The 53589-nt window shown below is 67.6% G+C and carries 58 protein-coding genes, 1 tRNA gene and 1 other RNA gene; 23 read left to right on the forward strand and 37 right to left on the reverse strand.

Annotated elements, in window-relative coordinates; genetic code table 11:
* From ACIPRI_RS25870 to flgB, 10 genes are all read right to left on the reverse strand, one after another.
* Nucleotides 1–949, reverse strand: a 949-nt coding sequence (locus ACIPRI_RS25870; RefSeq protein WP_446624377.1) for an MCP four helix bundle domain-containing protein, incomplete at its 3' end; no start/stop codon positions are given.
* A gap of 42 nt (nucleotides 950–991) precedes the next feature.
* A complete protein-coding gene (gene flgJ, locus ACIPRI_RS25875; protein WP_446624378.1) occupies nucleotides 992–1957 on the reverse strand; it encodes a flagellar assembly peptidoglycan hydrolase FlgJ in 966 nt (321 codons plus the stop codon).
* 14 nt (nucleotides 1958–1971) lie between these two features.
* Nucleotides 1972–3099, reverse strand: coding sequence for a flagellar basal body P-ring protein FlgI (locus ACIPRI_RS25880; protein ID WP_446624379.1), 1128 nt, complete (start codon nucleotides 3097–3099; stop codon nucleotides 1972–1974).
* Nucleotides 3100–3113: 14 nt separating this feature from the next.
* Nucleotides 3114–3812, reverse strand: a complete 699-nt coding sequence (locus ACIPRI_RS25885) for a flagellar basal body L-ring protein FlgH (RefSeq protein ID WP_446624380.1) — start codon at nucleotides 3810–3812, stop codon at nucleotides 3114–3116.
* Nucleotides 3809–4591, reverse strand: coding sequence for a flagellar basal-body rod protein FlgG (flgG, locus tag ACIPRI_RS25890; RefSeq protein WP_446624381.1), 783 nt, complete (start codon nucleotides 4589–4591; stop codon nucleotides 3809–3811). The genes ACIPRI_RS25885 and flgG overlap by 4 nt, the downstream gene beginning before the upstream one ends.
* 35 nt (nucleotides 4592–4626) lie before the next feature.
* Nucleotides 4627–5370, reverse strand: coding sequence for a flagellar basal body rod protein FlgF (locus ACIPRI_RS25895; RefSeq protein WP_446624382.1), 744 nt, complete (start codon nucleotides 5368–5370; stop codon nucleotides 4627–4629).
* A 10-nt stretch (nucleotides 5371–5380) separates the two neighbouring features.
* On the reverse strand, nucleotides 5381–6595 hold the full coding sequence (flgE, locus tag ACIPRI_RS25900) for a flagellar hook protein FlgE (protein WP_446624383.1): 1215 nt from the start codon (nucleotides 6593–6595) through the stop codon (nucleotides 5381–5383).
* A 50-nt stretch (nucleotides 6596–6645) separates the two neighbouring features.
* Complete coding sequence (locus ACIPRI_RS25905; RefSeq protein ID WP_446624384.1) at nucleotides 6646–7314, reverse strand: flagellar hook assembly protein FlgD; 669 nt, start codon at nucleotides 7312–7314, stop codon at nucleotides 6646–6648.
* A 33-nt stretch (nucleotides 7315–7347) separates the two neighbouring features.
* Nucleotides 7348–7749, reverse strand: a complete 402-nt coding sequence (flgC, locus tag ACIPRI_RS25910) for a flagellar basal body rod protein FlgC (protein WP_446624385.1) — start codon at nucleotides 7747–7749, stop codon at nucleotides 7348–7350.
* Between the two features lie 22 nt (nucleotides 7750–7771).
* Nucleotides 7772–8179 carry a flagellar basal body rod protein FlgB gene (flgB, locus tag ACIPRI_RS25915; protein WP_446624386.1) on the reverse strand — a complete coding sequence of 136 codons (408 nt, stop codon included), beginning with the start codon at nucleotides 8177–8179 and terminating at the stop codon, nucleotides 7772–7774.
* Between the two features lie 192 nt (nucleotides 8180–8371).
* Between flgB and flgA the strand changes: the two genes are divergently transcribed.
* The 4 genes from flgA to ACIPRI_RS25935 all read left to right on the forward strand — a co-directional run bounded on the left by flgA (nucleotide 8372) and on the right by ACIPRI_RS25935 (nucleotide 10422).
* Nucleotides 8372–9088: a flagellar basal body P-ring formation chaperone FlgA gene (flgA, locus tag ACIPRI_RS25920; protein WP_446624387.1), complete on the forward strand. Its 717-nt coding sequence runs from the start codon at nucleotides 8372–8374 to the stop codon at nucleotides 9086–9088.
* A 69-nt stretch (nucleotides 9089–9157) separates the two neighbouring features.
* Complete coding sequence (gene flgM / locus ACIPRI_RS25925; RefSeq protein WP_446624388.1) at nucleotides 9158–9463, forward strand: flagellar biosynthesis anti-sigma factor FlgM; 306 nt, start codon at nucleotides 9158–9160, stop codon at nucleotides 9461–9463.
* Nucleotides 9460–9915, forward strand: coding sequence for a flagellar export chaperone FlgN (flgN, locus tag ACIPRI_RS25930; protein WP_446624389.1), 456 nt, complete (start codon nucleotides 9460–9462; stop codon nucleotides 9913–9915). The genes flgM and flgN overlap by 4 nt, the downstream gene beginning before the upstream one ends.
* Nucleotides 9916–10017: 102 nt before the next feature.
* A complete protein-coding gene (locus ACIPRI_RS25935) occupies nucleotides 10018–10422 on the forward strand; it encodes a GFA family protein (RefSeq protein ID WP_446624390.1) in 405 nt (134 codons plus the stop codon).
* 98 nt (nucleotides 10423–10520) lie between these two features.
* On the opposite strand, the gene ACIPRI_RS25940 is transcribed toward ACIPRI_RS25935, so the two are convergent.
* Both ACIPRI_RS25940 and ACIPRI_RS25945 read right to left on the reverse strand, forming a co-directional pair.
* Nucleotides 10521–10718, reverse strand: coding sequence for a type II toxin-antitoxin system VapB family antitoxin (locus ACIPRI_RS25940; protein ID WP_446624391.1), 198 nt, complete (start codon nucleotides 10716–10718; stop codon nucleotides 10521–10523).
* A 27-nt stretch (nucleotides 10719–10745) separates the two neighbouring features.
* The gene (locus ACIPRI_RS25945) at nucleotides 10746–11264 is read right to left on the reverse strand and encodes an N-acetyltransferase family protein (RefSeq protein WP_446624392.1); all 519 of its coding nucleotides are present in this window, start codon (nucleotides 11262–11264) and stop codon (nucleotides 10746–10748) included.
* 57 nt (nucleotides 11265–11321) lie between these two features.
* Here ACIPRI_RS25945 and ACIPRI_RS25950 point away from each other — a divergent pair, with 57 nt between their 5' ends.
* From ACIPRI_RS25950 to ACIPRI_RS25980, 7 genes are all read left to right on the forward strand, one after another.
* Nucleotides 11322–12755: an aldehyde dehydrogenase family protein gene (locus tag ACIPRI_RS25950; protein ID WP_446624393.1), complete on the forward strand. Its 1434-nt coding sequence runs from the start codon at nucleotides 11322–11324 to the stop codon at nucleotides 12753–12755.
* Nucleotides 12756–12781: 26 nt separating this feature from the next.
* On the forward strand, nucleotides 12782–13543 hold the full coding sequence (locus ACIPRI_RS25955) for an SDR family oxidoreductase (RefSeq protein WP_446624394.1): 762 nt from the start codon (nucleotides 12782–12784) through the stop codon (nucleotides 13541–13543).
* Nucleotides 13544–13615: 72 nt separating this feature from the next.
* Nucleotides 13616–14758 (forward strand): GTP 3',8-cyclase MoaA, encoded by a 1143-nt coding sequence (moaA, locus tag ACIPRI_RS25960; protein ID WP_446624395.1) that lies wholly within the window; start codon nucleotides 13616–13618, stop codon nucleotides 14756–14758.
* A 41-nt stretch (nucleotides 14759–14799) separates the two neighbouring features.
* The gene (gene mobA, locus ACIPRI_RS25965) at nucleotides 14800–15432 is read left to right on the forward strand and encodes a molybdenum cofactor guanylyltransferase MobA (protein ID WP_446624396.1); all 633 of its coding nucleotides are present in this window, start codon (nucleotides 14800–14802) and stop codon (nucleotides 15430–15432) included.
* 14 nt (nucleotides 15433–15446) lie between these two features.
* Nucleotides 15447–16763: a molybdopterin molybdotransferase MoeA gene (moeA, locus tag ACIPRI_RS25970; RefSeq protein ID WP_446624397.1), complete on the forward strand. Its 1317-nt coding sequence runs from the start codon at nucleotides 15447–15449 to the stop codon at nucleotides 16761–16763.
* Nucleotides 16764–16834: 71 nt separating this feature from the next.
* Nucleotides 16835–17128, forward strand: a complete 294-nt coding sequence (locus ACIPRI_RS25975) for a type II toxin-antitoxin system Phd/YefM family antitoxin (RefSeq protein WP_446624398.1) — start codon at nucleotides 16835–16837, stop codon at nucleotides 17126–17128.
* Nucleotides 17129–17199: 71 nt separating this feature from the next.
* Entirely contained in the window at nucleotides 17200–17517 is a 318-nt protein-coding gene (locus ACIPRI_RS25980) for a hypothetical protein (RefSeq protein WP_446624399.1), read from the forward strand.
* A 30-nt stretch (nucleotides 17518–17547) separates the two neighbouring features.
* Here ACIPRI_RS25980 and rnhA read toward each other — a convergent pair whose 3' ends face one another.
* Together rnhA and ACIPRI_RS25990 are read right to left on the reverse strand one after the other, a co-directional pair.
* Nucleotides 17548–17997, reverse strand: coding sequence for a ribonuclease HI (gene rnhA, locus ACIPRI_RS25985; protein ID WP_446624400.1), 450 nt, complete (start codon nucleotides 17995–17997; stop codon nucleotides 17548–17550).
* Nucleotides 17994–18779 (reverse strand): class I SAM-dependent methyltransferase, encoded by a 786-nt coding sequence (locus ACIPRI_RS25990; RefSeq protein ID WP_446624401.1) that lies wholly within the window; start codon nucleotides 18777–18779, stop codon nucleotides 17994–17996. The genes rnhA and ACIPRI_RS25990 overlap by 4 nt, the downstream gene beginning before the upstream one ends.
* A gap of 19 nt (nucleotides 18780–18798) precedes the next feature.
* On the opposite strand from ACIPRI_RS25990, the gene gloB reads away from it, so the two are divergent.
* Together gloB and ACIPRI_RS26000 are read left to right on the forward strand one after the other, a co-directional pair.
* A complete protein-coding gene (gene gloB, locus ACIPRI_RS25995) occupies nucleotides 18799–19584 on the forward strand; it encodes a hydroxyacylglutathione hydrolase (RefSeq protein ID WP_446624402.1) in 786 nt (261 codons plus the stop codon).
* The gene (locus ACIPRI_RS26000) at nucleotides 19581–21095 is read left to right on the forward strand and encodes a transglycosylase SLT domain-containing protein (RefSeq protein WP_446624403.1); all 1515 of its coding nucleotides are present in this window, start codon (nucleotides 19581–19583) and stop codon (nucleotides 21093–21095) included. Before gloB ends, ACIPRI_RS26000 begins: the two co-directional genes overlap by 4 nt.
* On the opposite strand, the gene ACIPRI_RS26005 is transcribed toward ACIPRI_RS26000, so the two are convergent.
* The 8 genes from ACIPRI_RS26005 to dnaX all read right to left on the reverse strand — a co-directional run bounded on the left by ACIPRI_RS26005 (nucleotide 21049) and on the right by dnaX (nucleotide 28456).
* On the reverse strand, nucleotides 21049–22308 hold the full coding sequence (locus tag ACIPRI_RS26005; RefSeq protein ID WP_446624404.1) for a low temperature requirement protein A: 1260 nt from the start codon (nucleotides 22306–22308) through the stop codon (nucleotides 21049–21051). The genes ACIPRI_RS26000 and ACIPRI_RS26005 overlap by 47 nt on opposite strands.
* Before the next feature lie 14 nt (nucleotides 22309–22322).
* Nucleotides 22323–23156, reverse strand: coding sequence for an ABC transporter permease (locus ACIPRI_RS26010; protein ID WP_446624405.1), 834 nt, complete (start codon nucleotides 23154–23156; stop codon nucleotides 22323–22325).
* Nucleotide 23157: 1 nt separating this feature from the next.
* Nucleotides 23158–23973 carry an ABC transporter ATP-binding protein gene (locus tag ACIPRI_RS26015; RefSeq protein ID WP_446624406.1) on the reverse strand — a complete coding sequence of 272 codons (816 nt, stop codon included), beginning with the start codon at nucleotides 23971–23973 and terminating at the stop codon, nucleotides 23158–23160.
* A 65-nt stretch (nucleotides 23974–24038) separates the two neighbouring features.
* A complete protein-coding gene (locus tag ACIPRI_RS26020; protein ID WP_446624407.1) occupies nucleotides 24039–25073 on the reverse strand; it encodes an ABC transporter substrate-binding protein in 1035 nt (344 codons plus the stop codon).
* Between the two features lie 131 nt (nucleotides 25074–25204).
* A complete protein-coding gene (locus ACIPRI_RS26025; protein WP_446624408.1) occupies nucleotides 25205–25600 on the reverse strand; it encodes an MAPEG family protein in 396 nt (131 codons plus the stop codon).
* An 18-nt stretch (nucleotides 25601–25618) separates the two neighbouring features.
* The gene (recR, locus tag ACIPRI_RS26030; protein WP_446624409.1) at nucleotides 25619–26209 is read right to left on the reverse strand and encodes a recombination mediator RecR; all 591 of its coding nucleotides are present in this window, start codon (nucleotides 26207–26209) and stop codon (nucleotides 25619–25621) included.
* 23 nt (nucleotides 26210–26232) lie between these two features.
* A complete protein-coding gene (locus tag ACIPRI_RS26035; RefSeq protein ID WP_446624410.1) occupies nucleotides 26233–26556 on the reverse strand; it encodes a YbaB/EbfC family nucleoid-associated protein in 324 nt (107 codons plus the stop codon).
* 49 nt (nucleotides 26557–26605) lie between these two features.
* On the reverse strand, nucleotides 26606–28456 hold the full coding sequence (dnaX, locus tag ACIPRI_RS26040; protein WP_446624411.1) for a DNA polymerase III subunit gamma/tau: 1851 nt from the start codon (nucleotides 28454–28456) through the stop codon (nucleotides 26606–26608).
* A gap of 116 nt (nucleotides 28457–28572) precedes the next feature.
* On the opposite strand from dnaX, the gene ffs reads away from it, so the two are divergent.
* An RNA gene (gene ffs, locus ACIPRI_RS26045) (signal recognition particle sRNA small type) lies at nucleotides 28573–28669 on the forward strand.
* 66 nt (nucleotides 28670–28735) lie between these two features.
* On the opposite strand, the gene ACIPRI_RS26050 is transcribed toward ffs, so the two are convergent.
* A complete protein-coding gene (locus ACIPRI_RS26050) occupies nucleotides 28736–29029 on the reverse strand; it encodes a GYD domain-containing protein (protein ID WP_446624412.1) in 294 nt (97 codons plus the stop codon).
* 84 nt (nucleotides 29030–29113) lie between these two features.
* Complete coding sequence (locus tag ACIPRI_RS26055) at nucleotides 29114–30385, reverse strand: TIGR03862 family flavoprotein (RefSeq protein WP_446624413.1); 1272 nt, start codon at nucleotides 30383–30385, stop codon at nucleotides 29114–29116.
* A gap of 164 nt (nucleotides 30386–30549) precedes the next feature.
* Here ACIPRI_RS26055 and trxA point away from each other — a divergent pair, with 164 nt between their 5' ends.
* Together trxA and rho are read left to right on the forward strand one after the other, a co-directional pair.
* Nucleotides 30550–30882, forward strand: a complete 333-nt coding sequence (trxA, locus tag ACIPRI_RS26060; protein ID WP_446624414.1) for a thioredoxin TrxA — start codon at nucleotides 30550–30552, stop codon at nucleotides 30880–30882.
* A 197-nt stretch (nucleotides 30883–31079) separates the two neighbouring features.
* Nucleotides 31080–32345 carry a transcription termination factor Rho gene (gene rho / locus ACIPRI_RS26065; protein ID WP_446624415.1) on the forward strand — a complete coding sequence of 422 codons (1266 nt, stop codon included), beginning with the start codon at nucleotides 31080–31082 and terminating at the stop codon, nucleotides 32343–32345.
* Between the two features lie 137 nt (nucleotides 32346–32482).
* On the opposite strand, the gene ACIPRI_RS26070 is transcribed toward rho, so the two are convergent.
* The gene (locus tag ACIPRI_RS26070; RefSeq protein WP_446624416.1) at nucleotides 32483–33544 is read right to left on the reverse strand and encodes an oxidoreductase; all 1062 of its coding nucleotides are present in this window, start codon (nucleotides 33542–33544) and stop codon (nucleotides 32483–32485) included.
* 160 nt (nucleotides 33545–33704) lie between these two features.
* On the opposite strand from ACIPRI_RS26070, the gene ACIPRI_RS26075 reads away from it, so the two are divergent.
* The 3 genes from ACIPRI_RS26075 to ACIPRI_RS26085 all read left to right on the forward strand — a co-directional run bounded on the left by ACIPRI_RS26075 (nucleotide 33705) and on the right by ACIPRI_RS26085 (nucleotide 37168).
* The gene (locus tag ACIPRI_RS26075; RefSeq protein WP_446624417.1) at nucleotides 33705–33962 is read left to right on the forward strand and encodes a type B 50S ribosomal protein L31; all 258 of its coding nucleotides are present in this window, start codon (nucleotides 33705–33707) and stop codon (nucleotides 33960–33962) included.
* Between the two features lie 111 nt (nucleotides 33963–34073).
* A complete protein-coding gene (locus ACIPRI_RS26080) occupies nucleotides 34074–35828 on the forward strand; it encodes a hypothetical protein (protein WP_446624418.1) in 1755 nt (584 codons plus the stop codon).
* On the forward strand, nucleotides 35825–37168 hold the full coding sequence (locus ACIPRI_RS26085; RefSeq protein ID WP_446624419.1) for an MATE family efflux transporter: 1344 nt from the start codon (nucleotides 35825–35827) through the stop codon (nucleotides 37166–37168). The genes ACIPRI_RS26080 and ACIPRI_RS26085 overlap by 4 nt, the downstream gene beginning before the upstream one ends.
* On the opposite strand, the gene phoR is transcribed toward ACIPRI_RS26085, so the two are convergent.
* The 7 genes from phoR to pstS form a co-directional block, all read right to left on the reverse strand.
* On the reverse strand, nucleotides 37152–38492 hold the full coding sequence (phoR, locus tag ACIPRI_RS26090) for a phosphate regulon sensor histidine kinase PhoR (protein WP_446624420.1): 1341 nt from the start codon (nucleotides 38490–38492) through the stop codon (nucleotides 37152–37154). The two genes, ACIPRI_RS26085 and phoR, sit on opposite strands and share 17 nt — an antisense overlap.
* Before the next feature lie 65 nt (nucleotides 38493–38557).
* On the reverse strand, nucleotides 38558–39250 hold the full coding sequence (gene phoB / locus ACIPRI_RS26095) for a phosphate regulon transcriptional regulator PhoB (protein WP_446624421.1): 693 nt from the start codon (nucleotides 39248–39250) through the stop codon (nucleotides 38558–38560).
* Between the two features lie 16 nt (nucleotides 39251–39266).
* Complete coding sequence (gene phoU / locus ACIPRI_RS26100; RefSeq protein WP_446624422.1) at nucleotides 39267–39968, reverse strand: phosphate signaling complex protein PhoU; 702 nt, start codon at nucleotides 39966–39968, stop codon at nucleotides 39267–39269.
* A 29-nt stretch (nucleotides 39969–39997) separates the two neighbouring features.
* Complete coding sequence (gene pstB, locus ACIPRI_RS26105; protein ID WP_446624423.1) at nucleotides 39998–40780, reverse strand: phosphate ABC transporter ATP-binding protein PstB; 783 nt, start codon at nucleotides 40778–40780, stop codon at nucleotides 39998–40000.
* 13 nt (nucleotides 40781–40793) lie between these two features.
* Nucleotides 40794–41678 (reverse strand): phosphate ABC transporter permease PstA, encoded by an 885-nt coding sequence (pstA, locus tag ACIPRI_RS26110; RefSeq protein ID WP_446624424.1) that lies wholly within the window; start codon nucleotides 41676–41678, stop codon nucleotides 40794–40796.
* Nucleotides 41675–42748 (reverse strand): phosphate ABC transporter permease subunit PstC, encoded by a 1074-nt coding sequence (pstC, locus tag ACIPRI_RS26115; RefSeq protein WP_446624425.1) that lies wholly within the window; start codon nucleotides 42746–42748, stop codon nucleotides 41675–41677. The genes pstA and pstC overlap by 4 nt, the downstream gene beginning before the upstream one ends.
* Nucleotides 42749–42766: 18 nt before the next feature.
* The gene (pstS, locus tag ACIPRI_RS26120) at nucleotides 42767–43804 is read right to left on the reverse strand and encodes a phosphate ABC transporter substrate-binding protein PstS (RefSeq protein WP_446624426.1); all 1038 of its coding nucleotides are present in this window, start codon (nucleotides 43802–43804) and stop codon (nucleotides 42767–42769) included.
* A gap of 207 nt (nucleotides 43805–44011) precedes the next feature.
* On the opposite strand from pstS, the gene ACIPRI_RS26125 reads away from it, so the two are divergent.
* Entirely contained in the window at nucleotides 44012–45616 is a 1605-nt protein-coding gene (locus ACIPRI_RS26125; protein WP_446624427.1) for a Ppx/GppA phosphatase family protein, read from the forward strand.
* Nucleotides 45617–45881: 265 nt separating this feature from the next.
* Here the strand turns inward: ACIPRI_RS26125 and ACIPRI_RS26130 are convergent, their stop codons facing one another.
* From ACIPRI_RS26130 to ACIPRI_RS26140, 3 genes are all read right to left on the reverse strand, one after another.
* Complete coding sequence (locus ACIPRI_RS26130; RefSeq protein ID WP_446624428.1) at nucleotides 45882–46343, reverse strand: SixA phosphatase family protein; 462 nt, start codon at nucleotides 46341–46343, stop codon at nucleotides 45882–45884.
* A gap of 10 nt (nucleotides 46344–46353) precedes the next feature.
* Entirely contained in the window at nucleotides 46354–48492 is a 2139-nt protein-coding gene (ppk1, locus tag ACIPRI_RS26135) for a polyphosphate kinase 1 (protein ID WP_446624429.1), read from the reverse strand.
* Nucleotides 48493–48594: 102 nt separating this feature from the next.
* Nucleotides 48595–49464 (reverse strand): GNAT family N-acetyltransferase, encoded by an 870-nt coding sequence (locus ACIPRI_RS26140; protein WP_446624430.1) that lies wholly within the window; start codon nucleotides 49462–49464, stop codon nucleotides 48595–48597.
* A 171-nt stretch (nucleotides 49465–49635) separates the two neighbouring features.
* On the opposite strand from ACIPRI_RS26140, the gene ACIPRI_RS26145 reads away from it, so the two are divergent.
* The 3 genes from ACIPRI_RS26145 (at nucleotide 49636) to ACIPRI_RS26155 (ending at nucleotide 52217) form a co-directional block, all read left to right on the forward strand.
* Nucleotides 49636–51309 carry an FAD-dependent oxidoreductase gene (locus ACIPRI_RS26145; RefSeq protein WP_446624431.1) on the forward strand — a complete coding sequence of 558 codons (1674 nt, stop codon included), beginning with the start codon at nucleotides 49636–49638 and terminating at the stop codon, nucleotides 51307–51309.
* An 85-nt stretch (nucleotides 51310–51394) separates the two neighbouring features.
* Complete coding sequence (locus tag ACIPRI_RS26150) at nucleotides 51395–52099, forward strand: glutathione binding-like protein (protein ID WP_446624432.1); 705 nt, start codon at nucleotides 51395–51397, stop codon at nucleotides 52097–52099.
* A 41-nt stretch (nucleotides 52100–52140) separates the two neighbouring features.
* A tRNA-Pro gene (locus ACIPRI_RS26155) sits at nucleotides 52141–52217 on the forward strand.
* Between the two features lie 111 nt (nucleotides 52218–52328).
* Here ACIPRI_RS26155 and ACIPRI_RS26160 read toward each other — a convergent pair.
* Both ACIPRI_RS26160 and ACIPRI_RS26165 read right to left on the reverse strand, forming a co-directional pair.
* On the reverse strand, nucleotides 52329–53369 hold the full coding sequence (locus ACIPRI_RS26160; protein ID WP_446624433.1) for an NAD(P)H-dependent flavin oxidoreductase: 1041 nt from the start codon (nucleotides 53367–53369) through the stop codon (nucleotides 52329–52331).
* A gap of 4 nt (nucleotides 53370–53373) precedes the next feature.
* Nucleotides 53374–53589: acyl-CoA dehydrogenase C-terminal domain-containing protein (locus tag ACIPRI_RS26165; protein ID WP_446624434.1), on the reverse strand; the 216-nt coding region annotated here is incomplete at its 5' end.

The following is a 53589-nucleotide window of genomic DNA, read 5'->3' on the forward strand; positions in this document are numbered from 1 at the left end:
CGTTGTCGGCGTTTTGCTTGACGGTGCTGGTGAGCTCTTCCATCGAAGCGGCGGTCTGCTCCAGGGAGCTCGCCTGCTCTTCCGTGCGGGATGACAGATCCTGGTTGCCGCTGGCAATCTGGCCCGAGGCGACCAGGATCGAATCGGTCGTGGTCTTGATGCGGCCCACCACGTCGGTGAGCGTGTCTTCCATCTCGCCCATGCCGCGCAGCAGGCGGCCGAAGTCGCCGCCGCGATCGGTCTCGAAGTCCTGGCTCAGGTCGCCGGCGGCCACCGTGTCGGCGATCAGCAGCGCCTCGTTGATCGGCTCGACCACGCTGCGCGTCAGCATCCACGCCAGCGCGGCACCCAGCGCAACGGCCAGCGCCGCCAGCACCATCACCACGGTGCGGCCCGAGCGGTAGATCTCGTCGATGGACACGGCGCTCTTGTCGATCTGCGCCTGCTGGTGATCCAGCATGGCGCGGATGCTGCCGTCGTAGCCCTCGATGGCGGACAGGAGCTTGGCATTGATGAGCTCGTTCGCCTCGTCCTTCCTGCCGTCGGCCTTGAGCTTGACGAGCGTGTTGCGCAGCGCCACGTAGTCGCCGCGCTTCTTCTTGACGTCTTCGGCCAGGGCCAGCTCTTGCGGCGAGCTGAGCATGGCTTCGATCGTCTTCTGCGCTTCAGAGATCTCCGCGCTGGTCTTGCTGATGCGCTTCTGGAAGAACTCCTGCAGCGCCGCGTCGTCGGTCTTGAGCATCGCGAAGGTGCGCACGCTGTTGACGTTGGTGGCCTGCAGCCAGGTCGCGGCCAGCCGCTCCTTGGCCAGCGCGCGCTGCACCATCTCGTGGGTGGCGTCGCCCACGTCCTGCAGGCGAAGCACGCCGATGCAGGCGACGGCAACCACCAGGGCCAGCATCAGCGCAAATCCGGCGCCCAGCCGGGTTCCGATCTTCCAATCCTTCATCGTCTTCTCCTCGTAGTTATGGTGTTGCCTGGCGCAGCGTCGTCAGCCGAACTTCTGCATGATGCGAACGAGCTTTTGCCCGTACTGCGGATCGGTGGCGTAGCCGGCGCGCTGCAGGCCGTGCGCGGCCTGCGCCGGGTCGTCGGTGGCCAGCACATTGGCGTAGCGCGGGTTGCGGGTGATGAACTTCGCGTAGTCGGCAAAAGCCTCGTCGTAGGAGGCATAGGCGCGGAACTTCGCGCGCACCTTCTGCGGCTCGCCGTCCACGTATTCGGTGGTCGTGATCTCGACCGCCGGGCCCTTCCAGCTTCGATCGGCCTTGATGCCGAACAGGTTGAAGCTCTGCGTGCCGTCCTCGGCGCGGATCTCGCGCTTTCCCCAGCCCGACTCGAGCGCTGCCTGCGCCAGGATCAAGGGCGCAGGCACGCCGCTGGCGGCGCTCGCGGCCTGCGCCGAAGGCCCCATGCGGGCCACGAAGCTGTCGACATGGCCCTGCAGCGAGGCCAGCGCTGCAGGTGACGGGCGCGCCTCGGCCGACTGGTAGATGCTGAGGTCCACGGGCGCCGAACGCGCGGGCGCCGCGTCAGGCGCTGGCGTCGCCGCTGCAGCGCTGCGCCTGGCGATCGGCTGCGGCAACGGCATGGCTGCCACCTCGTCCTGTGCACCGTTGGCTACCCCTGGCCCGGCCGCCATGGTGTGGCGCAACTGCGCCAGCATCGCCTCGGCCAGGCCCAGGCCGCGCCCCGAAAGGCTTTGCGACAGCTGCTGGTCCAGCATCGAGAGGTAGACCTTCTCGCTCTGGCTGTCCAGCAGGCCGCTTTCGGGCGTGGCCTCGCGCATGCTCTTAAGCACCATGTTCATGAACAGCGCCTCGAATTGCCGCGAGACCTGCTTCAGGCCTTCGTCGGGCGCGCTGCGCACGGTGCGCCGCAGCGCATCCACGCCCTGCACATCCAGGGCGAAGCGCTGGTCGAGCGCGCCGCTGCGGTCTGCTGCTGAAATCGCCATGCCGTCCCCTGCCTTCAGATGATTTCGAGCTCGGCGCGCAAGGCCCCGGCCGTCTTCATCGCCTGCAGGATGGACACCAGGTCCTGCGGGTTGGCACCCAGGCTGTTCAGGCCCTTGACCACGTCGGCCAGGGAGGCGCCGCCGCGCACCACCTGCAGCGCGCCGCCCGCCTGATTGACCGAGATCTCCGAGGTCGGCGCCACCACCGTCCGGCCTTCGGAGAAGGGCGCGGGCTGGCTGATCACCGGGGCGGTGTTGATCACCACCGACAGGCTGCCATGCGCCACCGCGCAGTCGCTCACGCGCACCGCCTGGTTCATCACCACCGAGCCGGTGCGCGCATTGATCACCACGCGCGCCGGCGCCTGGGTGGGCGTCACCTCGATGCTCTCCAGGCGGGCCAGGAAGGCGACGCGCTCGGCCGCCGCATCCGGAGCGCGCACGCGCACCACCCGCGCGTCCATCGCATCGGCAATGCCGGCGCCGAACTGGCGGTTGATGGCCTCGGCCGCGCGCTGCGCGGTGCCGAAGTCGGAACGGTTGAGCTCCAGCGTGAAGGCGCCCTCGCCGCCCACCGGCGCTTCCAGCGCGCGCTCGACCAGCGCGCCGTTCGGAATGCGCCCCGAGCTGAGCTGGTTGATCTGCACCTTGCTGCCGTTGGCCGACGCGCCGGCGCCGCCCACCACCATGTTGCCCTGCGCGATGGCGTAGACCTGGCCGTCGGCGCCCTTGAGCGGCGTCATCAGCAAGGTGCCGCCGCGCAGGCTCTTGGCATTGCCCATGGAGGACACGGTGACGTCGATGCTCTGGCCCGGCCGCACGAAGGGCGGCAAGGTGGCGGTGACCATCACCGCCGCCACGTTCTTGAGCTGCATGTTGACCCCGGCCGGGATGGTCACGCCCAGCTGCGCCAGCATGTTGGTCAGGCTCTGCGTCGTGAAGGGCGTCTGCATGGTCTGGTCGCCGGTGCCATCCAGGCCGACCATCAGGCCGTAGCCGATGACCGGGTTGTCGCGCACGCCCTGGACGCTGGCCAGCTCGCGAAGCCGCTCGGCGCGCGCCGGTGTCAGCAGGGCAAGAACGGTCAGGGCGAGCAGCGCCAGCGCCAGAGTTCGGCTGATGGCGCGAAGCATGGAAATCATGGGGTTGGGCCTGCCTAGAACGGCATCACGTTGAGAAAGATTCGCTGCATCCAGCCCATGGTCTGGGCCTCGTCGATGTAGCCCTTGGCGCTGTACTCGATGCGGGCATCGGCCACCTGGGTGGACTGCACCGAGTTGTTGCCGGTCACGGTGCGCGGGTTCACCACGCCGGAGAAGCGGATGAACTCGGTGCCCTGGTTGATCAGCATCTGCTTCTCGCCCGACACCAGCAGGTTGCCGTTGGGCAGCACGTCCACCACCGTGACGGTGATGAGGCCGGTGAAGGTGTTGCCGGCGCTGGCGCCGCCCTTGGCCGCGAGGGCGTTGGTGGCCTTCAGATCGGCGCTCTGGTCGTCGAGCAGGCCGCCCAGCACCTTGGGGATCACGCTGAATTGCGCGTCCGTGCTGCCGTTGCGGCTGGCGTTGGCGCCCGAGCTCTTGCTGGCGTTCATGCGCTCGCTGATGACGATGGTCAGGACGTCGCCGACGTTGCGCGGGCGGCTGTCCTCGAACAGCGCATTGCTGCGCCCGCCGTCCTGGAAGATCGCCCCGTTGCGCGGCTTGCTGCGCGCGGCCTGCTGGGCGTCGGCGCGCGCCGTCATCGGCTGGTGCACCAGTGGCTCGCGCGGGAACTGCGCGCAGCCGGTGGCGAGCAGCGCGACCGCCAGCAGCGCCGCGGCGAAGCCAATGCGCGATGACGGTGCGTGTGTCACAGCTGGGCCAGGCGCTGCAGCATCTGGTCGGAGGTCTGCACGGCCTTGCTGTTGATTTCGTAGGAACGCTGGGTGGCGATCATGTTCACCAGCTCTTCCACCACGTTCACGTTGGAAGCTTCGACATAGCCCTGGTTCAGGATGCCGGCGCCGTCGATGCCCGGGTTCATCTGGTTGGCCGCGCCGGACGCGTCGGTTTCGGCGTACAGGTTCTCGCCCAGGCTCTGCAGACCGGTCGGGTTCAGGAACGTGGCCAGCTGCAGCTGGCCCACCTGCACCGTGTTGCTGCTGCCCGCCTGCGTGACCGACACCATGCCGTCGCGGCCGATGGTCAGGCTGGTGGCGTTCTGCGGCAGCGTGATGGCCGGCTGGATCTGGAAGCCGCTGGCCGTGACCAGCTGGCCATCGGCATCGGTCTGGAAGGAGCCGTCGCGGGTGTAGGCGGTGGTGCCATCCGGCATCAGCACCTGGAAGAAGCCCTGGCCGTTGATGGCCACGTCCTTCGGGTTCTCGGTCTTGGTCATGTTGCCCTGCGCATGGATGCGCTCGGTGGCCACCACGTGCACGCCGGTACCCACCTGCAGGCCCGAGGGCAGGCGCGTCTGGTCGGAGGTCTGGCCGCCGACCTGCCGCAGGTTCTGGTACATGAGGTCTTCGAACACGGCGCGGCTGCGCTTGAAACCGGTGGTGCCGACGTTGGCCAGGTTGTTGGACACCACGTCCAGCTGGGTCTGCTGGGCATCGAGGCCGGTCTTGGCGATGTGAAGGGAACGGATCATGGAAGGGGATTTCTCTAGTGGAAGAAGGGACCGCTTCAGCCGTAGGCCAGCAAGCGGTTGGCCGACTGCGCGCCCTCGTCGGCGGACTTGATCGACCGCATCTGCATCTCGAAGCGGCGGGCGTTGGCGATCATGTCGACCATGGCCTCGACCGGATTGACGTTGCTGCCCTCGATCACGCCGCTGACGAGGCGCACCGCAGGGTCGGCATCGGCCGCAGGCAGCCCGTCGCGCATGCGAAAGAGGCCGTCGTCGCCACGCACCAGGTCGGCCGTGGGCGGGTTCACCAGCTTGAGCCGGCCTACATCGCCCACGCCGGTCGGCGGATCGCCGGCGCCGCGCGCCGCGATCAGTCCGTCTGCCGCCACGGACGCCTGCGCCCCGGGCGGGATGGTCAGCGGGCCGGCATCGCCCAGCACGGGGCGTGCGCCCATGGTCAGCAGTTGCCCGTCGGCGCCGATCTGCAGGTTGCCGACACGCGTGTAGGCCTCGCTGCCATCGGCCGCCTGCACCACCAGCCAGCCCTCGCCCTGCACCGCCACGTCCAGCGCACGGCCGGTCTCGGTGAGCGGGCCGCGGCTGAAATCGGCGCCCGGCGTGGTGGCCGCCACGAAGGCGCGGGTGCGCGCCTCCTCGCCCACCACCGGCACCGCGCGAAAGGCGTTGATCTGCGCCCGAAAGCCCGGCGTCGAGACGTTGGCCATGTTGTTCGCCACCGAAGCCTGCTGCTCCATGGCCTGCTTGGCGCCGCTCATGGCGACATACAGCATGCGGTCCATGACGCGGCGCTCAGCGGATGTTCATCAGGGTCTGCATGACCTGGTCCTGCGTCTTCACGGTCTGCGCATTGGCCTGGTAGCTGCGCTGCGCGACGATCAGGTTGACCAGCTCGGAGGTCAGGTCGACGTTGGAAGACTCCAGCGCGCCCGAGGCGAGCGAGCCCTGCTTGGTGCCGGCGCCCGGCCGGCCGGTGAGCGGCTGGCCCGAGGCCAGCGTCTCGGCCCAGACGTTCTCGCCCTTGGGTTCCAGGCCGTTCACGTTGGCGAACGAAGACAGCACCACCTGGCCCAGGAGCTTGGACTGTTCGTTGGAGTACTTGCCGGTGATGGTGCCGTCCTCGTTGATCGAGAACGAGGTCAGGGTGCCGGAGGTGAAGCCGTCCTGCGTCAGCCGGTTCACCTCGTTGACGTTGCCGAACTGCGTGGTGCCGGAGAGGTTCACCGCCATGTTGAGCGGTGCCGAGCCGTTGGTGAAGTTCAGGCCCGCGATGTTCAGCGTGCCGCCGGCCGGCGCGGTCATGTTGCCGTTGTTGTCGAAGGTCAGGCTGGTCAGCGCGGCGCCGCCGTTGAGCGCCGCGCCGTCGGCCGTGCCGTACACGTCCCAGGTGTTGGCGCCGGTCTTGACGAAGAAGGCGCCCAGTTCGTGCGGGTTGCCCAGCGAGTCGTAAATCGGGCCGAGCGCGTTGGAATAGTTGTAGGTGGCCGAGTCGTTGGCGCTGAAGGGCGTCGCGGTGGGCACGGTGCTGCGCGAGTCAAGGTTGAACTCGGCCTCGATGCGGGTGGTGGCGTTCGGGTTCATCGAACTGGTCTGCACCTGCAGCGCCGTCGGCGTGCCGCCGTTGATGGTGCCGTTGGCCGACACGCCGAAGCCCGTCAGGCGCAGGCCGCTGGCATTGACGATGTAGCCGTCCTTGTCGCGCGTGAACTGGCCGTTGCGCGAGTACATGACTTCGCCGCTGGCGCTGGCCAGGCGAAAGAAGCCGTCGCCGTTGAGGATGGCCACGTCCAGCGGTCGGGTGCTGGTCTGCACCGAGCCCTGGGTGAAGTTCTGCACCACGCCAGAGACGGCGGCGCCCAGGCCGATGCGCGAGCCCGCATACACGTCCTGGAAGGTGGCGGCCGCCGACTTGAAGCCGATGGTGCCCGAGTTGGCAATGTTGTTGCCGATGACGTCGAGGTTCGCGGCGGCCACGTTCAGGCCGCTGATGCCCTGGGAAAAACTCATGATGAATCCTTGTTGCTGTGCAGTGGATGAATGGCGGGCGGATGGCGCCCTTACAGGAACATGCGCACGTCCGCGAGGCCGATGCTTCGGCCGGCCGCCAGCTCCAGCGAGACGCCGCCGCCGACCTGCTTGACGGCCGCCACCTGCGAGAAGGACAGCGCCGTGGCGTTCACCGCCGCGCCGCCGTTGCTGGCCACCACCGAATAGCGGTAGTTGCCCGCCTCGACCGCATCGCCGGCGTCGTTCTTGCCGTCCCAGCTGAGGCCGTTGACGCCCTGCGGCATCGCGCCTGCTTCGATGGTCCGGACCGTCTTGCCGGCGGCGTCGGTGATCACCACGCTGACGGCGCCGGCGGAGGCCGGCAGCTCCACGGCGAAGGGCACCGGGTCCTTGCCACTCGCCACCAGCTCGTTGCCCGGCGACAGCACCGAATAGCCGATCAGCGAGGCCGCCTGCAGCACCTGGCTGGCGCCGCTCTGGCTCACCAGGCCGGACAGCGCGGTGTTGAGCTTCTCGATGCCGCTCACGGTGCTCATCTGCGCCAGCTGCGAGGTGAGCTCGGCGTTCTGCATCGGGTTGAGCGGGTCCTGGTTGTTGAGCTGGGTCACCAGCAGCTTGAGAAAGCGCTGCTCGATGTCGGCGCTCGAACTGGCGCCGCTGGCGGCCGCGGCGGCGTTGGCGGATGCGGAATTGACGGCACTGGTGTCGGTCACGGCCATGGGATTTCTTCTTTGGAGGTAGGGGGCCTGGCGTTATTGGCCGACGCTGAGCGTCTTGACCATCAGCGTCTTGGCGGTGTTGAGCACCTCGACGTTGGCCTGGTAGCTGCGCGAGGCGGAGATCATGTTGGTCATCTCCTCCACCACGTTGACGTTGGGCATGCTCACGTAGCCGTTGGCATCGGCATGCGGATTCTTCGGGTCGTAGACGGTGCGCAAGGGCGAGTTGTCCTCGACCACCGAGGCCACGCGCACGCCGCCGATCTCCTGCCCGCCTGCGGCATCGACCTGAAACACCACCTGCTTGGCGCGGTAGGCCTGGCCGTCCGGCCCGGCCACGCTGTCGGCGTTGGCCATGTTGCTGGCACTGACGTTCATGCGCTGCGACTGCGCGCTCATGGCGGAGCCCGCCACGTGAAAGATGTTCATGGGCATGGGTAGCGCCTTCTTGTTGCGGCTACTGCTGCACCGCGGCCAGCAGCGTCTTGATCTTGGAACCCAGCACCGTGAGGTTGGATTCGTAACGCATCGCGTTGTCGGCGAAGTTGACGCGCTCGGCATCCATCTCCACCGTGTTGCCGTCGATGCTCGACTGGGCCGGCACGCGGTAGAGCAGGTCGTGGTCGGGCACCGCGCCGGCCTGCGCCTGCAGATGCCGTGCCGAGGTGGTGGAAAGCGACACCGACTGCGCCGCGCGGCCCTGCGCCACCGCCTGCGTCAGCCGGCTCGCGAAATCGAAGTCGCGCGCCTTGTAGTTGGGCGTGTCGGCGTGGGCGATGTTGGCCGCCAGGACCTCCTGGCGCTGCACCCGCAGATTGAGCGCTTCGCGTTGAAAGCTGAGCGCGACATCGAGCTTGTCGATCATGAAATTTCCATCGGTTGGCTACACGCCTGCCCCAGGAGGGCGCGGCGACAGATGGAAAGCGAGTCTATGCACGCATCGCGCTGGCAATGGGCCGAACAGCGGGGGCTTTGGCCTGCACTTCGGCTCTTCCGGCGCGTGGCCGCGTTCCTAGAATGACCCGGCCCCGGCTCGCGCCACCCTCACTCCATATCCATGCAGCAGACACCACGATCGCGCATTCGCCCCCTGGCCCTTGCCGCGCTGGCATGGCTGCCGCTGCCCGGGTCGGCTGGAACGCCGGCTCGGCAGCCGCTTCCCGATGCGGCGCGCATCGCCATCGAGCAGTTGGTGCAAGCCCAGGCAGCCGGCCTGCCACGCCGCATTGGCGTTCGCCTGCAGGGGCCCGGTGGCGGCACCCTGCCCCCTTGCGAAGCGCCCGAAGCCTTTCTTGCGCCCGGCACCGCGCTGCGCGGCCGGGTCTCGATCGGGCTGCGCTGCCCGGCCGCAGACGCGCCCTGGACGCGCTACGTGCAGGCCTATGTCGAGGTGCAGGGCCGCTACTTCGTCGCCGCCCGCGCCATCGAGGCCGGCCAGGCATTGGGCGCGGCCGACCTGGCCGAGCGCAGCGGCGACCTGGCGGCCTTGCCGCGCTCGGTCGTCACTGACGCGGCGCCGCTGCGCGGCGTCATTGCCGCCAACCGCATCTCGGCCGGGGCGCCGCTGCGCAAGGAACTGCTGCGCGGCCAGGTCGTGATCCAGCAGGGCCAATGGGTGCAGGTGGTGGCGCAGGGGGCAGGCTTTTCGGTCAGCACCGAGGCCAAGGCCATGACGCGTGCCGAGGTCGGCGCCCTGGTGCAGGCCAAGACGCGCGACGGCCGGCTGGTGAGCGGCGTCGCGGACGAAGAGGGGCAGATCCGGTTGGCCCAATAGCTTCCCGAATCGCCTAAAGTTTCGACCGGACCTGCCGATATAAGGCTCAGCCCTTTCTAGGAAAGCATCTTGAAAATCGATCCACCCGCCCCGCCGGCCCTTGGCCCGACCCGCCTGCAGTCCAAGGCGGGAACCCCCGTCTTGCCCGGGACGGGCGAGGCCGGCGCGGCCCAGCCACCCAAGGAGTCCGCCCCCATGTCCGGCCAGGTTCGTTCGCTGCCGAGCGCCCCGGGCGGGAGCGACTTCGACGCGGCGCGCGTCGCCGCGATCCGGGAGGACATCCGCGCCGGGCGCTACCAGGTTCACCCCGAGCGCATCGCCGACGGCCTCTTGAACAGCGTGCGCGACCTGCTGGAGGCGAAGAAGAAGCCATGAGCACCTTGCTGCCGCATCTGCTGGCCGAAAGTGCCGGCATCGAAGCCTTCCTCGCGCTGCTGGACCAGGAAGAACAGGCCATGGCGGACGGCCGCTTCAAGGAGCTCCCCGCCCTCACCGCCCGCAAGGCACGGCTGCAGGAGCGCATGGCCGAGCTCGACCGGCAACGTGAAGCGGCGCAGTTGACGTTGGGCTTCGCGGCCGGACGCGCCGGCGCGGACGCAGCGGCAGGGGCCGGTGGCGAAGCCGTGTGCGCAGCCTGGGCGACGCTGCTGGGCCTTGCCGAGCGAGCCAAGGCAGCCAATCGGCGCAACGCCGCGATGGTGTTCGGCCATCTGGACTTCACGCAGAACGCCCTGCGCTTCCTGCGCGACAGCGGCCAGATGTTCTACGGCCCGGACGGCGCGCGCAAAGCGGCGGGCGGCGCCGGAACCCGCCTGGCGCTGGGCTGAGCGCCTCGCCCCTGAAACCTCCTGACACCGCGCTGTCAGGAGCAGGTCTGCATCATGCGGGATTGTTCATTGAGACACCGTCTGTCTGTCAGGAGCACCCCCATGAAGAAGACCTATACCGGCAGCTGCCATTGCGGCGCCGTCCGTTACGAAGCCGACATCGACCTGGCCGCGGGCACCGGCCGGTGCAACTGCAGCATCTGCACCAAGACGCGCAACTGGGGCGCCATCGTGAAGCCGGCGGACTTCCGCCTGCTGGCCGGCGAGGAGGCATTGAGCGACTACCAGTTCGGCACCCAAAGCGCGCATCACCTCTTTTGCAAGCACTGCGGCGTGCGGCCCTTCGGGCGCGGCTACATCGAGCAGATCGGCGGCGACTACGTGTCGGTGCGGCTGGCAACGCTGGACGACGTGCAGGCCGAAGAACTGATCAGCGCGCCCATCCACTATTCGGACGGGCGCAACAACGCCTGGTGGAACAGCCCGGCCGAGACGCGTCACCTGTAGTCGACATCAAGCGTCCAGGCAGCGCAATCCGAGGTGCTGGGCAAACAGCAGCAGGGCGCGTCGTCACGTCCCGGCGACTCTGAAATAGTCGACGAGGATCACTTGCCGTCGACCCGCATGGCGTTCAGATCGCCCTGCCAGTCCAGCTTGCCGCGCAACTGGTGCAACTGCTCCTGTTGATGCAGGCGCAGCACGGTACGCAGACCGAACTCGACCACCTCGCGCTTGGTCTTCAGGCCCGTCACGCGCAGGGCTTCCCTCATCAGCTTGGCGTCGATTTCGATGTTGGTCCGCACGATGTGCACCCTCTTTAGACGCATACGCTATCCCAACTCCCGCCACATGTGCACCTTCGCGTGGAAGCGCCCGTCGACGCACACCGCCATCGGTTCCACGCCGAAGGTCTTGAAGCCGCAGCGCTCGTACAGGGCCTGGGCGCTGTCGTTGCCCTGGGTCACGGTGAGCTGCACCAGCCGCAAGTCGCCGCGCGCGCGGGCCGCCTCGAGCACCGCCTGCACCAGGCGCTGGCCCGCGCCGTGGCGCCGTGCGGAAGGCGCAACGTACATGCCGAACAGCAGGCCCTTGTGGCGCGACCGGATGCGCGTCTCGGGAACGTTGAGGCCGGCAACGCCCACCAGTCGGCCCTGCGTATCAAAGGCGCCGAACACGACAGTCGGCGCAGGGTCGGCCGGCGCCAGCCGCTCGGCCCAGTAGGACAGCGGCAGGCCGACCCGCTCCGAGTGGCTGGTGGTGAAAGCTTCCGGGTACTTTTCGTAAGCCTCCAGCATCAAGGCGCGATGGGCGGCGGCGTCGGCGGGCGTGAGGCGGCGAAGGCTGGGCATGGGCGGGCATTCTCCCCCAGGACCTCGGGTGGCCGACACCTCGCGCACAATGTCGCCATGCAACTGAACTTCATTGGAAATTCGAACGTTCTGTCAGCTTCCGGCAAGACCCTGCCGGTGCTGGATCCCTCCGACGGCCAGGCCTTCGACGAGCTGCAGCGCAGCAACGCGACCGACATCGACGCCGCCGTGCGCGCGGCGCGCGACTGCTTCGACAACAGCTGGCACAAGGTGAGCGCGGCCGAGCGCGGGCGGCTGATGATGAAGCTGGCGCAGAAGATCGCCGCCCACGCCGACGAACTCTCCTTGCTGGAGCAGCGCGACTGCGGCAAGCCGGTGAAGCAGGCGCGCGCCGATGCGCTGGCGCTGGTGCGCTACTTCGAGTTCTATGCCGGCGCCTGCGACAAGCTGCACGGCGAGACCATCCCCTACCAGGACGGCTACAGCGTCTTCACCTGGCGCGAGCCGCACGGCGTCACCGGCCACATCATTCCCTGGAACTACCCGATGCAGATCTTCGGGCGCAGCGTGGGCGGCGCGCTGGCGGCCGGCAATGCCTGCGTGGTGAAGCCCGCGGAAGACGCCTGCCTCTCGCTGATCCGGGTGGCGCAGCTGGCGGCCGAAGTCGGCTTTCCGCCGGGCGCCATCAACATCGTGACAGGCTATGGCCACGAGGTCGGCGACGCACTGGCGCGGCACCCCGGCATCGACCACATCAGTTTCACCGGCAGCCCCAAGGTGGGCACCCTGATCCAGCAGGTGGCGGCGGAACGGCATTGCCCGGTGACGCTGGAGCTGGGCGGCAAGAGCCCGCAGCTGATCTTTGCCGATGCCGACCTGGATGCAGCCATCCCGGTGGTCATCAACGCCATCGTGCAGAACGCCGGCCAGACCTGCTCGGCGGGTTCGCGCGTGCTGATCGAGAAGGCGATCTACGAGCCGCTGCTCGAGCGCCTGGGCCAGGCCTTCGCGGGGCTGCGCGTGGGCCCGGCGGCGATGGACCTGGACGTGGGCCCGCTGATTCGCCAGTCGCAACAGCAACGCGTATGGGACTTCCTCAGCGACGCCCACGTGGCCGGCATCCCGATGGTGGCGCAGGGCACGATCGTCGACGAGGCGCCCGAGACCGGCTTCTACCAGGCCCCCACCCTGCTGCGCGACGTGCCGGTGGATCACCGCCTGGCGCAGGAGGAGGTGTTCGGCCCGGTGCTGGCAGCCATGCAGTTTGCCGACGAGGACGAGGCCGTCGCCCTGGCCAACGCCACGCACTTCGGCCTGGTGGCCGGCGTCTGGACCGAGAACGGTGCGCGCCAGTTCCGCATGGCCAAGCGGCTGCGCAGCGGCCAGGTGTTCATCAACAACTACGGCGCCGGCGGCGGCGTGGAGCTGCCCTTCGGCGGCGTGAAGTCATCGGGCTATGGCCGCGAGAAGGGCTTCGAGGCGCTGTACGGCTTCACCACGCTCAAGACCGTGGCCGTCAAGCACAACTGATTTCAACGATCGAAGAAGAGAGACATATGCGCGTCAAGAACAAATCCATCATCGTGACCGGCGCCGGCGGCGGCATCGGCGAAGGCATTGCCAAGCGGCTGGCGCAGGAAGGCGCCCAGGTCATCGTCAACGACATCAACGAGGCACTCGGCCTGCAGGTGGTGGACGCCATCCTCCGCGAAGGCGGCCAGGCCTCCTTCTTCGCCGCCGACGTGACGAAGTCGGATCAGGTCAAGGCCCTGGTCGATGCCGCCGTTGGTCGCCACGGCAAGCTGGACGTGATGGTCAACAACGCCGGCTGGACGCACCGCAACCGCCCTGCGTTGGAAGTGAGCGAGGAAGAATTCGACAAGTGCTATGCCGTGAACATGAAGAGCATCTACCTGGCGACCGTGCACGCGGTGCCGGCCTTTCGGGCCAACCAGGGCGGCAGCTTCATCAACATCGCCTCCACCGCCGGCGTGCGTCCGCGCCCTGGCCTCACCTGGTACAACGGCTCCAAGGGCGCGGTGATCACCACCAGCAAGTCGCTGGCGGCCGAACTGGGGCCGGACAACATTCGGGTGAACTGCATCAACCCGGTGTTCAACCCCGACACCGGCCTGTCGGCCGAATTCGCCGGCGGCCCGCTCACCGAGGAACGCCGCGAAAAGTTCCGCGCCACCATTCCGCTGGGGCGCTTCTCGACCGCGCTGGACGTGGCCAACGCGGCGCTGTACCTGGCGAGCGACGAAGCAGCTTTCATCAGCGGCGTGTGCATCGAGGTGGACGGCGCCAGGTGCGTCTGACCGGGCGGCATTAACCCGCTTGGCAGGATGAGGCCGCACATGCGCTAAATTGCGGGCTCCCCCGATAGATCCATGGCCTCGCCGATCATTCCCATTGCCGACCTTCGCAGCGCGCGCACGGCCCGCGTGCCGGATCTGGCCGTGCCCGCCACCGGCGTGCTGCACGACCGCCTGGGCCGGCCGCTGACGGACCTGCGCATCAGCGTGACGGACCGCTGCAACTTCCGTTGCAGCTACTGCATGCCCAAGGAAGTCTTCGACAAGGACTACCCCTACCTGCCGCACAGCGCGCTCTTGAGCTTCGAAGAAATCACCCGCCTGGCGCGCGTCTTCGCGGCCCACGGCGTGCGCAAGATCCGCCTCACCGGCGGCGAACCGCTGCTGCGCAAGAACATCGAGCTGCTGATTGAGCAACTGGCCCAGCTGCGCACGCCGGATGGCCAGCCGCTGGACCTGACGCTCACCACCAACGGGTCTCTCCTGGCCCGCAAGGCCAAGGCGCTGAAGGACGCCGGCTTGCAGCGCGTCACCGTCAGCCTGGACGGCTTGGACGACGAGGTGTTCCGCAGCATGAACGACGTCGACTTCCCGGTGGCGCAGGTGCTCACCGGGCTGGACGCGGCCCACGCCGCGGGCCTGGGACCGATCAAGATCAACATGGTGGTCAAGCGCGGCACCAACGAGAACGAAATCCTGCCGATGGCGCGGCGCTTTCGCGGCACCGGCATGGTGCTGCGCTTCATCGAGTACATGGACGTGGGCGCCACCAACGGCTGGCGCATGGACGAGGTGCTGCCGTCGAGCGAGGTGGTGCGCCGCATTGCCGAAGAGTTTCCGCTGGTGCCGCTCGAACACAGCGCACCGGGCGAGACGGCGCAGCGCTGGGGCTATGCCGGCGCCAATGGCCAATTCGACCCTGCCCTGGGCGAGATCGGCGTCATCAGCAGCGTGACCCAGGCCTTCTGCCGCGACTGCAGCCGCGCCCGCCTGTCCACCGAAGGCAAGCTCTACCTGTGCCTCTTTGCCAGCGGCGGCCACGACCTGCGCCCGCTGCTGCGTGAAGAGAAGGCCAGCGATGAAGAGATCGCCTCGGCCATCGGCCACATCTGGCAGGGCCGCGCCGACCGCTATTCGGAGCTGCGCGGCCAGCTGGCGCCGGACAACAGCGCCACGCCGGGCGCACGCCGCGTCGAGATGAGCTACATCGGCGGATAGCGCCGCGCATCACGCAGCACACATCGCGCCACAATAGGCGGATGCACATCACAGCAGAAGACATCACCGGCCTGGTGCTGGCCGGCGGACGCGCAACGCGCATGGGCGGCATCGACAAGGGCCTGCAGAGCTTCAACGGCACGCCGCTCGCCCTGCACGCCCTGCTGCGCCTCGCGCCGCAAGTCGGCCACACCATGGTGAACGCCAACCGCAACCTGGCGGCCTACGAGTCCTTCGGCACGCCCGTCTGGCCCGACGGCCTGGCCGACTACGCGGGCCCGCTGGCGGGCTTCCTGGTCGGGCTGGAGCGCTGCGAAACGCCCTACCTGCTGACGGTGCCCTGCGACAGCCCGCTGTTCCCGCTCGACCTGGCAAGCCGCCTGGCGCAGGCGCTGGAACGCGAAGACGCGCAGATCGCCATGGCCAGCGGCGCCGAGCCGCAAAAGGATGGCAGCGTGCAGATGCGCGCACAGCCGGTGTTCTGCCTGCTGCGGGCCGACTTGCTGGAAAGCCTGGTGCGCTTCACCCAGGAGGGCGGCCGCAAGATCGACGCCTGGACCGCCACCCACAAGACCGTGCTGGTGCCCTTCGACCGCGAAGGCGACGCGCGCGAGGCCTTCTTCAACGCCAACACCCTGGCCGAGCTGCACGCGCTCGAGCAGCAGCGCGGCTGAAGACAAGCACCACCATGACCCGCATCGAAGAAATTGCCGCGCAGCTGGCCGGCTACGACCCCAAGGCGCTGGGGGTGGATGGCGTGCAGGCCTTCCTGGCGCGGCTGGTGCAGCCCGCGGCCATGAACGAAGAGGAAGATGTCGCGCTGTTCGACGCGCTGGACCGCGTGCTGGCGCAAGACATCATCTCGCCCTTCAGCGTGCCGCCGCACGACAACTCGGCGATGGACGGCTTTGCCTTCGACGGCGCCATGCTGGAACAGGCGGGCCAGGCGGGCGTGGAAACCATCGAGCTGCGCGCGATCGCCACCGCACTGGCCGGCGCCGCCTGGCGCGGCACCGTGGGCCCGGGCGAGGCGGTGAAGATCATGACCGGCGCCGTGATGCCGGCGGGCCTCGACACCGTGATCCCGCAGGAGTTCTGCGAGATCGACGGCGATCAAGTGCGCTTTCCCGCCAAAGTGCTGCGGCGCGGCGACAACCGGCGCAAGCTGGGCGAGGACCTGCGCCAGGGCGAGCCGGCCCTCACCCGCGGCGACCGCTTCACGCCGGCCGCCCTGGGCATGGCCGGCAGCCTGGGCCTGGCCCGCGTGCCGGTGCTGCGCCGCCTGCGGGTGGCCTACTTCTCCACCGGCGACGAGATCCTGAGCCTGGGCGAGCCGCCGCGCGAAGGCGCGGTGTACGACAGCAATCGCTACACCGTGTTCGGCCTGCTCAAGCGCCTGGGCTGCGAGGTGATCGACCTCGGCCTGGTGCGCGACGACCCCGCCGCGCTGGAAGCCACGCTGCAACGTGCCGCCAACGAGGCCGACGCCATCATCACCAGCGGCGGCGTGAGCGTGGGCGAGGCCGACCACACCCGCGCCGTGATGCAGCGCCTGGGCGACATGGCCTTCTGGCGCGTCGCCATGCGGCCGGGCCGGCCGATGGCGGTGGGCCTCATTCCCAAGACCGGCGCGGCGGGCCACCCAGCCGTGCTGTTCGGCCTGCCGGGCAATCCGGTGGCGGTGATGGTGACCTTTCTGGCCTTCGTGCGCCCCGCCCTGTTGCGCCTGATGGGCTGCAACGAGGCCAGCGCGGCCCCGCCGCCGCTGCTGCGGGCCCGAAGCACGATGGCGATCCGCAAGAAAGCCGGCCGCACCGAGTACCAGCGCGGCTTCGTGCAGATGGTGCCCGGCGCCATGCCCGAGGTGCGCATCGCCGGCAACCAGGGCTCGGGCGTGCTCAGCTCCATGGTCGAGGCCAATGGCCTGGTGGTGCTGCACCACGGCCAGGGCAGCGTTGCGGCTGGCGACGAGGTGGACGTGATGGTGTTCGAGGGCGTGATTTAGGCGCGATGGTTGCGGGAAGCCGGCCAGATCCTTAAACTGGCGTTAACGCAAACCTTAACGGATACCGAAAAATGGCACTTCGGGCATCAGACATCGTTCCCATCAGCGAAGCGCGCGCCCGGCTCACCGAGCTGGCCGAGGACGTGGTGGGAAGCGGCTCGGAAAAGGTATTGACCAAGAATGGCGCGAGTTACGTCGCCCTGGTCGACGCTCGCCGTCTCGACTACTACCATGCCCTCGAGTCGGAGCATGCCAGCCTCGCACTCGCAAGCGACGCCATTGCCGGCCTTCGGCAAGCCTTGGCAGGGCAATTCGTGCCTGACGAGGAACTAGATCAGACGCTTGGCGTCGCGCCGGCGCGGTGAGCATTCCGGTCAACGCAAGAGTTCGGGCGGTACCGAACTTTCTGGCGGGCCTTCGCGCTGCACTCGCGTTCATGCAACACCAGGACGCCGCTTCTGCTTCGGAGCGCTTCAAGAAGCTGCAATCCGAAGTTCAAAAAGCGCGGGCGCTCATCTCCTTTGCACCCGCAAGCGGCCGACCTGCTCGCTTTCTTGACGCCAAGTCAGGATGGGCGCAGTTTCAAGCTGAGCAGGCGAGGCAGCTCGCCCGGGACCTTGGTATGCCGGAACTGCGGGAACTGGTCTTGGCTCGCCACGTTGTTCTCTACGCTCATTCCAGGCAGGAAGCCGTGTTGCTTTCAATACGGCACGAACGCCAGCTGACCTACCAATTGCCCGCGGATTCGGCTTGATGTTCAGTGCGCCGGCGCGCGCGCTTTTGGCTACAGCTTCCCCAGCGCCTTCTGCACGCCCTTGTTGGCCAGCATGTCGGCACGCTCGTTGCCCGGGTCGCCCGAATGGCCCTTGACCCAGCGCCATTCGATCTGGTGTCCGCCTTTCTCGACCAGCGCGTCCAGCTGGCGCCACAGTTCGGCGTTCTTCACCGGCTGCTTGGTCGAAGTGATCCAGCCCTTGGCCTTCCAGCCCTTGATCCATTCGGTGATGCCCTGGCGCACGTACTGGCTGTCCAGGTAGAGCACCACCTTGCAGGGACGCTTGAGGGCCGCCAGGCCTTCGATCACGGCCGTGAGCTCCATGCGGTTGTTGGTGGTATTGAGTTCGCCGCCGAACAATTCCTTTTCGGTGGCGCCCGACTTCAGCCAGGCCCCCCAGCCGCCGGGGCCGGGGTTGCCCTTGCAGGCGCCGTCGGTGTAGATCTGCACTTCAGTCAACTTGCTTTCTCTTCTTTCTTCTCAGGGTGTTTCTTTCTCTTGTGGACCGGCGCGTGGTGCACGCGCCCCGTCACCGGCACCGGCGCGGTGGCGATGGCAGGCTTGCGCTTCCAGTCGGCCTGCAGCATGGTCATGCCGCGCACCCTTTTCACGGCCACGATGAAGTACACCGCGCCGAAGATCGGCCACCAGCGCTCGCCGGCGCTATCGAACCAGCGGTAGCGTTCCAGCCAGGCCTGGCTGTGCACCGCCGGCCGGTACAGGCCGAAGCGGCCCGACTCCACCTCGAAGTTCAACAGGCGCAGCCAGTCGCGCATGCGCCAGTAGCCGATGAATTCACCGGCCTCGGGCAAGAACAGCTCGCCAAGGCCCAGGCGCCGGTACAGATGCGCGCGCCGCTGGCGCAGGCCCCAGAGGCTGGTCGGATTGAGGCCGCAGATCACCACCCTGCCCTCGGGCACCAGCACCCGCTCGACTTCGCGCAAGGTGGCATGTGGGTCGGCGCTCAACTCCAGTGCGTGCGGCAGCGCCACCAGGTCCAGGCTGTTGGCCGGAAAAGGGAGCGCGGTGAAGTCGGTCAGCAGCGCGGCGCGGCGCGCCGACGATGGCCGCTCGGTCGCCAGCCAGCGGCGCGGCATGCGGTTGCTGCGCAGGGCGTCGACCTCTGCCACGCCCAGCTGCAGGGCGTGGTAGCCGAAGATGTCGGCCACCGCCTGGTCGAATTGGGCTTGTTCCCATTCGCGCAGGTAGCGCCCCGGAGGGGTCTCCAACCAATCTTGCAAACCTATAATTTGACCGCTCATGACCCTCATTCCGCTGCCCGCTTTTGCCGACAACTACATCTGGATGCTGCACGACGGGGCCAGCGCGATCGTGGTGGACCCGGGCGACGCCAGGCCGGTATCCGATGCACTGGCGCGCAGCAATCTGAAGCTGGCCGCGATTCTAGTCACGCACCATCATGCCGATCATGTCGGCGGCGTCGATGAACTGCGCGCAGCCACCGGGGCCCCAGTCTACGGCCCGGCCGGCGAAACCATTCCCGAACCCTATGCGCCGCTCGCCCAGGGCGATGCGGCGCAGGTGCTGGGCCTGCGCTTTTCGGTGCTCGACGTGCCCGGCCATACCGCCGGCCACATTGCCTACTACCTGCCGCCCGACGCCTCGTGGGACGGCGTGCCGCTGCTGTTTTGCGGCGACACGCTGTTTTCCGGTGGCTGCGGCCGCCTGTTCGAAGGCACGCCGCGCCAGATGCTGGCCTCGCTCGACGCCATGGCCGCACTGCCGGGCGACACGCGGGTCTGCTGCGCCCATGAGTACACACTCGGAAACCTCCGATTTGCACGCGCCGTGGAACCCGGCAACGCCCAATTGACTCAGTACCTGGCGCAATGCGAGGCATTGTGCGAGCGCGGCGTCCCCACCTTGCCTTCGCGCATGGACACCGAGCGTTCCGTCAACCCCTTTCTCCGCAGCCGGCAAGACGCCGTGCGCGCCGCGGTCCAGGCCCATGCGGGCCTCGCATCGCCGGCCGCCGACGTCGACGTCTTTGCCGCGCTGCGCCAATGGAAAAACAACTTTCGATGAAGCTTCTGATCGCCGCCGGCCTTGCGCTCTCGCTATTCCTGGCGGGCTGCGCAAGCACCGATCCCGCCTCGCCCACCGCAGGCACCACGTCCGGCTCTCCCCTCATTCCCGACGGCCCCCTCCAACCGATCACCTCCGCCACCGCACCCCTGGGTTCGCGCAGCGTGGCGCTGCTTGCGCCGCCGGCCGACATGTGGGACCGCATCCGCCGCGGCTTCAAGATGCCCAATCTCGACAGCGACCTGGTGCGCAGCCAGGAGCAGTGGTATTCGAGCCGGCCCGACTACATCCAGCGCATGACCGAGCGCTCCAACAAGTACATCTTCCACATCGTCGAAGAGCTGGAGCGGCGCAACATGCCGACCGAGCTGGCCCTCTTGCCCTACATCGAGAGCGCCTTCAATCCGCAGGCGGTTTCCAGCGCGCGCGCCGCCGGCATGTGGCAGTTCATGCCGGCCACCGGCACTGACTACGACCTCAAGCAGAACGTCTTTCGCGATGACCGGCGCGACGTGGTGGCCTCCACCCGCGCCGCCATGGACTACCTGCAGCGCCTGTACGGCATGTTCGGCGACTGGCAGCTGGCACTGGCCGCCTACAACTGGGGCGAAGGCAATGTCGGCCGCGCCATCGCGAAGAACCAGCGCGCCGGGCTGCCCGCTACCTACAGCGACATCAACATGCCGGCCGAGACGCGCAACTACGTGCCCAAGCTGCAGGCGGTGAAGAACATCGTGGCCAACCCCGAGCGCTACAACACCGACCTGCCCTACATCGCCAACCACCCCTATTTCCAGTCGGTGCCGCTCACGCGCGACATCGACGTGGCCCTGGCCGCCAAGCTGGCGGACGTGCGTGTCGAGGACTTCCGCGCGCTCAACCCGGCCGCGCACAAGCCGGTACTGCTGGCCAACGGCGGCAACTCCGAGCTCCTGCTGCCCTGGGACAACGCCGCTGTCTTCCAGCGCAACTTCAAGGCCTACACCGAGGGCCAGTACGCCAGCTGGACGGCCATGACGGTGACCAACACCATCACCGTCGCCGATGCGGCCCAGCGCTCGGGCATGAGCGAAACCGACCTGCGCGCCATCAACAACATTCCGCCGCGCATGCTGATCAAGGCCGGCTCGACCCTGATCGTGCCGCGCACGGCGCGCGTGCAGGAAGACGTCGCGGCGCTGGTGGCCGACACCGGCCACCTGAGCTTCCAGCCCGAGATCGTCACCCGCCGCACCATGGTGAAGGCCGGCCGCAACGACAGCGTTGCCAGCATCGCGCGCCGCTACAGGCTGAGCGCCGCCAACGTGGCCGACTGGAACGACGTGGCCGCCGGCCACACCTTCAAGCGCGGCTACTCGGTGGTGGTGTACCTGCCGGTGCGCGCAGCCGGCACCACGCGGGTGGGCAGCGGCGCCAAGGGCAAGGCAAGTTCCGGCAGCAAGAGCGCCTCGAAGAAGCCGGCGGTCAGCCAGGAAAAGCACGGCGGCACGCCGTCCAAGAAGAAGCGCTGAGGAGCCTGGGCGGCAGAGAGCGGGGCCCGCGCTCTGCCGCCCCGGCGCCACGGCCGAAGCGGCGCCGCCCCCCCCCCGCGAAAGCGGCCCCCCCCCCCAGCACGGCGGTGGTTGCCGCGCCCAGCGCGAACACCGTCAGGTGCGTCGCCGCCGGCACCAAGAGCGCCAGCAGCACCAGCCCGCCGATGTGCGATTGCGGCGTGAAGCCGTACACCACGCGCTTGAACAGCGCATTGCCGAACAGGTAGATGGCCGGGCCGCCCAGCAGCGCGCCGATCTGCGCCCACTCGGCATGGTGCCCGCCATGGCCGATCACCAGTTCGTCCGCCACCGCGCAGACGATGATGCCGGCCACCAGGATCACGTGGGTGTAGTGAAAGCGCGCCCCGATGCGGCCCGGGTCATCGGAATGCTCGATGACGTGGGCCGCGTCCTTGCTGCTGATGTCGAAGTACATCCACCACATGGCCAGGCTGCCCACGAAGCCGACCACAAAGGCGGCCAGCTCCGGCAGGTGCCAGGCATGTTGATGCCCGAAGGCCACGCCGCTGGCCAGGATGGATTCGCCCAGCGCCACGATCACGAACAGCTGGCAGCGCTCGGCCAGGTGGCCGCCGTCGATGGTCCATTCCGCCGTCGAGGACCGGCCCAGCCCCGGAAAGGCCAGGCCGAACATGGGCGAGACGTATTCGGCCAGCACCGCGACGAACCACAGGGACAGGCGCAGCTCGTGCGCGGCCAGGCCGCCGGCAACCCAGAACAGCGCCGCCACGCAATTCCAGGCCAGGATGCGCCTGAAGTTGGGCGCCAGCGGACTGTCGGCGCCGGCCGCGAGCAGCATGCAGACCGTGCGGCCCACCTGGATCGCCGCAAAACAGCCGGCGAACACCAGGCCGCGGCCCTCGAAGGCCTCCGGCAGTGCCGATGCCATCACCAGCGCGAGCAGCATGATGGCGAACAGCACGCCTCGGGTGGCCAGCGCGCGCGGGTCGAACCAGTTGGTGGTCCAGGCGGTGTACTGCCAGCCCAGCCATACGGCGAACCACATCACCAGCGTCTGCAGCGCGCCCAGCACGCTCAGATGGTCCAGCAGGTAGTGCGACAGCTGCGTGACGGCAAAGACGTAGACCAGGTCGAAGAACAGCTCTTCGCTCGACACCTGCGCCGCGCCGTCGCGCGAGCGCAGGAAGGCTTGCCGGGGCTTGGATGACATGGACGGCGCCCCCTTCAAATTTTTTCCGTTTCTCCAGCCTGCGGCTGCCAGGTCATGAGCCTCCGCTCGATCAGGCCGACCACGCTGTCGAGCACCAGCGCGAAGGCGGTGAGCACCAGGATGCCGGCAAACACCGTGTTCACGTCGAAGGTGCCCTCGGCCTGCAGGATCAGGTAGCCGACGCCGCGCGCCGAGCCCAGGTACTCGCCCACCACCGCGCCGACGAAGGCCAGGCCCACCGAGGTGTGCAGGCTGGAGAACACCCAGCTGGTGGCGCTGGGCAGGTAGACGGTGCGCAGCAGCTGCCGCTGGTTGGCGCCCAGCATGCGCGCGTTGGCCAGCACCACCGGGCTCACCTCGCGTACGCCCTGGTAGACGTTGAAGAACACGATGAAGAACACCAGCGTCACCGCCAGCGCCACCTTGCTCCAGATGCCAAGGCCGAACCACAGGCCGAAGATCGGCGCCAGGATCACCCGTGGCATCGAGTTGGCGGCCTTGATGTACGGGTCCAGGATCAGGCTGGCCGCCGTCGACAAGGCCAGCCACAGGCCGCAGGCGAGGCCCAGCGCCGTGCCGATGCCGAAGGCCAGCAGCGTCTCGAGCAAGGTGGTCCCCAGGTGCAGATAGATGTCGGCATTGCCCGCCAGGCCGTCGGGAAACAGGGCGTTGGGCGGCAGGCCGAAGGGAATGAACCAGCTCCAGATGCGGCCCAGCACCTGGATCGGCTGGCCGAAGAAGAAAGCGATCTTGTCGCTGCGCGAGGCCGCATGCCATAGCAGCAGGATCACGACCAGAAGGCCGATCTGCCATGCCCTGGCATTTCGTTCGGTTGGGCGCAGGCTCATCTCAAGCAGCCTTCTTCAGTTGCTGGGCGTAGCCCTTGAGCACTTCATCGCGCAGCACGCTCCAGATTTGCGTGTGCAGCTCCACGAAGCGCGCATCGGTGCGCACCTCGGCCACGTCGCGCGGGCGCGGCAGGTCGATGGCGAACTCGCCGATCGGGCGCGTCGCCGGTCCGGCCGACAGCACCACCACGCGGTCGCTCATGGCAATGGCCTCGTCCAGGTCGTGCGTGATGAAGAGCACCGCCTTGCGCCTGGCGGCCCACAGCGCGAGCACCTCGTTTTCCATCAGCTGCCGGGTCTGGATGTCGAGCGCGCTGAAGGGCTCGTCCATCAGGATGATGTCCGGGTCCAGTGCCAGGGTCTGCGCCAGTGCCGTGCGCTTGCGCATGCCGCCCGAAAGCTGGTGTGGATAGCGGTCGCCAAAGCCCGCCAGGCCGACCCGCGTCAGCCACTGCTCGGCCTGCGCCCGCGCTTCCTGCCGGGACACGCCGCGGTACTGCAGGCCCACGGCCACGTTGTCCAGCGCGCTGCGCCAGGGCATCAGCGCCTCGGTCTGGAACATGTAGCCGGCGCGCCCATTGATGCCCACGAGCGGCTGGCCAAAGACCTTGACGGTGCCGGCCGAAGGCGCCAACAGGCCGGCGCCGACATTGAGCAAGGTGGACTTGCCGCAGCCCGTGGGGCCGACCACCGACACGAACTCGCCGGCGGCCACGCGCAAGGTGGTGTCGGCCACCGCGGTGTAGCGCTGGCTGTGGTCATCCTTCGCGCGGAAGGTGCACTGGATGTCCACCAGTTCAAGTGCGTAGTCGGACATGGGTTGAAGCAGTCAAAAAAAAGCCCGGCGCGAGGGCCGGGCGGTGCCGGTGAGGCATGAGCTTGCTAGGCCTTGAAACGCTCCTTGGCGCGCCGCGCGAAATCGTTGGTGTAGGTGCGCGCCAGGTCGATCTTGTCGGACTTGACGTTGTTGTCGAAGCTGGCGAGGGCCGACAACGCGGTCTTCGGGCCCTCTGACGGGATCAGGCCGTCGGTGGCGATGGCTTCGCGCACCTTGTCGAAGGATGCCAGGTACAGGGCGCGGTCGCCCAGCAGATAGGTCTCGGGCACCGTCTTGATGATGTCGCCCGGGCCGGCCGTCTGCAGCCACTTGAGGCCATGCACGATGGCATTGGCCAGTGCCTGGCAGGTGTTGGGGTTCTTCTGCACGAACTCGGCCGAGGTGTACAGGCAGGCAGCCGGCATGGGGCCGCCGAACACTTCTTGCGTGCCCTTCAGGGTGCGCGTGTCGCTGATGATCTTCACGTCGCCTTTTTGCTCGAGCATGGTCATCACCGGGTCGGTGTTGCTGATCGCATCGATCTGGCCCGAGCGCAGCGCTGTCAGCGCGCCGGCCGCCACGCCCACCCCGACATAGCTGACATCGGCCGGCTTGATGCCGCCGCGCGAGAGCACCAGGTTGGCCACCATGTTGGTGGACGAGCCCGGCGCCGACACGCCGATCTTCTTGCCCTTGAGGTCGGCCAGCGTGGCGTAGCCGGGCATGTTCTTGGTCGACACGCCCAGCGCGATCTGCGGCGCCCGGCCCTGCAGCACGATGGATTGCAGGTACTGGTTCTTGGCCTGCAGGTTGATGGTGTGCTCGTAGGCGCCGGAACACACGTCGGCCGAGCCGCCGATCAGCGCCTGCAAGGCGCGCGCGCCACCGGCGAAATCGGAGATCTCGACCTCCAGGCCTTCGGCCTTGAAGTAGCCCAGCTGTTCCGAGATGGTGAGCGGCAGGTAATAGAAGGCCGCCTTGCCGCCCACCGAGATCGCGACCTTGGTTCTTTCCAGCTTGGGCTGGGCATAGACCGCGGGTACTGCAATGGATGCCGCGGCAGCGGCGGAGGCAGATACGAAGGTGCGGCGATTGAGCATGTGAAGGACCCGAAGGCCTTGACTGTTGCGGTCGACCGGAGCTTAGGTTGCGACATTTGGCACGGCATCAGGAACATCCCGTGCGGGTTTCCACGTAAGCATGAAGACCCACGATTCGGGTGCCCAACCGCCTATGAAACACCGATGAAAAAGATGCCGATGTTCACCAGAAAAGCCAATGTCCAGACCGCGCTGCGCAGGGTACCAAGCCCGGCGACATACATGCCGGCATAGACCACGCGCAGCAGCACATAGGCCAGCGCATAAAGGTCCAGCCGCGCCTGGTCGTAGCCCAGCTGATGCGCAATGAGCACCGCGCCGATGAACAGCGCGAGCCCTTCGAAGCCGTTGGCCTGCGCCGCCATCGCGCGGGCGCGCCAGCCGCCTTGCCGGGCCAGCCATTCGCGCGGGCGCTGGTTGTCGCGCAAATCAAAGCCGCCGGCCTTGCCGATGTAGGCGCTGAGATAGGGCAGCAGCGCCGCCGCCAGCACACACCAGTAGGCCAGGGTCAGCTGCGAGAAGTTCATCGCGGCACCGGGCTTTCTTCAGCGCCGGTCGACCAGCGCGTGGGCGATGGTGCCCAGGTCGACGTATTCCAGCTCGCTGCCGGCCGGCACGCCGCGCGCCAGGCGCGTCACCGTGAGCCCGCGCTGGCGCAGCGCCTCGCCGATGACGTGCGCGGTCGCCTCGCCTTCGGCGGTGAAGTTGGTGGCGAGGATCACCTCGCTCACCTGCCCATCGAGCGCGCGCTCGAACAGCTGCGCCAGGCCGATCTCCTTGGGGCCGATGCCGTCCAGCGGGCTGAGCTTGCCCATCAGGACGAAGTAGTAGCCGCGGAAGGCACCGGTGCGCTCCAGTGCCGCCTGGTCGGCCGGTGTCTCGACCACGCACAGCTTGCTGGCGTCGCGCCGCGGATCGAGGCAGACATGGCACACCGGGGCCTCGGTGAAGGTGTTGCAGCGCTCGCAGTGGCGCACGTTGGCAGTCGCCTGCTGCAAGGCGCGCGACAGCAGCTGGGCACCGTCGCGGTCGTGCTGCAGCAGATGAAAAGCCATGCGCGAGGCTGACTTGACGCCCACGCCCGGCAGGCGGCGCAGCGCCTCGACCAGGGCCTCGAGCGAACTGGAATCGGCCATCTAGCGCTGATGCGGAAGCAGCATCAGAAAGGCAGCTTCATGCCGGGCGGCAGGCCGGCAGTGATCTTGCCCATCTTCTGCTCGCTGGTTTCCTCGGCCTTGCGCACGGCTGCGTTGAAGGCGGCCGCCACCAGGTCTTCCAGCATGTCCTTGTCGTCGGCCAGCAGGCTCGGGTCGATGCTGACGCGCTTGACGTCGTGCTTGCAGGTCATCACGACCTTGACCAGGCCGGCGCCGGATTCGCCTTCGACCTCGATGTTGGCCAGTTCTTCCTGCGCCTTCTTGAGATTGTCCTGCATGGCCTGGGCCTGCTTCATGAGGCCGGCGAGTTGTCCCTTGTTGAACATGGTCTGAATCCTGAAGTTGAATGAGTTGAAAAAGTTGGGGCCGCGAAGCTCACACGGGCCGCAGGCTGCCGGGAACGATGCGGGCGTCGAAGTCGCGCATCATGCTCTGCACCAGCGGGTCGTTGTGGATGGCCTCTTCCGCTGCTCGCTGGCGCGCTTCGGCTGCCAGCTTGTTGCGTCGCGCCGGGCTGTCGCTCACCGCACCGATCTCGATCGCGATTTTGACGGAATGGCCGAGGGCCGCCAGCGCGCCCTGCAATTTATCCCGGCTGCCGGCCTGGCCCAGCGATTCGCGCTCGATGCGCAGCAGCCACTGGTCCTCGTCGCGGCCCACCAGTTGCGACTGCAAGGCGAGCTCGCGCGCCAGTGCGCCGATGAGTTCCTGCGCCACCATGCGGGTGACGGTGGCGAACCAGAAATCGCCCTCCTCGCTGGGCTCGATGGGCGCAGAAGCCGCATGCTGGGCTTGCGGCATGTCGCGCTGGCCGGCGGTGCCCTGCACACGCAACGGCATCGCTTGCACCTTGGCGGGCGCCTGCGCGTCGATCGGGGCTGCCGGCCGGGCCTTGGGCGCATCCACCACTGGCAACCGCGGGCCAGGGGGCGCTGAAGGCGATTCGACGTCGGCGGCAGCGGCGAACTCTTCCTCGTCCCAAGGGGGCGGCTCCGCGGCCGGGGCCGGGGCCGGCGGCATGCTGGGCGCGATGACCGGTGCCGAAACGGCGGCCGCGGGCGGCCGCTTCGGCTCATTCAGAGTTTTTTTTTCCGCGGAGCCGGCGGCCAGTTGCGCATCGCCCGGCTTGAAGGCCAAGGGGCGCAGCAGCACCATGGTCAGGGCCGCGTATTCGTCCGGTGCCAGGCCGAGTTCGGCGCGGCCATGCAGGCACAGGCTGTAGAGCAGCTGCGTTTCTTCGGGCGCCATCTCGGCGGCCAGGCGGGCCGTCTCGGCGGCTTCGGAGTCGCCAGTCTCAGCAGCAGCGGCACGCGCGGGCACTGCCTGCAACACCGCCATGGCCTGCAGCACGGCCGTCATTTCCTCCAGGGTGGAAGCGGCCGACAGGCCGTCGCGGCGCAGGCCCTCGGAAATCTCAACCACCGTCTTGCCGTCGCCGCGCGCCAGCGCGTCGATCAGGCGAAACACATGGCCGCGGTCCACGCTGCCCAGCATCTGGCGCACGCCGCCTTCGACCAGTTCGCCGTTGCCGTAGGCAATCGCCTGGTCGGTGAGCGACAGCGCATCGCGCATCGAGCCGCGCGCGGCCCGTGCCAGGAGGCGCAGCGCCTGCGGCTCGGCCGGCACCGCTTCGGTGGCCATCACGCGCGTGAGGTGTTCCAGGATGGTCTCGGGCGCCATTGGCCGCAGGTTGAACTGCAGGCAGCGCGACAGCACGGTGACCGGCACCTTCTGCGGATCGGTGGTGGCCAGCACGAACTTGAGGTACTCGGGCGGCTCTTCCAGCGTCTTGAGCATCGCGTTGAAGGCGGTGTTCGAGAGCATGTGCACTTCGTCGATCATGAAGACCTTGAAGCGCCCCTGCACCGGCTTGTAGACGGCCTGCTCGAGCAGCGACTGCACCTCGTCCACGCCGCGATTGGAAGCCGCGTCCAGTTCGGTGTAGTCGACGAAACGCCCGCTGTCGATATCGCGGCAGGCCTGGCACACGCCGCAGGGCGTGGCGGTGATGCCGCCGGTGCCATCGGGCCCCTGGCAGTTGAGCGACTTGGCCAGGATGCGCGAGACGGTGGTCTTGCCCACGCCGCGGGTGCCGGTGAACAGGTAGGCATGGTGCAGGCGCTGCGTGCCCAGGGCATTGGCCAATGCCTGCACGACATGCTCCTGGCCGACCATCTCACTGAAATTTTTCGGACGGTGTTTGCGAGCGAGCACGAGATAGGCCATCGGCGCATTTTAGGCGGCTGTCACGGTTCCTTTTTTCCGAAACGGCCTGGACCGTTCTTCAGATCAAGCGCCAGGTGGTCGGCATCGCCTATCGCCTATCGCCTACAATAGAGCTTGACGGGCCTCCCCGCATGGTGAAGCGGCCAACCGGGTCAGGTGGGGAACCAAGCAGCCCTAACTGTGTAGTCAGTGCCGGGGGTAAGGCTCGTCAACCTCACATCACAAAGTCGCGCGGCCATTTCAGATGGCCGCGGACACACAATCCCATCCAATTCAAGGTCAAGGCAGCTTGGCGAGAATGGCATCCATCTCGCTGGCCGTGTAGGCACGCAGCGAATGAGATCGCACGTTGCCCTGCATGCCGATCGAGAGGATGAAGGCGGCCATGGTCTCTTCGTCCTTCGCCTCCAGCACGCCGACCACGTCGTACTCGCCCATGGTCCAGACCAGCTCCCGGATGGTGACGCCGGCCTTCTTGGCCGCTTCCCTGACGGCGGTGGCACGTTTGGTCGTGTCCTTGACCGCATTCAGGCCCTTTTCGGTGAAGTTGAACAAGGCAACGTAGGTGACCATTTCACCCTCCATTTGGAGTTGAGGGGCCAAAGATGCTACGCCCTTCACCGGCGATGACAAGGCGGCGGATGGCCTTGTTGCTCCTCAGCCAGCCCCCAGCCCGGCGCGCCACCAGCCGAGCAGGCCTCGCGCCGCCACCACGCCGCTGGCCATGCTGGCCGTGAGCAGGTAGCCGCCGGTCGGCGCCTCCCAATCCAGCATCTCGCCGGCGCAGAACACGCCGGGCAGCGCTCGCGCCATCAGGCTGGCGTCGAGCGCATCGAAGCGCACGCCGCCTGCGCTGCTGATGGCCTCGTCGATCGGCCGCGCGGCCTTCAGCGTCAGCGGCAGCGCCTTGATGGCGGCGGCGACCTTCTCCATGTCATGCATGCCGTCGCGGCCCAGCACCTCATGCAGCAGCGCCGCCTTGATGCCCTCCAGCCCCAGCCGCCCCTTGAGATGGCTGGCCAGCGAACGCGCGCCGCGCGGATGCAGCACTTCGGCGCGCACCTTTTCGCTGCTGTGGTCGGGCAACAAGTCGAGCGTGAGCGTGGCGCTGCCGCTGGCGGCGATCTCGTCGCGCAGCAGGCCGGATGCGGCATAGATCAGGCTGCCCTCGATGCCGGTCGCAGTGGCGACGAACTCCCCCTTCTTGCGCGCGAAGCGACGGCCGCTGGAATCGCAAAACTCGATCGCCACCGACTTGAAGGGCTGTCCGGCAAAGCGCTCGGCAAAGTACGGGCTCCAGCCGATGTCGAAGCCGCAGTTGGCCGGCGCGAGCGGCGCCAGGTCGACGCGACGTGCGGCCAGCCAAGGCACCCATGCACCGTCGGAACCCAGCCGTGCCCAGCTGCCGCCGCCCAGTGCCAGCACGACCGCGTCGGCCTGCGTCGCCGATTCGCCCGAGGGCGTGGCAAAGCGCAGCTGCCAGGAGCGCGCTGGCCCGTCGGCGGCTTCAAGAGCGCCGAGCCAGCGATGGCGCATATGGAACTGCACGCCGGCCGCGCGCAGGCGGTGCAGCCAGGCGCGCAGCAGCGGCGCGGCCTTCATGTCGGAAGGAAAGACCCGGCCCGAGGTGCCGACGAAAGTCTGCACGCCCAGGCCTTGCGCCCAGTCACGCAGCGCCTGCGGCCCGAAGGCTGCGAGCCAGGGCTCGACCTGCGCCTGCCGTTCGCCGAAGCGCGAGGCGAAGGCTTCGAGCGGCTCGGAATGCGTGAGGTTCAAGCCGCCGCGCCCGGCCAGAAGGAACTTGCGGCCTGCCGAGGCCATCGCGTCGAAGACATGGATCTGTGCACCCGCGAGGGCCAAAGTCTCGGCGGCCATCAGGCCCGCGGGGCCGGCGCCGATGACGGCGAAGACGGGTTTGGAGGAAGTCATGAGGCTCGTTGCCGACGCGGCGCCCGGCTCGGGCGGGCCAAGCTTTCTCCTATGGCCGCCATAGCCGCCAGGCGGCACGCCGGCACTTGGTTTCTGTCACAATGGCCTGCACTTTAGCGGCACCTGCAACCCTGTCGCGAAGCCCCGCGCAAAAGGACTTTTTCATGGCCAGTGATCTCATCAAACACATTTCCGATTCTTCCTTCGAAGCCGATGTGCTCAAGTCCGGCACGCCGGTACTGGTGGACTACTGGGCCGAATGGTGCGGTCCCTGCAAGATGATCGCGCCGATCCTCGACGAAGTCTCGGCCACCTATGAAGGCAAGCTGACAATTGCCAAGATGAATGTGGACGAGAACCGCGACATCCCCGCCAAGTTCGGCATCCGCGGCATCCCCACCCTGATGCTGTTCAAGGACGGCCAACTGGCCGCCACCAAGGTCGGCGCGATGAGCAAGGCGCAACTCACGGCCTTCATCGACCAGCAGCTCGCCTGATCGGCTGGCATGATGCCGGCGCGCAACGCGCCGGCACCTTGGCGCCACTCCTTTCCCCTCGCGCTTTTTTTGCTGTCATAATCAGCGCAAATCGCCGGCTCGCCCGGTTCGAGTTCCCCGGTTTGAGAGGCTCCTCTCGCCTCTTGTTCAAACCTCCCCCCGTTTTTCGTCAGACTGCCCCATCCAGGGGTCAATCCATGCACTTAAACGAACTCAAGGCACTTCACGTGTCTGAAGTCCTCAAGCAAGCCGAGGCACTTGAGATCGAAAACGTCGGCCGCATGCGCAAGCAAGAGCTGATGTTCGCCATCATCAAGAAGCGCGCGAAAGCCGGTGAACAGGTGTTCGCCGACGGCGTGCTCGAGATCCTGCCGGACGGCTTCGGCTTCCTGCGCAGTCCCGACACCAGCTTCACCGCCAGCACCGACGACATCTACATCAGCCCCAGCCAGGTGCGCCGGTTCAACCTGCACACCGGCGACATGATCGAGGGCGAAGTGCGCATCCCCAAGGATGGCGAGCGCTACTTCGCGCTGACCAAGCTGGATGCGGTCAACGGCGGCCCGCCGGAGCAGAACAAGCACAAGGTGATGTTCGAGAACCTGACGCCGCTGTTCCCCAAGCAGTTGATGCGGCTGGAGCGCGACGCCTTCAAGGGCGAAGAGAACATCACCGGCCGCATCATCGACATCATCGCCCCCATCGGCAAAGGCCAGCGCGCCCTGCTGGTGGCGCCGCCCAAGAGCGGCAAGACGGTGATGATGCAGCACATCGCCCACGCCATCAGCGCCAACTATCCCGAAGTGCACATGATGGTGCTGCTGGTGGACGAGCGGCCTGAAGAAGTGACCGAAATGCAGCGCACGGTGAAGGGCGAGGTGATTGCCTCCACCTTCGACGAGCCCGCCGCGCGCCACGTGCACGTGGCCGAGATGGTGATCGAGCGCGCCAAGCGCCTGGTCGAGCTGAAGAAGGACGTGGTGATCCTGCTCGACTCGATCACCCGCCTGGCCCGCGCCTACAACAACGTCGTGCCCTCCTCGGGCAAGGTGCTGACCGGCGGCGTCGATTCGAACGCGCTGCAGCGCCCCAAGCGCTTCCTGGGCGCGGCGCGCAATGTCGAGGAAGGCGGCTCGCTGACCATCATCGGCACCGCGCTGATCGACACCGGCAGCCGCATGGACGAAGTGATCTTCGAAGAGTTCAAGGGCACCGGCAACTCCGAAATCCACCTGGACCGCCGCCTGTACGAGAAGCGCGTGTTCCCCTCGATCCAGCTCAACCGCTCGGGCACCCGCCGCGAAGAGCTGCTGCTGCCGCCGGAGATCCTGCAGAAGACCCGCATCCTGCGCCAGCTCATGTACAACATGGACGAGATCGAGGCGATGGAGCTGATGCTCAAGAACATGAAGGCGACGAAAACCAACGTCGAGTTCTTCGACATGATGCGCAGGGGTGGTTAGCCCCCCCGGCTTTTCACTTCGCTTCGCTGCGTGTAATTCGCCACCCCCCGAGGGGGAGACCCCACCAGCGGCCCGGCAAAGCCGGTTCCGCGGTGCGTGGCTTGAAGAAAGAGGCCCGCCGCTGGCGGGCTCTTTTTTTATGTCGCGAGCGAACGCCCTTCTTCGGCGCTGCGGCGGCCCAGGTCCAGCAGCTCCATGAGTTGCACCGCCTGTTCCGGCGGCACCGGGTTCGGACCGGTGCCACGAATGGCGTCGCGGATGGCGGCGTAATAGCGGGTGTAGTCGCCGGCCAGGGTTGGCACGCTGCCGGGTTCGGGCTGGCCCGTGTCGCCGATCAGGGTGAGCAGGCCGTCGTCCGGGTCCACGCCCCAGCCCTCCCCGCCCGGCCGGGCGCCGGTGCGCAGCGCGTCCTCTTGCGGATCGACGCCGTACTTGACATAACTGCCACGGGTGCCGTGCACGATGTAGCGCGGCGCCGGGTCGGCGGCCAGCGTGGTGGCGTGCAGCACGGCGCGCAGCGGCGCGTGTGGGCCGCGGTCCCAGCGCAGCACGGCATGGAAATAGTCTTCGACCTGCGCGCCCTCGCGCAACGCGGCCGTGTCGAGCTGGACGCTGTCAGGCTTGCCGAACAACTGCACCGCCTGGTCCATCAGGTGCGCGCCCAGGTCCATCCACAGGCCCGCGCCAGGCACCTTCTGCTCGCGCCAGCGCGCCCGCACGTCCGGGCGGTAGCGATCGAAATGGGATTCGAAGAACACCGGCCGGCCGATCCGGCCTCCAGCCAGCACGTCGATCAAGGTCAGAAAGTCCGCGTCGAATCGGCGGTTCTGGTAGACGGAAATGAGCTTTCCCTGGGACTTTGCCAGCGCGGCCAACTCTCGCGCCTCGCCGGCGTCGAGGGTGAAGGGCTTGTCCACCACCACATGCCGGCCCGCCTCCAGGACGGCGCGGGCGACCGGAAAATGGGCGGCATTGGGCGCGGCGACCACCACCAACTGAACGTCAGGATGCGCCGCCAACAGGGCATGGACGTCCGGCTGCACGGCTGCATCGGGCCAGTCGACGCGCACCTTGTCGGGCTGGCTGCTGGCCACGGCCGCCAGCTTCAGGCCCGGCACCGCAGCCAGAACGGGCGCGTGAAAGGTCTGGCCGGCGAAGCCGTAGCCGACGAGGCCTGCAGGTATTTCCTGGGTGGACATGGTTCCCCTTTTCGGATTTCGCCCAATATGCGATAATCGAAGGCTACCAGCGAAAAGTGCAGCGCTTATTTACTCGTTTAAGTCGTGTATGTCGTTCATGGCCGATGTCGGCCGGTTCGATCAGCGCCGTGGCTCTCGCATTTGACCCCAAGGAAAGACCATGAAAGAAGGCATCCACCCCAATTACCGTGAAGTCCTGTTCGTCGACTTGTCGAACGGCTTCAAGTTCGTCACCCGTTCCTGCGCCAACACCAAGGAAATGGGCAAGACCGACGACGGCCGCGAACTGCCGCTGTACAAGCTGGATACCTCGAGCGAATCGCACCCCTTCTACACCGGCACGCAAAAGTCGGTCGACAACATGGGTGGCCGCGTCGAGAAGTTCCGCAACCGCTTCGGCAAGACTGCCGCCAAGTAAGGCGCGCAAGCAAACGAGCGCTTCTCGCGCAAGGGCAGCCCGGGTTACCGCGCTGCCCTTTTTCATTCCTGCCTTGCCGCGAACAGTAGCGAACAACAACAAAATACAGCGTTGAACCAGCCGACTCCCGCCATCGTTGCCCAGAGCGCAGTGCGCCGCCTGCCGCGGCTTGCGCTGATCCTGCTGTGCGCCGCCTACCTGATGCCTGGCCTGCTCGGGCGCGGGCCCTGGAAGAGCGAGGACATCAGCTCCTTCGGCTACATGCTGGAACTGGCGCAAACGCATGAAGGCGTTGCACGCTGGTTCGATCCGCTGCTGATGGGCCTGCGGCCGGAAACGCTGGCGCTCATCCCCTACTGGGTCGGCGCCTGGGCCATTCAGATCGCCCCCCCGTGGATCAGTCCCGACCTTGCCGTTCGGATCGTGTTCGCCCTGTTCCTCTGGGGCGCCTTCAGCGCGACCTGGTACGCGGCGTACTACCTGGCACGCACGCCTCAGGCGCAACCCGTTGCCTTTGCCTTTGGCGGCGAAGCCAACCCCAAGGACTACGCCCGCGCCATCGCCGACGGCGGCCTGATGGCGCTGATCGCCTGCCTGGGCCTGGCTCAACTGGGGCATGAAACCACTCCGGCCCTGGCCCAGATCTTCTTCGCCTCCTGCATGTTCTATGGCATGGCGGCGCTGCCCTATCGCCCCATTGCCCCCGGCGCCGCCATGGCGGTGGGCGTGGTGGGCATGGCGCTGAGCGGCGGCCCCACAGTGGCCATAATCCTCGGCGCGGGCAGCGCCCTCTATGCCGCAGTCGAATGGCGGCGCAGCACGCGCGGCGGCAAGGACGAGCAAGACTTCTATGCCGAGAACGCCGAACGCACGAGCTACGGTGCCACGGCGTTCGCCATCATTGCCGGTGCCACCGTGCTGGCCGGCGTGCTCGCCTTCTCGCTGGACCTGGTTCAGTGGCGCATCGAGTTGCCTGGCAGCCGGCCGGGCGAAACCGTTGCGGGCGACCTGCGCAGCCTGGTGCGGCTGTTGATCTGGTTTACCTGGCCCGCATGGCCGCTGGTGCTCTGGACCCTCTGGCGCTGGCGCCGCCAGCTCGCGGCGCGCCATGTGGCCGTGCCGCTGTGGTTTGTGCTGGTGCCGCTGGCGGCCACCAGCACCACCGACTTTGCGCAGCGCTCGCTGCTGCTGGCCCTGCCGCCGCTGGCCACGTTGTCCGCCTTTGCCCTTCCGACCTTCAGGCGCAGCGCCTCGGCGCTGATCGACTGGTTCACCCTGCTCTTCTTCAGCGGCTCGGCCATCATCATCTGGGTCGTCTACCTGTCCATGCAGACCGGCTTCCCGGCCAAGCCGGCAGCCAACGTGGTCAGGCTCGCGCCCGGTTTCGTGCCGCAGTACTCCACCCTGGCGCTGCTGTTTGCCATCGGCGCCACCATTGCCTGGGCCTGGCTGGTGCGCTGGCGCACCGGCCGCCACCAGGCCGCCCTCTGGAAAACACTGGTGCTGCCGGCCGGCGGCGCCGCACTGTGCTGGATGCTGGTCATGACCCTGTGGCTGCCGCCGCTGGACTACGCGCGCAGCTATGTGCCGCAGGTCAATGCGGTGAAGCAACTGGTGGACGAGCCCGAGTGCATCGCCGAGCTCGGGCTGGAGCGCGCCCACATCGCCGCCTTGCGCTACCACGGCCAGTTCACGCTGCAGCCGCTCAGCGCCGACTCCAAGTGCCGCTACGTGCTGGTAAACCCCGAAGCCATCGGCGGCCTGCACGACATCATCGACCTGCACCAATGGCGCCTGGTGCGCACGCTTCGGCGCCCCACCGCGAAAAGCGACGACTTGCTGCTCTACCAGCGCATGACACCGTGAGCGGGAGCGAGATCCGGCCCATCGTGCGGCATGCCGGCACGGTGCTGGTGGGCCAGCTTGCGGTGATGGCCTTCGGCGTGACCGACACCATCGTCGCCGGCCGTTTTGCCGAAGGCGCATTGGCGGCGCTGTCGGTGGCCTCGGCCGTCTACATCAGCGTCTTCGTTTCACTCATGGGCGCGCTGCAGGCCCTGCTGCCGGTCTGGGCCGAGCTGCACGGCGCGCGGCGGCAGGACGAGATCGGGCGCTCGGTGCGCCAGTCGCTCTATCTTTGCTTTGCCACCATCGTCGTGGGCATGGCCATCTTGCTGTGGCCGGGCGCCCTGCTGCGCTGGACCCAGGTGCCGGACAGCATGCGCGAAGAGGTCGAGCGCTATCTCGCGGTGCTGGCTTTCGCGCTGGCGCCGGCCCTGCTGTTCCGGCTTTTCAGCACCCTGAGCCAGAGCCTGGGCAAGCCCAAGGTGGTGACGGCGTTGCAGCTGGTGGCGCTGCTGGTCAAGCTGCCGCTGTCGATCTGGTTCACCTTCGGCGGCGCCGGCGTTCCGGCCATGGGGCTGGTCGGCTGCGGCTGGGCCACGCTGGTCGTCAACTGGCTGCTGCTGGCCAGCGCCATCTGGCTCTTGCGCAAGGAAGAGACGTACCGCGAATGCCGCATCTGGCAACGCATCGAGCCGCCCGACTGGCACCAGATCGGCCAGTTCGCGCGCCTGGGCATTCCGGCGGGCCTGGCGGTGCTGGTGGAGGTGACCTCCTTCACCCTGATGGCCCTGTTCATCGCGCGCCTGGGCACCGCGGCCTCGGCGGCGCACCAGATCGCCTCCAACCTCACCGCGCTGGCCTACATGGTGCCGCTGTCGCTGGCCATCGCCACCAGCGCGCGCGTGAGCTGGTGGCTGGGTGCGGGCAATCCTGCGCAGGCCCGGCACGCGGTGCGCACCGGCCTCCTGCTGGCCATGTGCTGCGCCCTGCTGCTGGCCAGCGCCATGCTTCTATTGCGCCGGCAACTGCCGGCCATCTACTCCGACAACCCGCAGGTGATCGCGATCGCCGGCATGCTGCTGCTGGCCACCGCGCTCTATCACCTGGCGGACGCCGTCCAGACCTTGTGCGTGTTCGTGCTGCGCTGCTACCGGATCACCGTTGCGCCGCTCGTCATCTACTGCACGCTGCTGTGGGGCGTGGGGCTGGGCGGCAGCTATGCGATGGCCTACCGCGGCTTCGGGCCCTGGCCGCCCATGCAATCACCGTTGGCGTTCTGGCTGATGTCGGCACTGGCCCTGGTGGTCACGGCCCTGCTTTTCGCCGCCTTGCTGCGGCGAACGGTCAGGCGCGCAGGCTGACCGCGGCGGCCGGGCGCACCCGCGCCACCGGCAGCACCAGCGCGAAGCGCGAGCCCTTGCCCACCGTGCTCTCGATGCGCAGCTCGCCGCCATGGCGCTGCGCAATGTGCTTGACGATGGCCAGGCCAAGCCCTGTGCCCCCGGTCTCGCGCGAACGGCTGCGGTCGACCCGGTAGAAGCGCTCGGTCAGCCGCGGAATGTGTTCGGCCGCCACGCCGGGGCCGGTATCGCGCACCGAGTATTCGCCGCGCCCGTCGGGCAGCAGGCGCCAGGTCACCACCACCTCGCCGCCGCCGGGCGTGTAGCGGATGGCGTTGCTCAGCAGGTTGGACATGGCGCTTTGCAGCTCCACCGACGCACCGGAGATCTCCGATTCCGCCTCCTGCAGGAAGGACAGCTTGTGCCCTTGCGTCGTGATCTGCCTGGACAGCGCCCTCGCCTCTTCCTCGCAATGCGCCAGCAGGGCCCGCACCGGCGTCCACTGGCTGGTGGGCGGCGGCGCATTGCCCTCCAGCCGTGACAGCGTCAGGAGGTCGTTGACCAGCGTCTCCATGCGATGCGACTGCTGGGCCATCAGGCGCAGGTAGCGCGAGCGCTCCTCGGCATCGAGCGGCAGGCTCTGCAGGGTTTCGACAAAACCGGCCAGCACGGTGAGGGGCGTGCGGATTTCGTGCGAAACATTGGCCACGAAGTCGCGCCGCATGGTCTCGGCCTGCTCCAGCGCGGTGATGTCACGGGTGAGCAGCATGCGCCGATTGCCGGCATAGGGATGCACCTGCATCGACAGCCGCACCGGATAGCCGCGATGCCCGGCCGGCTGCGAAGGCGCATCGATCACCACGTCGCGGCTGTAATTCCACGACGCCAGGTAGGCCACGAAGGCCGGGTCGCGCACCAGGTTGGCCAGGTGCTGCTGCAGATCGCGTTGGGGGTCGATGCCGAACTGCGTCGCCGCCGTCTGGTTGCACCATTCGATGCGGCCCTGCTCGTCGATCAGCACCACGCCGTTGGGCGATGCCTGGATCGCCGCCAGGAACTCCTGCAACCGGTCATCGGACTGGCGGATCTGCTGGTCGCGCTCGCGCAGCAGCTTGCGGATGCGCTCGGCCAGCTCGCCCCACACGCCCGCGCCGCGCGAAGGCAGCGCGGAAACGTCGCGCCGCATCACGTTGAGCAGGCGCTGCGCCTTCAGCGCATCGAGCAGCAGCCAGAACCCGGCGCCCAGCCAGGCGCCGATCCACAAGGTCGACAACCCGAAGATGGCATATGCGAGCGCACCACCCAGGACGGATGCAAGAAGAAAGGTGGCAACGCGAAAAGGCATTGCAGGGGATTATCAGCGGGCAGTTCGACCAACAGCGCGCACGCGGTGCGCGCAGCGGATCGATGTCAGACGGTGACCTGGGCGGTCAGGCGATAGCCGGCGCCGCGCACCGTCTCGATCATGGCCGAGGCCGAGCCCAGCGATTCGCGCAGGCGCTTGACGTGCACGTCGACCGTGCGCTCCTCGATGTAGACGTGGTCGCCCCACACCTTGTCAAGCAGCTGGGCACGGCTGTGCACGCGCTCGGCGTGGCGCATCAAGTAGGCCAGGAGCTTGAACTCGGTCGGCCCGACCTTCAGCGGCGCACCCTGCCAGCTGACCCGGTGCGTCGCCGCGTCGAGCACCAGCTCGCCGATCTCCACCCGCTCGGAGGTGCTCTCCGGCGCCCGGCGGCGCAGCACCGCGCGGATGCGCGCCAGCATCTCCTGCGTCGAGAAGGGCTTGGTGATGTAGTCGTCGGCACCTGCGTCCAGCCCGGCGATCTTGTCGGGCTCGTCGCCGCGCGCCGTCAGCATCAGGATCGGGATGGCCTTGGTGCGCGCATCCTTGCGCCACTGGCGTGCCAGCACCAGGCCGCTCTGGCCGGGCAGCATCCAGTCGAGCAGGATCAGGTCGGGCGCCAGGGTGTCGATCTCGCGCTGCGCCGCCTCGCCGTCCTCGGCCCAGATCGGGTCGAAGCCGTTGTGGCGCAGATTCACCGCGATCAATTCGGCGATCGAGGATTCGTCTTCAACAATCAGGACGCGTGGCTTCTTCATGGTGTGCGGTCAACCGTCAGAGTACGGCGGACTCGATTTCCTCCATCGAAGTGTGCCGGACGTCGGCACCCTTGACGATATAGATGATGAACTCGGCGATGTTCTTGGCGTGGTCGCCGATGCGCTCGATCGCCTTGGCCAGGAACAAGAGGTCCAGGCTGGCCGAGATGGTGCGCGGGTCTTCCATCATGTAGGTGACCAGCTTGCGCACGAAGCCGTCGAACTCATGGTCGATCAGGTCGTCGTCCTTCAGGATCGACACCGCGGCTGCCACGTCCAGCCGGGCGAAGGCGTCCAGCGCCTTGCGCAAGAGGCCCGAGGCCAGGTCGGCCGCCACCCGCAGCTCGTTGGAGGGCAGCGCGCGCGCGGCGCCGCTTTCGATGATCGACTTGACCATGCGCGCCATCTTGTGGGCCTCGTCGCCCACCCGCTCAAGGTTGGCGGTGGTCTTGGAAATGGCGATCAGAAGGCGCAGGTCGCGCGCCGTCGGCTGGCGCCGGGCGATGATGGAAGAGAGCTCGCGGTCGATCTCCATCTCCATGGCGTTCACCTGGTGCTCGGTCTCGATCACGCGGTCGGCCGCGACGGCATCGAACTGCGCCAGCGAATAGATCGCCTGGTGGATCTGCGACTCGACCATGCCGCCGAGCTCCATCACGCGCGAGGAGACGCCGTTGAGTTCGCTGTCGAATTGGCTGGAGAGGTGTTTTTCAGGCATTTGTCGTCCTTTGCTGGCTGCGTGCTCGTTCAACCGAAGCGGCCGGTGATGTAGTCCTCGGTCTCCTTGCGCTTGGGCTTGAAGAACATCTGCTCGGTGGCACCGAACTCGATCAGGTCGCCCAGGTACATGTAGGCCGTGTAGTCGCTGCAGCGTGCCGCCTGCTGCATGTTGTGGGTCACGATGACCACCGTGTACTCGCTCTTGAGTTCGGCGATCAGCTCTTCGATCTTGGCGGTGGAGATCGGGTCGAGTGCCGAGCAGGGTTCGTCCAGCAGCAGCACTTCGGGCTTGATGGCAATGCCGCGCGCGATGCACAGGCGCTGCTGCTGGCCGCCGGACAGGCCCGAGCCGCTTTGCTGCAGCTTGTCGCGCACTTCGGTCCACAGGGCGGCCTTCTTCAGCGCCCATTCGACGCGGTCGTCCATTTCCGACGAGCTGAGGTTCTCGAACAGCTTCACGCCGAAGGCGATGTTGTCGTAGATCGACATCGGAAAGGGCGTGGGCTTCTGGAACACCATGCCGACCTTGGCGCGGATCAGTGCCACGTCCTGCTTGGAGGTGAGCAGGTTCTCGCCGTCCAGCGCGATGGTGCCCTCGGCGCGCTGCTCCGGGTAGAGCTCGAACATCCGGTTGAAGGTGCGCAGCAGCGTCGACTTGCCGCAGCCCGACGGGCCGATGAAGGCCGTCACCTTGTGCTCGGGAATCTCGAGATTGATGTTCTTCAGCGCATGGAACTTGCCGTAGTAGAAGTTCAGGTCCTTGACCGAGATCTTCGGGCGCGACGGCGACTGCACTTGAGTGGTGGACATGATGAGATTCGACTTAGTGTTTGGAGCGCGTCAGCACGCGAGCCAGGATGTTGAGGACAAGCACGGCGACGGTGATCAGGAACACGCCGGCCCAGGCCAGCTGCTGCCAGTTCTCGTAGGGGCTCATCGCAAACTTGAAGATGGTCACCGGCAGGCTGGCCATCGGCTGCGTGACGTCGGCCGTCCAGAACTGGTTGTTGAGCGCGGTGAACAAGAGGGGCGCGGTTTCGCCCGAGATGCGCGCCACCGCCAGCAGGATGCCGGTCACCACGCCGGCGCGCGCCGCACGCAGGGTGATGCTGATGATCACCTTCCACTTGGGCGTGCCCAGCGCATAGGCCGCTTCGCGCAGGCCGGCCGGAATGAGCTGCAGCATGTTCTCGGTGGTGCGGATCACCACCGGAATCACGATCAGTGCCAGCGCCACGGCGCCGGCCACGCCGGAAAAGCTCCGGTAGCGCGCCACGATCACTGCATAGACGAACAGGCCGATCACGATCGACGGCGCCGACAAAAGGATGTCGTTGACGAAGCGCGTCACCTTCGAGAGCAGCCCCTTGGGGTTGTACTCGGCCAGGTAGATGCCGGCCATGATGCCGATCGGCGTGCCGACGAAGGTGGCCATCGTCACCATCACCAGCGAGCCGAAGATGGCGTTGAGAATGCCGCCCGCCTCGTTGGGCGGCGGCGTCATCTCGGTAAAGGTGGCGAGGGCCAGCCCGCCAATGCCCAGCCGAAGCGTCTCCCACAGGATCCAGATCAGCCAGAACACGCCGAAAGCCATGGCCGCCAGCGACAGGGTGAGCGCCACCTGGTTCATGCGCTTGCGGCTGGCAAAGCGGGTGGCGCGGGTGGCGGCCAGTTGTTGCCTGGCCAGCGTTTTTTGTGCGGTGTTCATGCCTTGGTCCCCTCGCCCTTCTGCATGCGCTGCAGCAGGATCTTGGACAGCGTCAGCACGACGAAGGTGATGAAGAAGAGCACCAGGCCCAGGTACATCAGCGCCGCCTGGTGCAGGCCGGCGCCGGCTTCGGCGAACTCGTTGGCCAGGGCCGAGGTGATGCTGTTGGCCGCCTCGAAGACCGACAGCGAGTTGAGCTGGTTCATGTTGCCGATCACGAAGGTGACGGCCATCGTCTCGCCCAGGGCACGGCCCAGGCCGAGCATGATGCCGCCGACGACGCCGGCCTTGGTGTAGGGCAGCACCACCTTCGACACCACTTCCCAGGTGGTGGAGCCCAGGCCGTAGGCCGACTCCTTGAGCAGCGCGGGCGTCACTTCGAACACGTCGCGCATCACCGAGGCGATGAAGGGGATGATCATGATGGCCAGGATGATCCCGGCCGACAGAATGCCGATGCCCACCGGCGGGCCCGACACCAGCGCACCCAGATAGGGCACGCCGTCCAGCAGCTTTTGCAGCGGCTGCTGCACGTAGGTCGACAGGATCGGGCCGAACACCAAGAGGCCCCACATGCCGTAGACGATCGAGGGCACGGCGGCCAGGAGCTCGATCGCGGTGCCCAGCGGCCGCTTGAGCCAGGCGGGCGACAGCTCGGTCAGGAACAGCGCGATGCCGAAGCTCACCGGCACGGCGATCACCAGCGCGATCGTCGAGGTGGCCAGGGTGCCGTAGATCATCACCAGGCCGCCGAAATCTTCCTGCACCGGGTCCCAGACGCTGCGCGTCAGGAAGGACAGGCCATATTTCTGGATGGCCGGCCAGGCGCCCGCCACCAGCGAGATCAGGATGCCGATCAGAAGCGCCAGGGTCAGCCAGGCAGCCAGTTGCGCGGCCAGGCCGAAGAGCCGGTCCGCCAACGGACCACTGCGAGGGGTCTTGGCGGGCGGCGGGGTGGCGCTGGAAGCACGAGCGCGCTCGGCCGTACGGTCGAGCGCACCCGCGGGGGCGGGGAAAGTGGATGACACGTCGTGCTCCCTGGCTGGCGCGCGATCAAGGGATGAACTCATGCGCGCGCCAGTCTGGTTTTACTTGTAGGAGACAGCCTTGCCGGAGCTGTCCTTGACCTCGAGCCATTCTTCCGTGACCGCGGTCTTCACCGAGTTGGGCATCGGGACGTAGTCGAGGTCGTCGGCCGTCTTGTCGCCGTTCTTGTAGGCCCAATCGAAGAACTTGAGCACGCTGGCGGCCTGTGCCGGCTTGTCCTGCGCCTTGTGCATCAGGATGAAGGTGGCGCCGGTGATGGGCCACGAATCCTTGCCGGCCTGGTTGGTCAGCACCTGGTAGAAGGTCTTGTTCCACTCGGCGCCGGCAGCGGCGGCCTTGAAGGCCGAGTCATCGGGCGAGACGAAGCTGCCCGCTGCGTTCTGCATCTGGGCGTAGGTCATCTTGTTCTGCTTGACGTAGGCGTACTCGACATAGCCGATCGAGTTGGGCAGGCGGTTCACGAAGGCGGCCACGCCCTCGTTGCCCTTGCCGCCGGCGCCGGTCGGCCAGTTGACGGCCGTGCCCTCGCCCACCTTGGACTTCCACTCGGCGTTGACCTTGGAAAGGTAGTTGGTGAACAGGAAGCTGGTGCCCGAGCCGTCGGCGCGGCGCACCGGTGCAATGGCGGCGTCAGGCAGGTTGAGCGAGCCGTTCAGTGCCTTGATGGCCGGATCGTTCCACTTGGTGATCTTGCCCAGGAAGATGTCGCCCAGCACGGCGCCGCTGAGCTTGAGCTCGCCCGGCTTGATGCCCTGGATGTTGACCACCGGAATCACGCCACCGATCACGGTGGGGAACTGCACCAGGCCCTTGGCCTTGAGTTCTTCGTCCTTCAGCGGCATGTCGGAGGCGCCGAAGTCCACCGTCTTGGCCTCGATCTGCTTCAGGCCTGCGCCCGAGCCAACCGACTGGTAGTTGATCTTGACGCCGGTGGCCTTGTTGTAGTCGGCCGCCCACTTGGAGTACAGCGGCGCCGGGAAGCTGGCGCCGGCACCGGTCACGTCCTGCGCAAAGGCGGGCATCTGGGCAAAAGCAACGGCCACCAGGCCGGTTGCAGCAAAAGCGGAGATCTTCTTCATGGAGGCTTCCTTGGAAAGAGGTAGGCGAAGTCCCGTTCAGGGGTTGAGCCGCACTCTAGAAAGCTTGTGTGACATCCATATGACATCTTCCACCAGAGGAGGATTCGGGTCTCCGTGACGTCTGGTTTCATGACGTGTCACGAACTTGTCACAAGGCGCCAGGGTCGCAAAGGCTACCATCGGAGCCCCTCTCCCGGCACATTTCTCATGCAAAACGGCACCCGCCTGGCGGCGGTCGATCTCGGCTCCAACAGCTTCCGTCTCGAAATCGGACAGGTCGACCACGGCCAGATCCACCGCACCGAATATCTCAAGGAGACGGTCCGCCAGGGCAACGGCCTGGACAGCGCCCGCAACCTGACGCCCGAAGCCATGCAGCGCGGCTGGGACGCCCTTGCCCGTTTTGGCGAGCGGTTGTCCGGTTTCAAACGCTCACAGGTGCGCGCTGTTGCAACCCAGACATTGCGTGAAGCCCGCAACCGCGACGAATTCCTGCTGCGCGCCCGCACCGTGCTGGGCTTCGGCATCGACGTGATTCCCGGGCGCGAAGAGGCCCGCCTGATCTACCAGGGCGTGGCCCACCTGCTGCCGCACAACGACCAGTCGGACCGGGAACGCCGGCTGGTGGTGGACATCGGCGGACGCTCCACCGAGATGATCCTGGGGCACGCGCTGGATGCCGAGATCATGGAGTCCTACCGGGTCGGCAGCGTGGCCTGGTCGATGAAGCATTTCCCCGACGGCCAGTTCACCACCCATGCCTTCCGCGCGGCCGAGGTCGCCGCCAAGGCCGTGCTGGACGAAGCCCTGGGCGGCTATTCGCGCGACAACTGGGATGTGGCCTATGGCGCCTCCGGCACCATCGGCGCGGTGGGCGACATGCTGGAGCTGGCCGGCGGCGCGCCAGGCCTCATCACCCGCGAGGGCCTGGACTGGCTGGTCGACCGCCTGATCAAGGCCGGCAGCGCCGACAAGATCCGCCTGGAGGGCCTGCGCGACGACCGCAAGCCGGTGATCGGCGGCGGCCTGTCGGTGCTGCGGGCGGTGTTCGAGCTGCTCGACATCCAGGAGATGCGGGTGGGGGGGGGGGGGGGGCGGCCGCGCGGGGGGGGGGGGGGGCGGGGGGGCGGGGGTGTCCCCCCCCCCCCCCCCCGGGGGCGGGGGGGGGCCCCCCCCCCCCCCCCCCACGGCGTGCTGTACGAACTGCTGGAGCGCGACGAGAGCGTGGCCGACATGCGGTCCGCCACCGTGGTGCGGCTGGCGGCCCGCTTCAACGCCGATGCGGCGCAGGCGACGCGCGTGGCGGAATGCGCCTCGCACCTGTTCGTGCAGCTGGTGCCCGGCGCGCGCGGCGCCAGCACCGCCACGCGCGACGGCCGCGCCGTGCGCAAGCTGGGCTGGGCGGCGCAGCTGCACGAGGTGGGCACGCAGATCTCGCACAGCGAATATCACAAGCACGGCGCCTACATCCTGGACAACGCAGATGCGCCGGGTTTCGACCTGGACGAGATGCACACCCTGAGCCAGCTGGTGCTGGGCCACCACGGCAAGCTGCGCAAGGTCGAGATCTCGCTGGCCGAGCCCACCTTTGCGATGCAGCTGCTGGCGCTTCGTTTGGCCGTGCTGCTGTGCCATGCCCGGCGCGACCCCGAAACCCAGGCCCTGCGCCTGGCCATGGCCGGCCCGCGCGATTTCAGCGTGAGCTGCAAGGCCGGCTGGGCCGAATCCTTCCCGCAGTCGGCGCACCTCTTGCGCGAGGAAGTGCTGGCCTGGCAGAAAGCCGGCTGGCGCGTGAAACTGAGCGGCTGCTAGGAGCCTGCGCGGCAGAGAGCGGGGCCCGCGTTGGGCCTGCAAGGGGGTGCAGGCTAGGCGCAACGCGCAGCCGGGTTGCGCACCCGGCGAGCAGTTGCAACGACGCATGCGCCCCCTTGCAGGCCCAACCCTTCGGGCCGGGGCGCTTCGCTGCGCCATCCGTTGTTGCCGGCTCGTTGTGTGGCCAGCCACACGGCCTCGCCGGCGCCTAGGCTGACGCCGCGAATCGCCCCGGCGCGGGCCCCGCTCTCTGCCGCGCAGGCTCCTAGATCAGTTCCGGCGACTGGACCGTCACCACCACGGTCTGGGTGTCGCCATCCCGCTCGCGCGTGCGGATCCACCACAGCGATCCCTTGCGTACCGGGCAGCTGTCCTGCTGCATGCCCAGCAGCAGCGCGATCGATTGGCCCAGCGAGGGCTGGTGCCCCACCAGCAGCACCACCGACTTGCCGTTGGGCCAGCCGGTTGCGGCCAGCAGTGCGTCGGGCGTGGTGTCGGGCGCCAGTTCGGGGCGCAGCTTGTACTTGCGGCCCAGCGCCAGCACGGTCTGTTCGCAGCGGCGCGCCGGACTGCAGACGATGCGCGTGCCTTCGGGCAGTTGCCGGTCGAGCCAGCTGGCCATGCGCTTGGCCTGCTTCTCGCCGCGCGGGGTCAGCGAACGCGCCATGTCATCGCAGCCTTCGGTCCAGTCATCGGCTTCGGCGTGCCGCCAGAAAATCAGATCCATAGCTTTGCCTTCAGTCTCTTGATGCAACACGGCGCAGTCCGCGCGAGGCGTAGCGCCCCATCAGCGCGGCCTGCGCGCCATGCGCCTCGATGGCGCGCGAAGCGGCTTCCTCGCCTGCGTGGGTGTCGCGCAGCACGCGCTGGTAGACGCCATCGGCGCCCAGCTCCCAGGCATCGCGCCCGTCATGCAGGTAGGCCACCAGGCATTCGTCGATCAGGCGCTGGCGCAGCACCGGATCGGTCACCGGCCAGGCCACCTCGACGCGCCGCATCATGTTGCGGTTCATCCAGTCGGCACTGGACAGGTAGAGCGACTCGTCCTCGCCCTGGCGGAAGTAGAAGACGCGCGAATGCTCCAGGAAGCGCCCGATGATCGAGCGCACCCGGATGTTGTCGGTGACGCCCGGCACCTGCGCCGGCAGGGTGCAGGCGCCGCGCACGATCAGGTCGATGCGCACGCCCTTCTGGCCAGCCCGGATCAGCGCGCCGATGATCTGCTCGTCGGTCAGCGCGTTCATCTTGGCCACGATGCGGGTCGACTCGCCGCGCGCCGCCGCCGCGCCCAGCGCATCGATCTGCGCGATCGAGTTGCGGTGCAGATCGAAGGGCGCCACCCACATGCGGTTCATCTTCGGCAGCCGCACCTGGCTGGCCATGTGCACGAACACCGCTTCCATGTCGGCGGTGAGCAGCGGATCGGCCGTCAGGTGGCTGATGTCGGTGTACAGGCGCGCCGTGCGCGGGTTGTAGTTGCCGGTGGACAGGTGCCCGTAGCGCACCAGCCGCCGGCCCTCGCGCCGGGTCACCAGCAGCATCTTGGCGTGGGTCTTGAGGCCCACCACCCCGTACACCACCTGGGCGCCGATGGATTCGAGCATCTCGGCCCAGTTGATGTTGGCCTCTTCGTCGAAGCGGGCCTTCAGCTCCACCACCACGGTGACTTCCTTGCCGCGGCGCACCGCCTCGCGCAGCAGCTCCATCAACTCGGAGTCGATGCCGGTGCGATAAATGGTCTGCTTGATGGCCAGCACCTGCGGGTCGCGCACCGCTTCGTCCAGGAAGGCCAGCACACCCTCGAAGCTTTCGAAGGGCTGGTGGATCAGCACGTCGCCGTGCTGCAGCCGCTCGAAGAAGGACTGACTGGTGGACAAGGTGATCGGATAGGACGGCTGATAGGGCGGGAACAAGAGCTTGGGCTCGTCCAGCAGATCGATCATCTGCGTCAGGCGCGCCAGGTTCACCGGCCCGTGCACCCGGTACAGCGCCTGCGGCGGCAGGTTGAACTGGGCCAGGAGAAAGTTGGACAGCGACTCGGCGCAACTGGCCGACACCTCCAGCCGCACGGCCTGGCCGTAGTGCCGGTGCTCCAGGCCCTGGCGCAAGGCGGTGCGCAGGTTCTTGACGTCTTCCTCGTCGACCGCGAGGTCGGAGTGGCGCGTCACCCGGAACTGCGAGAACTCGCCGACTTCTCGCCCCGGGAACATGCTCTGCAAATGCGCCCGCACGATGGACGACAGCGCCACGAACAGCGTCTTGCCGCCCGAGATCTTGGCCGGCAGCCGCACGATGCGCGGCACCACGCGCGGCAGCTTGACGATGGCGATCGGGTTGTCGCGCCCGAAGGCATCCACGCCGCCCAGGCGGACGATGAAGTTGAGCGACTTGTTGGCCACCTGCGGAAAGGGGTGCGCCGGATCGAGCCCGACCGGGATCAGGAGAGGCCGCACCTCGCGCTCGAAATAGTCGTGCACCCACTTGCGCTGCAGCGGATTGCGATCGCCATGCGAGATGATCTGGATGCCCTGCTCGGCAAAGGCCGGCATCAGCGCATCGTTGTAGAGCGCGTACTGGCGCGCCACCAGGTCATGCACGGCGGTGGACAGCTGATCGAAGGACTCGACGCTGTAGTTGCCCTTCTGGTCGCCGGCGCCATGCGCGATCAGGTGCGGCGCGGCGCGCACCTCGAAGAATTCGTCGAGGTTGGACGAGACGATGCACAGGTAGCGCAGGCGCTCGGCCAGCGGCACGTCGGGCCGCTGAGCCCAATTGAGCACGCGCTCGTTGAACGCGAGGATGCTGTGATCCCGGTCCAGCAGAACGGAGGAAGGCTCGGCCACTACGGCCGGCCCGATCGGGGTATCGGTGAGCATGAGCACGGATTTTGGAACCAATTGACGCTCATTGGCGCCTGTCGACTGGAACATGACAGTTTCTCGGGTCAATGTGACAGTTCCGTGACGGCTGCGTGTCGACTATGACGGTGCGCCCAGGAAGTGTCGGCGGTAGCGCAGCGGTAGGTCTTCCAGGCGCATCAGCATCGGCAGGTCCGCCGTGTTGAAGTCCGGGTCCCAGGCCGGCGCGCCCAGCACGCGGGCACCCAGGCGCAGGTAGCCGCGGATCAGGGCGGGCGGCTCCACATCCAGGCTGCTGTCCAGACGCTCCACCGGCAACGGCAGCCGCGGCTGAACCTGGTAGCGGACCGACGCCATGTGCGTCGCCGACAGCTGGCGCCAGATGCTGGCGGCGGCGTTGCCGCTCACCACGCCCTGGTGCCGCATCGGAATGCTGGCGCAGCCGATCATGGTGTCCAACCGGTTGCGATGCATGAAGCCGGCCAGCGCCCCCCACAGTGCCAGGATGACGCCCCCGTGGCGGTGCTGCGCATGCACGCAGCTGCGGCCCAGCTCGACCATGCGCTCGCGCAGGTCGCGTAGCCGGGTCAGGTCGAACTCGGTGTCGCTGTAGGTGCTGCCGACCCGGCGCGCCTGGGCCGGCGTCAGCACCCGATAGGTGCCGATGACTTCATTCGTGGCCTCGTCGCGCACCAGCAGGTGCTCGCAGAAGTCGTCGAACAGGTCGACGTCGTGGCCGGCGATGGGGGTGGCCAGGCGCGCGCCCATCTCGCCCGCAAAGACGGCATGGCGCAGGCGCTGGGCTTCGCGCACCTCGTCCTGGTGGCGCGCCCAGCTCACCTGGATGCCGCAGGCGTCGGCAGCCGGCGGCACGAGTTCCGGCGGCAGGGTGATGGCGTCGGCGGCGTCCAGCAGGGCGCTGGAAGGAGAAGCGGCAACCGTGGCGGCACGGCGGCGCTGGCCGCGCAGGGCCAGGTTCGACAGGGGCATTGTCGGGGTGGGCAGGTCTCTCATATGCGGCGCGAGTCTCCGGCCGGGGCATGAAGACCGCATGTCAATGGCGTGGCACTTGCATGACGTGCGTGCCCTTTTGTGTGCCCTTGTGCTTGGGCGTTTAATGCGCTCTTTTCCCCTTGTTCGGAAGTTCCAGCTGGAGAGCCCATGGCCGCAGAACCGATCGACGTCGAACAACGTCGCCATCAGATGTTTCCCGTGCTTTCGCCCAAGGAAGTGGATCGCATCCGCCGCTTCGGCGGCGTGCGCCGCTATGCGCGCGGCGAGTGCCTGTTCACCGCCGGCGAGCCGGGTCCGGGCATGTTCGTGCTTCTGTCCGGCCACGTGTCGGTGACCCAGCGCGATGGCCTGGGCCATGTGGTGCCGATCGTTCGCCAGGGCCCCGGCGAGTTTCTGGCGGAAGTCGGCCAGCTCTCGGGCCGCCCTGCCCTGGTCGACGGCCATGCCGATGAAGACGTGGAGGTGCTGCTGATCCCGCCGGACCAGCTGCGCGCCATGATCATTGCCGAGGCCGACCTGGGCGAGCGCGTGGTGCGCGCGCTGATCCTGCGCCGTGTCGCGCTGATCGAGGCCGGCGCCAGCGGGCCGGTTCTGATCGGCCCGCCGGGCCATGCCGACATCCTGCGCCTGCAGTCCTTTTTGGGCCGCAACGGCTACCCCTATCACCTGGTCGATGCCGCCAACGATGCCGATGCCGCCGCCTTGCTGGAACAGTACGGCGCCTGCCAGGTGCTGGCCGTGTGCCCCAACGGCTCGGTGCTGATCAACCCGGCCGAGGACGCACTGGCGCGTTGCCTGGGCATGGTCGACAGCGGCGAGCGCGAAGACCTGTTCGACGTGCTGGTGGTGGGCGCCGGGCCGGCCGGACTCTCCACCGCGGTCTATGCCGCCTCCGAGGGCCTGCGCGTCATCGTGCTGGACTGCCGGCATTTCGGCGGCCAGGCTGGCGCCAGCGCACGGATCGAGAACTACCTGGGCTTTCCCACCGGCATCTCCGGCGGCGCGCTGGCCGGCCGCGCCTATGTGCAGGCGCAAAAATTCGGCGCCGAAATGCTGATCCCGGCCCAGGTGATGGCGCTGGACTGCAATGCGGCGGCCGAAGGCGGCCCGCTGGTGGTGAGCCTGGCCGATGGCCGCAAGCTGCGATCGCGCAGCGTGGTGATCGCCAGCGGCGCGCGCTACCGGCGGCCCAACGTGCCACGGCTGGCCGATTTCGAGGGCCGCGGCGTGTGGTACTGGGCCTCGGCGCTGGAAGCCAAGGTCTGCGCGCAGCAGGAAGTGGCGCTGGTCGGCGGCGGCAACTCCGCCGGCCAGGCGGCGGTGTTCCTGTCGCAGCACGCGGCCAAGGTCAACGTGCTGGTGCGCGGCCCCTCGCTGGCAGCCAGCATGTCGCGCTACCTGATCGACCGGCTGGAAGCCACGCCCAACATCGAGCTGCACCCGCATACCGAACTGGTGCGCCTGCATGGCGAGCCGGGCAGCGGGCTGACCGGCGCCACCTGGTTCAACCGGCAGCTGGCGGCCGAGCACGACTGCGCGGCGCGCAACATCTTCCTGTTCGTCGGCGCCGAGCCCGAAACCCAATGGCTGGAGGGCTGCGGCGTCGCGGTAGATGCGCATGGCTTCGTGCTGACCGGCACGGCGGCCGGCGCCACACCCGGCCATGCGCCCTCCACGCTGGAAACCAGCATCCCCGGCGTCTTTGCGGTGGGCGACGTCCGTTCGGGTTCGGTCAAGCGCGTGGGCGGCGCCATCGGCGAAGGCGCGGCGGCGGTGGCGTCCATCCACCAGCGGCTGTCCAGGACGCAAGCCATAGCCTGAACGGATTTTGCCTGCCGCGCGCAGGTTTTAGGGCGCGTGGCTATGCTGCGCCCTCTTCCCCTACCACCGACGACGGAAAGCGAGCATGTCCAACACGACCATCGACGTCTTCTCCTGGCCGACCCCCAACGGGCACAAGGTTCACATCATGCTGGAGGAGTGCGGCCTGCCTTATCGCGCGCACCCCATCAACATCGGCAAGGGCGACCAGTTCGCGCCGGAGTTCCTGGCCATCAGCCCCAACAACAAGATCCCGGCCATCACCGACCCCAACGGGCCGGACGGCCAACCGATCTCGCTGTTCGAATCGGGCGCCATCCTGGTCTACCTGGCCGGCAAGACCGGCCAGTTCATGCCCCAGGGCGACCGCGAGCGCTACGACGTGCTGCAGTGGCTCATGTTCCAGATGGGCGGCGTCGGCCCCATGCTGGGCCAGGCGCATCACTTTCGCCTTTACGCGCCGGAGAAGCTGCCCTATGCCATCGAGCGCTACACCAACGAAGCCAAGCGCCTCTATGGCGTGATCGACAAGCAGCTGGCCAAGAACCGCTTCATCGCCGGCAAGAGCTATTCGATTGCCGACATCGCCATCTTCCCCTGGCTGCGCAGCTGGCAGAACCAGGGCATCGTGCTGGACGACTACCCGCACCTGAAGAAGTGGTTCGAAGGCATTGCCGAACGCCCTGCCGTGCAGCGCGGCGTGAAGGTGCTGGCCGACCTGCGCCAACCGCTCACCGACGACAAGGCACGCGATATTCTGTTCGGCAAGACGCAATACCAGCGGCACTGACCGGGGCGCGTCCGCGGACACTGTAGAATGCCGGGTTTCGTCGGGGCGTAGCGCAGCCTGGTAGCGCATCTGCTTTGGGAGCAGAGGGTCGCGAGTTCGAATCCCGCCGCCCCGACCAGGAAATATCGAACAAGGACAGTGGTTTAGGCCGCTGTCCTTTTTTCGTTTCTGGGGCGACCACATTGCAAGGACGCGCGCGCCTCATGAACTGACTTGCCGACAGCCCAAGTCAACACCGCAAACCACCTTCTGCGTCGTACCCGCCCAATTGGACAGCCTCGGGCTCGACAAACGCGTCTGCAAACGCGCCGGCGGCCCGTGCGGCATCGCGCACCAGTCGCTCCACGATCCGCCCGGCTGGCACGATCTCGTCGGCAAACGCACCGCCCGGCCCGAACGAGACGATGCCCCCGTCCACGTCGCCTTCGACATAGACCCGCTGACGTGTGCGCGACGACAGGATGAGATCGCCGAACTCCACATGGCTGCGTGCCCCTTCCGATTCGAGCCGAATCACCTCGCGTGCCGCATCGTTGTGAAGCACGCGCCACGTATCGCCGATCGAGCCCAGGATTGCCACGGATCCCTCTGGCCCGGTCTCCACGATGCGCTTCTTCAAGGCCTCGTGGGCACGGACCTCGCGCGCCACCAGGAAGCGGCTGCCCATCACCACGCCGTCGGCGCCCAGCGCCAGGGCTGCGGCAATCTGGCGTCCGCTGCCAATGCCGCCGCCCAGCACCAGCGGCAGCCGGATCTGCTCCAGCGCGAAGGCGCCGTTGACGAAGGCGGACAGCGGATTGGCACCCGGGTGGCCGCCCTCCTCGCAACCGACCAGAGCGATGGCGTCGACACCCAGCCGCGCCGCGCTCTGAGCATGGCGCACGCTCGGGCACTTGTGCATCAGCAGGGCGCCGCCATGGTGGATGGCATCGACATAGGGCTCAGGGGAGTCGCCGGCACTCTCGAAGTGACGGACGCCTTCTTCCAGCGCGATCTCGATGCAGGCCGGCACCTGCTTGTTGGTGCCCGGCCGGCGCGACAGCGTCAGATTGACGCCGAACGCCTTGTTGTCCGTCAGCGCACGGCACCGCCGCAGGTCGGCACGGAAGTCATCCAGTGCATCGAAGGACCGAGCGGTGATGAAACCCATCGCGCCTGCATTGACCACCGCCGCGACGATGTCCGACTGGCCCAGGTGATGCATGCCCCCGAGCAGGATCGGGTGGCGGATGCCGAACAGTTCGGTGATGCGGGTGCGAAAGACCGCCATGGGCTCAGAAGGCTTCGACGGGCAGCGCCGTGACGCTGGCAGCGCCCTCGACGATGCTGTCGGCCATGGCCGGCACGCCGTTCAGGATGTGCGCGGCATAGAAGCGCGCGGTCGCGATCTTGGCCTTCATGAATGGCACGTCCGTGCCCTTGGCGGCCAGCTCCTGCGCCACCAGCAGCGAGCGCGCCAGCTGCCAGCCCGCCACCAGTTTGCCGGCCGC

Source organism: Variovorax sp. LARHSF232, assembly GCF_052871435.1.

Coding starts and splice junctions, on each gene's coding strand:
- flgJ (WP_446624378.1), bottom strand. CDS start 1,957: ATGGCGATTTCAGCAGCAGACCGCAGCGGCGCGCTCGACCAGCGCTTC.
- ACIPRI_RS25880 (WP_446624379.1), bottom strand. CDS start 3,099: ATGATTTCCATGCTTCGCGCCATCAGCCGAACTCTGGCGCTGGCGCTG.
- flgG (WP_446624381.1), bottom strand. CDS start 4,591: ATGATCCGTTCCCTTCACATCGCCAAGACCGGCCTCGATGCCCAGCAG.
- ACIPRI_RS25895 (WP_446624382.1), bottom strand. CDS start 5,370: ATGGACCGCATGCTGTATGTCGCCATGAGCGGCGCCAAGCAGGCCATG.
- flgE (WP_446624383.1), bottom strand. CDS start 6,595: ATGAGTTTTTCCCAGGGCATCAGCGGCCTGAACGTGGCCGCCGCGAAC.
- ACIPRI_RS25905 (WP_446624384.1), bottom strand. CDS start 7,314: ATGGCCGTGACCGACACCAGTGCCGTCAATTCCGCATCCGCCAACGCC.
- flgC (WP_446624385.1), bottom strand. CDS start 7,749: ATGCCCATGAACATCTTTCACGTGGCGGGCTCCGCCATGAGCGCGCAG.
- flgB (WP_446624386.1), bottom strand. CDS start 8,179: ATGATCGACAAGCTCGATGTCGCGCTCAGCTTTCAACGCGAAGCGCTC.
- flgA (WP_446624387.1), top strand. CDS start 8,372: ATGCAGCAGACACCACGATCGCGCATTCGCCCCCTGGCCCTTGCCGCG.
- flgN (WP_446624389.1), top strand. CDS start 9,460: ATGAGCACCTTGCTGCCGCATCTGCTGGCCGAAAGTGCCGGCATCGAA.
- ACIPRI_RS25935 (WP_446624390.1), top strand. CDS start 10,018: ATGAAGAAGACCTATACCGGCAGCTGCCATTGCGGCGCCGTCCGTTAC.
- ACIPRI_RS25945 (WP_446624392.1), bottom strand. CDS start 11,264: ATGCCCAGCCTTCGCCGCCTCACGCCCGCCGACGCCGCCGCCCATCGC.
- ACIPRI_RS25950 (WP_446624393.1), top strand. CDS start 11,322: ATGCAACTGAACTTCATTGGAAATTCGAACGTTCTGTCAGCTTCCGGC.
- ACIPRI_RS25955 (WP_446624394.1), top strand. CDS start 12,782: ATGCGCGTCAAGAACAAATCCATCATCGTGACCGGCGCCGGCGGCGGC.
- moaA (WP_446624395.1), top strand. CDS start 13,616: ATGGCCTCGCCGATCATTCCCATTGCCGACCTTCGCAGCGCGCGCACG.
- mobA (WP_446624396.1), top strand. CDS start 14,800: ATGCACATCACAGCAGAAGACATCACCGGCCTGGTGCTGGCCGGCGGA.
- moeA (WP_446624397.1), top strand. CDS start 15,447: ATGACCCGCATCGAAGAAATTGCCGCGCAGCTGGCCGGCTACGACCCC.
- ACIPRI_RS25975 (WP_446624398.1), top strand. CDS start 16,835: ATGGCACTTCGGGCATCAGACATCGTTCCCATCAGCGAAGCGCGCGCC.
- ACIPRI_RS25980 (WP_446624399.1), top strand. CDS start 17,200: ATGCAACACCAGGACGCCGCTTCTGCTTCGGAGCGCTTCAAGAAGCTG.
- gloB (WP_446624402.1), top strand. CDS start 18,799: ATGACCCTCATTCCGCTGCCCGCTTTTGCCGACAACTACATCTGGATG.
- ACIPRI_RS26000 (WP_446624403.1), top strand. CDS start 19,581: ATGAAGCTTCTGATCGCCGCCGGCCTTGCGCTCTCGCTATTCCTGGCG.
- ACIPRI_RS26005 (WP_446624404.1), bottom strand. CDS start 22,308: ATGTCATCCAAGCCCCGGCAAGCCTTCCTGCGCTCGCGCGACGGCGCG.
- ACIPRI_RS26010 (WP_446624405.1), bottom strand. CDS start 23,156: ATGAGCCTGCGCCCAACCGAACGAAATGCCAGGGCATGGCAGATCGGC.
- ACIPRI_RS26015 (WP_446624406.1), bottom strand. CDS start 23,973: ATGTCCGACTACGCACTTGAACTGGTGGACATCCAGTGCACCTTCCGC.
- ACIPRI_RS26020 (WP_446624407.1), bottom strand. CDS start 25,073: ATGCTCAATCGCCGCACCTTCGTATCTGCCTCCGCCGCTGCCGCGGCA.
- ACIPRI_RS26025 (WP_446624408.1), bottom strand. CDS start 25,600: ATGAACTTCTCGCAGCTGACCCTGGCCTACTGGTGTGTGCTGGCGGCG.
- recR (WP_446624409.1), bottom strand. CDS start 26,209: ATGGCCGATTCCAGTTCGCTCGAGGCCCTGGTCGAGGCGCTGCGCCGC.
- ACIPRI_RS26035 (WP_446624410.1), bottom strand. CDS start 26,556: ATGTTCAACAAGGGACAACTCGCCGGCCTCATGAAGCAGGCCCAGGCC.
- dnaX (WP_446624411.1), bottom strand. CDS start 28,456: ATGGCCTATCTCGTGCTCGCTCGCAAACACCGTCCGAAAAATTTCAGT.
- ACIPRI_RS26050 (WP_446624412.1), bottom strand. CDS start 29,029: ATGGTCACCTACGTTGCCTTGTTCAACTTCACCGAAAAGGGCCTGAAT.
- ACIPRI_RS26055 (WP_446624413.1), bottom strand. CDS start 30,385: ATGACTTCCTCCAAACCCGTCTTCGCCGTCATCGGCGCCGGCCCCGCG.
- trxA (WP_446624414.1), top strand. CDS start 30,550: ATGGCCAGTGATCTCATCAAACACATTTCCGATTCTTCCTTCGAAGCC.
- rho (WP_446624415.1), top strand. CDS start 31,080: ATGCACTTAAACGAACTCAAGGCACTTCACGTGTCTGAAGTCCTCAAG.
- ACIPRI_RS26070 (WP_446624416.1), bottom strand. CDS start 33,544: ATGTCCACCCAGGAAATACCTGCAGGCCTCGTCGGCTACGGCTTCGCC.
- ACIPRI_RS26075 (WP_446624417.1), top strand. CDS start 33,705: ATGAAAGAAGGCATCCACCCCAATTACCGTGAAGTCCTGTTCGTCGAC.
- phoR (WP_446624420.1), bottom strand. CDS start 38,492: ATGCCTTTTCGCGTTGCCACCTTTCTTCTTGCATCCGTCCTGGGTGGT.
- phoB (WP_446624421.1), bottom strand. CDS start 39,250: ATGAAGAAGCCACGCGTCCTGATTGTTGAAGACGAATCCTCGATCGCC.
- phoU (WP_446624422.1), bottom strand. CDS start 39,968: ATGCCTGAAAAACACCTCTCCAGCCAATTCGACAGCGAACTCAACGGC.
- pstB (WP_446624423.1), bottom strand. CDS start 40,780: ATGTCCACCACTCAAGTGCAGTCGCCGTCGCGCCCGAAGATCTCGGTC.
- pstA (WP_446624424.1), bottom strand. CDS start 41,678: ATGAACACCGCACAAAAAACGCTGGCCAGGCAACAACTGGCCGCCACC.
- pstC (WP_446624425.1), bottom strand. CDS start 42,748: ATGAGTTCATCCCTTGATCGCGCGCCAGCCAGGGAGCACGACGTGTCA.
- pstS (WP_446624426.1), bottom strand. CDS start 43,804: ATGAAGAAGATCTCCGCTTTTGCTGCAACCGGCCTGGTGGCCGTTGCT.
- ACIPRI_RS26125 (WP_446624427.1), top strand. CDS start 44,012: ATGCAAAACGGCACCCGCCTGGCGGCGGTCGATCTCGGCTCCAACAGC.
- ACIPRI_RS26130 (WP_446624428.1), bottom strand. CDS start 46,343: ATGGATCTGATTTTCTGGCGGCACGCCGAAGCCGATGACTGGACCGAA.
- ppk1 (WP_446624429.1), bottom strand. CDS start 48,492: ATGCTCACCGATACCCCGATCGGGCCGGCCGTAGTGGCCGAGCCTTCC.
- ACIPRI_RS26140 (WP_446624430.1), bottom strand. CDS start 49,464: ATGCCCCTGTCGAACCTGGCCCTGCGCGGCCAGCGCCGCCGTGCCGCC.
- ACIPRI_RS26145 (WP_446624431.1), top strand. CDS start 49,636: ATGGCCGCAGAACCGATCGACGTCGAACAACGTCGCCATCAGATGTTT.
- ACIPRI_RS26150 (WP_446624432.1), top strand. CDS start 51,395: ATGTCCAACACGACCATCGACGTCTTCTCCTGGCCGACCCCCAACGGG.
- ACIPRI_RS26160 (WP_446624433.1), bottom strand. CDS start 53,369: ATGGCGGTCTTTCGCACCCGCATCACCGAACTGTTCGGCATCCGCCAC.